The sequence below is a fragment of the Domibacillus iocasae genome (assembly GCF_001750285.1).
Classification (GTDB): domain Bacteria; phylum Bacillota; class Bacilli; order Bacillales; family Domibacillaceae; genus Domibacillus; species Domibacillus iocasae.
This window is the reverse complement of record NZ_MAMP01000025.1, coordinates 1-55,274: the sequence shown is the minus strand read 5'-3', so window position 1 is coordinate 55,274 and position 55,274 is coordinate 1. Positions and strand designations below refer to the sequence as shown.

General features: G+C 44.3%; 59 protein-coding genes, 8 tRNA genes, 3 pseudogenes and 1 riboswitch (1 of these 71 running past the window's edge). Of the genes and pseudogenes, 22 read left to right on the top strand and 48 right to left on the bottom strand.

The window, feature by feature from the left end; translation table 11 throughout:
* A protein-coding gene (locus BA724_RS17075) for a cytochrome c oxidase assembly protein (protein ID WP_069939867.1) crosses the window boundary here: on the top strand, nt 1-108 show its 3' end. Its footprint begins 663 nt before the window's first position; only the last 108 of its 771 coding nucleotides appear in the window; its start codon lies beyond the left edge, outside the window; the stop codon is at nt 106-108.
* Nucleotides 109-236: 128 nt separating this feature from the next.
* Here BA724_RS17075 and copZ read toward each other — a convergent pair whose 3' ends face one another.
* From copZ to BA724_RS17060, 3 genes are all read right to left on the bottom strand, one after another.
* Nucleotides 237-443, bottom strand: a complete 207-nt coding sequence (gene copZ / locus BA724_RS17070) for a copper chaperone CopZ (RefSeq protein ID WP_069939949.1) — start codon at nt 441-443, stop codon at nt 237-239.
* A gap of 325 nt (nt 444-768) precedes the next feature.
* Nucleotides 769-2,178: a HAMP domain-containing sensor histidine kinase gene (locus BA724_RS17065; RefSeq protein ID WP_069939866.1), complete on the bottom strand. Its 1,410-nt coding sequence runs from the start codon at nt 2,176-2,178 to the stop codon at nt 769-771.
* Nucleotides 2,175-2,879, bottom strand: coding sequence for a response regulator transcription factor (locus BA724_RS17060; RefSeq protein WP_069939865.1), 705 nt, complete (start codon nt 2,877-2,879; stop codon nt 2,175-2,177). Before BA724_RS17060 ends, BA724_RS17065 begins: the two co-directional genes overlap by 4 nt.
* A gap of 517 nt (nt 2,880-3,396) precedes the next feature.
* On the opposite strand from BA724_RS17060, the gene BA724_RS17055 reads away from it, so the two are divergent.
* Nucleotides 3,397-3,723 (top strand): four-helix bundle copper-binding protein, encoded by a 327-nt coding sequence (locus BA724_RS17055; RefSeq protein ID WP_069939864.1) that lies wholly within the window; start codon nt 3,397-3,399, stop codon nt 3,721-3,723.
* A 126-nt stretch (nt 3,724-3,849) separates the two neighbouring features.
* Here BA724_RS17055 and BA724_RS17050 read toward each other — a convergent pair whose 3' ends face one another.
* Together BA724_RS17050 and BA724_RS17045 are read right to left on the bottom strand one after the other, a co-directional pair.
* Nucleotides 3,850-4,164, bottom strand: coding sequence for a YnfA family protein (locus tag BA724_RS17050; RefSeq protein WP_069939948.1), 315 nt, complete (start codon nt 4,162-4,164; stop codon nt 3,850-3,852).
* 27 nt (nt 4,165-4,191) lie between these two features.
* Nucleotides 4,192-5,088 carry a cation diffusion facilitator family transporter gene (locus BA724_RS17045; RefSeq protein WP_069939863.1) on the bottom strand — a complete coding sequence of 299 codons (897 nt, stop codon included), beginning with the start codon at nt 5,086-5,088 and terminating at the stop codon, nt 4,192-4,194.
* A gap of 130 nt (nt 5,089-5,218) precedes the next feature.
* On the opposite strand from BA724_RS17045, the gene BA724_RS17040 reads away from it, so the two are divergent.
* The 3 genes from BA724_RS17040 (at nt 5,219) to BA724_RS17030 (ending at nt 8,244) form a co-directional block, all read left to right on the top strand.
* Complete coding sequence (locus tag BA724_RS17040; RefSeq protein ID WP_069939862.1) at nt 5,219-5,578, top strand: ArsR/SmtB family transcription factor; 360 nt, start codon at nt 5,219-5,221, stop codon at nt 5,576-5,578.
* A 5-nt stretch (nt 5,579-5,583) separates the two neighbouring features.
* The gene (locus tag BA724_RS17035; RefSeq protein ID WP_069939861.1) at nt 5,584-7,698 is read left to right on the top strand and encodes a heavy metal translocating P-type ATPase; all 2,115 of its coding nucleotides are present in this window, start codon (nt 5,584-5,586) and stop codon (nt 7,696-7,698) included.
* 243 nt (nt 7,699-7,941) lie between these two features.
* Nucleotides 7,942-8,244 (top strand): DUF3817 domain-containing protein, encoded by a 303-nt coding sequence (locus BA724_RS17030; RefSeq protein WP_069939860.1) that lies wholly within the window; start codon nt 7,942-7,944, stop codon nt 8,242-8,244.
* 40 nt (nt 8,245-8,284) lie between these two features.
* Here the strand turns inward: BA724_RS17030 and BA724_RS17025 are convergent, their stop codons facing one another.
* On the bottom strand, nt 8,285-9,490 hold the full coding sequence (locus BA724_RS17025; RefSeq protein ID WP_069939859.1) for an MFS transporter: 1,206 nt from the start codon (nt 9,488-9,490) through the stop codon (nt 8,285-8,287).
* A 211-nt stretch (nt 9,491-9,701) separates the two neighbouring features.
* Between BA724_RS17025 and BA724_RS17020 the strand changes: the two genes are divergently transcribed.
* Entirely contained in the window at nt 9,702-10,067 is a 366-nt protein-coding gene (locus tag BA724_RS17020; RefSeq protein WP_211272247.1) for a winged helix-turn-helix transcriptional regulator, read from the top strand.
* Nucleotides 10,068-10,124: 57 nt separating this feature from the next.
* Here BA724_RS17020 and BA724_RS17015 read toward each other — a convergent pair whose 3' ends face one another.
* Complete coding sequence (locus BA724_RS17015) at nt 10,125-10,673, bottom strand: helix-turn-helix domain-containing protein (RefSeq protein WP_069939858.1); 549 nt, start codon at nt 10,671-10,673, stop codon at nt 10,125-10,127.
* A 136-nt stretch (nt 10,674-10,809) separates the two neighbouring features.
* On the opposite strand from BA724_RS17015, the gene BA724_RS17010 reads away from it, so the two are divergent.
* From BA724_RS17010 to BA724_RS17000, 3 genes are all read left to right on the top strand, one after another.
* Nucleotides 10,810-11,448, top strand: a complete 639-nt coding sequence (locus tag BA724_RS17010) for an alpha/beta hydrolase (protein WP_069939857.1) — start codon at nt 10,810-10,812, stop codon at nt 11,446-11,448.
* A gap of 1 nt (nt 11,449) precedes the next feature.
* Nucleotides 11,450-11,875 (top strand): DoxX family protein, encoded by a 426-nt coding sequence (locus BA724_RS17005; protein ID WP_069939856.1) that lies wholly within the window; start codon nt 11,450-11,452, stop codon nt 11,873-11,875.
* Nucleotides 11,876-11,965: 90 nt separating this feature from the next.
* Nucleotides 11,966-12,487, top strand: coding sequence for a type 1 glutamine amidotransferase domain-containing protein (locus tag BA724_RS17000; RefSeq protein WP_069939855.1), 522 nt, complete (start codon nt 11,966-11,968; stop codon nt 12,485-12,487).
* 380 nt (nt 12,488-12,867) lie between these two features.
* Here BA724_RS17000 and BA724_RS16995 read toward each other — a convergent pair whose 3' ends face one another.
* From BA724_RS16995 to BA724_RS16980, 4 genes are all read right to left on the bottom strand, one after another.
* Nucleotides 12,868-13,743, bottom strand: a complete 876-nt coding sequence (locus BA724_RS16995) for an amidase (protein ID WP_211272246.1) — start codon at nt 13,741-13,743, stop codon at nt 12,868-12,870.
* A 43-nt stretch (nt 13,744-13,786) separates the two neighbouring features.
* Nucleotides 13,787-13,874: riboswitch (cyclic di-GMP riboswitch) on the bottom strand.
* Nucleotides 13,875-14,505: 631 nt separating this feature from the next.
* Nucleotides 14,506-15,246, bottom strand: a complete 741-nt coding sequence (locus tag BA724_RS16990; protein WP_069939854.1) for a sulfite exporter TauE/SafE family protein — start codon at nt 15,244-15,246, stop codon at nt 14,506-14,508.
* A gap of 112 nt (nt 15,247-15,358) precedes the next feature.
* Nucleotides 15,359-16,417 (bottom strand): tartrate dehydrogenase, encoded by a 1,059-nt coding sequence (locus BA724_RS16985; protein WP_069939853.1) that lies wholly within the window; start codon nt 16,415-16,417, stop codon nt 15,359-15,361.
* Nucleotides 16,418-16,503: 86 nt separating this feature from the next.
* Nucleotides 16,504-17,172 (bottom strand): GntR family transcriptional regulator, encoded by a 669-nt coding sequence (locus tag BA724_RS16980; RefSeq protein ID WP_069939852.1) that lies wholly within the window; start codon nt 17,170-17,172, stop codon nt 16,504-16,506.
* Between the two features lie 141 nt (nt 17,173-17,313).
* Here BA724_RS16980 and BA724_RS16975 point away from each other — a divergent pair, with 141 nt between their 5' ends.
* Complete coding sequence (locus tag BA724_RS16975) at nt 17,314-17,580, top strand: YiaA/YiaB family inner membrane protein (RefSeq protein WP_069939851.1); 267 nt, start codon at nt 17,314-17,316, stop codon at nt 17,578-17,580.
* A gap of 331 nt (nt 17,581-17,911) precedes the next feature.
* A complete protein-coding gene (locus tag BA724_RS16970) occupies nt 17,912-18,571 on the top strand; it encodes a DsbA family oxidoreductase (protein ID WP_069939850.1) in 660 nt (219 codons plus the stop codon).
* A gap of 294 nt (nt 18,572-18,865) precedes the next feature.
* Here the strand turns inward: BA724_RS16970 and BA724_RS16965 are convergent, their stop codons facing one another.
* From BA724_RS16965 to BA724_RS16950, 4 genes are all read right to left on the bottom strand, one after another.
* A complete protein-coding gene (locus tag BA724_RS16965) occupies nt 18,866-19,930 on the bottom strand; it encodes an ATP-binding protein (protein ID WP_245676256.1) in 1,065 nt (354 codons plus the stop codon).
* Between the two features lie 213 nt (nt 19,931-20,143).
* Complete coding sequence (locus BA724_RS16960) at nt 20,144-21,157, bottom strand: hypothetical protein (protein WP_069939849.1); 1,014 nt, start codon at nt 21,155-21,157, stop codon at nt 20,144-20,146.
* Nucleotides 21,158-21,263: 106 nt separating this feature from the next.
* Nucleotides 21,264-22,433 carry an MFS transporter gene (locus tag BA724_RS16955; protein ID WP_069939848.1) on the bottom strand — a complete coding sequence of 390 codons (1,170 nt, stop codon included), beginning with the start codon at nt 22,431-22,433 and terminating at the stop codon, nt 21,264-21,266.
* An 82-nt stretch (nt 22,434-22,515) separates the two neighbouring features.
* Entirely contained in the window at nt 22,516-22,947 is a 432-nt protein-coding gene (locus BA724_RS16950; RefSeq protein WP_069939847.1) for a DnaD domain protein, read from the bottom strand.
* A gap of 158 nt (nt 22,948-23,105) precedes the next feature.
* On the opposite strand from BA724_RS16950, the gene BA724_RS16945 reads away from it, so the two are divergent.
* Nucleotides 23,106-23,402, top strand: a complete 297-nt coding sequence (locus BA724_RS16945) for a hypothetical protein (RefSeq protein WP_069939846.1) — start codon at nt 23,106-23,108, stop codon at nt 23,400-23,402.
* A 219-nt stretch (nt 23,403-23,621) separates the two neighbouring features.
* Here BA724_RS16945 and gntK read toward each other — a convergent pair whose 3' ends face one another.
* The 5 genes from gntK to BA724_RS16920 form a co-directional block, all read right to left on the bottom strand.
* A complete protein-coding gene (gene gntK, locus BA724_RS16940; protein WP_211272245.1) occupies nt 23,622-25,169 on the bottom strand; it encodes a gluconokinase in 1,548 nt (515 codons plus the stop codon).
* Between the two features lie 15 nt (nt 25,170-25,184).
* Nucleotides 25,185-25,379 carry a hypothetical protein gene (locus tag BA724_RS16935; RefSeq protein WP_069939844.1) on the bottom strand — a complete coding sequence of 65 codons (195 nt, stop codon included), beginning with the start codon at nt 25,377-25,379 and terminating at the stop codon, nt 25,185-25,187.
* A gap of 66 nt (nt 25,380-25,445) precedes the next feature.
* The gene (locus BA724_RS16930; protein WP_069939843.1) at nt 25,446-26,072 is read right to left on the bottom strand and encodes a LysE family translocator; all 627 of its coding nucleotides are present in this window, start codon (nt 26,070-26,072) and stop codon (nt 25,446-25,448) included.
* A 141-nt stretch (nt 26,073-26,213) separates the two neighbouring features.
* Entirely contained in the window at nt 26,214-26,933 is a 720-nt protein-coding gene (locus BA724_RS16925) for a YebC/PmpR family DNA-binding transcriptional regulator (RefSeq protein ID WP_069939842.1), read from the bottom strand.
* A 73-nt stretch (nt 26,934-27,006) separates the two neighbouring features.
* The gene (locus BA724_RS16920) at nt 27,007-27,792 is read right to left on the bottom strand and encodes an enoyl-CoA hydratase (protein WP_245676255.1); all 786 of its coding nucleotides are present in this window, start codon (nt 27,790-27,792) and stop codon (nt 27,007-27,009) included.
* Nucleotides 27,793-28,198: 406 nt separating this feature from the next.
* Between BA724_RS16920 and BA724_RS18715 the strand changes: the two genes are divergently transcribed.
* Nucleotides 28,199-28,354, top strand: coding sequence for a hypothetical protein (locus tag BA724_RS18715; RefSeq protein WP_169818573.1), 156 nt, complete (start codon nt 28,199-28,201; stop codon nt 28,352-28,354).
* 126 nt (nt 28,355-28,480) lie between these two features.
* Here the strand turns inward: BA724_RS18715 and BA724_RS16915 are convergent, their stop codons facing one another.
* The 3 genes from BA724_RS16915 to fdhA all read right to left on the bottom strand — a co-directional run bounded on the left by BA724_RS16915 (nt 28,481) and on the right by fdhA (nt 31,662).
* Nucleotides 28,481-29,512, bottom strand: a complete 1,032-nt coding sequence (locus tag BA724_RS16915; protein ID WP_069939841.1) for an NADH:flavin oxidoreductase/NADH oxidase — start codon at nt 29,510-29,512, stop codon at nt 28,481-28,483.
* Between the two features lie 121 nt (nt 29,513-29,633).
* Entirely contained in the window at nt 29,634-30,068 is a 435-nt protein-coding gene (locus BA724_RS16910) for a MarR family winged helix-turn-helix transcriptional regulator (RefSeq protein ID WP_069939840.1), read from the bottom strand.
* Between the two features lie 376 nt (nt 30,069-30,444).
* Nucleotides 30,445-31,662 carry a formaldehyde dehydrogenase, glutathione-independent gene (fdhA, locus tag BA724_RS16905; protein ID WP_069939839.1) on the bottom strand — a complete coding sequence of 406 codons (1,218 nt, stop codon included), beginning with the start codon at nt 31,660-31,662 and terminating at the stop codon, nt 30,445-30,447.
* A gap of 359 nt (nt 31,663-32,021) precedes the next feature.
* Here fdhA and BA724_RS16900 point away from each other — a divergent pair, with 359 nt between their 5' ends.
* Nucleotides 32,022-32,453 carry a DUF1284 domain-containing protein gene (locus BA724_RS16900; protein WP_069939838.1) on the top strand — a complete coding sequence of 144 codons (432 nt, stop codon included), beginning with the start codon at nt 32,022-32,024 and terminating at the stop codon, nt 32,451-32,453.
* Nucleotides 32,454-32,501: 48 nt separating this feature from the next.
* On the opposite strand, the gene BA724_RS16895 is transcribed toward BA724_RS16900, so the two are convergent.
* The gene (locus BA724_RS16895) at nt 32,502-32,819 is read right to left on the bottom strand and encodes a thioredoxin family protein (RefSeq protein WP_069939837.1); all 318 of its coding nucleotides are present in this window, start codon (nt 32,817-32,819) and stop codon (nt 32,502-32,504) included.
* A gap of 181 nt (nt 32,820-33,000) precedes the next feature.
* The gene (ypfJ, locus tag BA724_RS16890) at nt 33,001-33,831 is read right to left on the bottom strand and encodes a KPN_02809 family neutral zinc metallopeptidase (RefSeq protein WP_069939836.1); all 831 of its coding nucleotides are present in this window, start codon (nt 33,829-33,831) and stop codon (nt 33,001-33,003) included.
* A 247-nt stretch (nt 33,832-34,078) separates the two neighbouring features.
* Between ypfJ and BA724_RS16885 the strand changes: the two genes are divergently transcribed.
* The gene (locus BA724_RS16885; protein ID WP_069939835.1) at nt 34,079-34,660 is read left to right on the top strand and encodes an LOG family protein; all 582 of its coding nucleotides are present in this window, start codon (nt 34,079-34,081) and stop codon (nt 34,658-34,660) included.
* Nucleotides 34,661-34,723: 63 nt separating this feature from the next.
* On the opposite strand, the pseudogene BA724_RS18150 reads toward BA724_RS16885, so the two are convergent.
* Nucleotides 34,724-34,858 (bottom strand): annotated as a pseudogene (locus BA724_RS18150) (ATP-binding protein); the annotation flags it as partial.
* Nucleotides 34,859-35,041: 183 nt separating this feature from the next.
* On the opposite strand from BA724_RS18150, the pseudogene BA724_RS19265 reads away from it, so the two are divergent.
* Nucleotides 35,042-35,125: pseudogene (locus tag BA724_RS19265) on the top strand (hypothetical protein); the annotation flags it as partial.
* A gap of 90 nt (nt 35,126-35,215) precedes the next feature.
* Nucleotides 35,216-35,389, top strand: coding sequence for a hypothetical protein (locus BA724_RS18710; RefSeq protein ID WP_169818572.1), 174 nt, complete (start codon nt 35,216-35,218; stop codon nt 35,387-35,389).
* 338 nt (nt 35,390-35,727) lie between these two features.
* Here the strand turns inward: BA724_RS18710 and BA724_RS16875 are convergent, their stop codons facing one another.
* Nucleotides 35,728-36,642: a LysR family transcriptional regulator gene (locus BA724_RS16875; protein WP_069939833.1), complete on the bottom strand. Its 915-nt coding sequence runs from the start codon at nt 36,640-36,642 to the stop codon at nt 35,728-35,730.
* 392 nt (nt 36,643-37,034) lie between these two features.
* On the opposite strand from BA724_RS16875, the gene BA724_RS16870 reads away from it, so the two are divergent.
* Nucleotides 37,035-37,343 (top strand): hypothetical protein, encoded by a 309-nt coding sequence (locus BA724_RS16870; RefSeq protein WP_069939832.1) that lies wholly within the window; start codon nt 37,035-37,037, stop codon nt 37,341-37,343.
* A gap of 3 nt (nt 37,344-37,346) precedes the next feature.
* Here the strand turns inward: BA724_RS16870 and BA724_RS16865 are convergent, their stop codons facing one another.
* Nucleotides 37,347-37,910 (bottom strand): O-acetyl-ADP-ribose deacetylase, encoded by a 564-nt coding sequence (locus tag BA724_RS16865; protein WP_069939831.1) that lies wholly within the window; start codon nt 37,908-37,910, stop codon nt 37,347-37,349.
* Entirely contained in the window at nt 37,891-39,180 is a 1,290-nt protein-coding gene (gene cypC, locus BA724_RS16860; RefSeq protein WP_069939830.1) for a CYP152 family fatty-acid peroxygenase CypC, read from the bottom strand. Before cypC ends, BA724_RS16865 begins: the two co-directional genes overlap by 20 nt.
* 304 nt (nt 39,181-39,484) lie before the next feature.
* On the opposite strand from cypC, the gene BA724_RS19155 reads away from it, so the two are divergent.
* On the top strand, nt 39,485-39,688 hold the full coding sequence (locus tag BA724_RS19155) for a KGG domain-containing protein (protein WP_069939829.1): 204 nt from the start codon (nt 39,485-39,487) through the stop codon (nt 39,686-39,688).
* A 167-nt stretch (nt 39,689-39,855) separates the two neighbouring features.
* Here BA724_RS19155 and BA724_RS16850 read toward each other — a convergent pair whose 3' ends face one another.
* Both BA724_RS16850 and BA724_RS16845 read right to left on the bottom strand, forming a co-directional pair.
* A complete protein-coding gene (locus BA724_RS16850; RefSeq protein ID WP_083256280.1) occupies nt 39,856-40,323 on the bottom strand; it encodes a hypothetical protein in 468 nt (155 codons plus the stop codon).
* Between the two features lie 237 nt (nt 40,324-40,560).
* Nucleotides 40,561-40,836 (bottom strand): pentapeptide repeat-containing protein, encoded by a 276-nt coding sequence (locus BA724_RS16845; RefSeq protein WP_069939828.1) that lies wholly within the window; start codon nt 40,834-40,836, stop codon nt 40,561-40,563.
* Between the two features lie 188 nt (nt 40,837-41,024).
* On the opposite strand from BA724_RS16845, the pseudogene BA724_RS16840 reads away from it, so the two are divergent.
* Both BA724_RS16840 and BA724_RS16835 read left to right on the top strand, forming a co-directional pair.
* Nucleotides 41,025-41,845 (top strand): annotated as a pseudogene (locus BA724_RS16840) (YitT family protein).
* A gap of 116 nt (nt 41,846-41,961) precedes the next feature.
* Nucleotides 41,962-42,396, top strand: a complete 435-nt coding sequence (locus BA724_RS16835; protein WP_245676254.1) for a YkvA family protein — start codon at nt 41,962-41,964, stop codon at nt 42,394-42,396.
* A 401-nt stretch (nt 42,397-42,797) separates the two neighbouring features.
* On the opposite strand, the gene BA724_RS16830 is transcribed toward BA724_RS16835, so the two are convergent.
* From BA724_RS16830 to sigW, 9 genes are all read right to left on the bottom strand, one after another.
* Nucleotides 42,798-44,105, bottom strand: a complete 1,308-nt coding sequence (locus BA724_RS16830) for an MFS transporter (RefSeq protein WP_069939827.1) — start codon at nt 44,103-44,105, stop codon at nt 42,798-42,800.
* A gap of 39 nt (nt 44,106-44,144) precedes the next feature.
* Entirely contained in the window at nt 44,145-45,737 is a 1,593-nt protein-coding gene (locus BA724_RS16825) for an amidohydrolase (RefSeq protein ID WP_069939826.1), read from the bottom strand.
* A 375-nt stretch (nt 45,738-46,112) separates the two neighbouring features.
* Nucleotides 46,113-47,915, bottom strand: a complete 1,803-nt coding sequence (glmS, locus tag BA724_RS16820; protein ID WP_069939825.1) for a glutamine--fructose-6-phosphate transaminase (isomerizing) — start codon at nt 47,913-47,915, stop codon at nt 46,113-46,115.
* Between the two features lie 335 nt (nt 47,916-48,250).
* Nucleotides 48,251-49,450 carry an MFS transporter gene (locus tag BA724_RS16815; protein WP_069939824.1) on the bottom strand — a complete coding sequence of 400 codons (1,200 nt, stop codon included), beginning with the start codon at nt 49,448-49,450 and terminating at the stop codon, nt 48,251-48,253.
* 164 nt (nt 49,451-49,614) lie between these two features.
* Entirely contained in the window at nt 49,615-50,964 is a 1,350-nt protein-coding gene (glmM, locus tag BA724_RS16810) for a phosphoglucosamine mutase (protein ID WP_069939823.1), read from the bottom strand.
* A gap of 31 nt (nt 50,965-50,995) precedes the next feature.
* A complete protein-coding gene (locus BA724_RS16805; protein WP_069939822.1) occupies nt 50,996-51,949 on the bottom strand; it encodes a CdaR family protein in 954 nt (317 codons plus the stop codon).
* Nucleotides 51,942-52,781 carry a diadenylate cyclase CdaA gene (gene cdaA / locus BA724_RS16800; RefSeq protein WP_069939821.1) on the bottom strand — a complete coding sequence of 280 codons (840 nt, stop codon included), beginning with the start codon at nt 52,779-52,781 and terminating at the stop codon, nt 51,942-51,944. Before cdaA ends, BA724_RS16805 begins: the two co-directional genes overlap by 8 nt.
* Before the next feature lie 110 nt (nt 52,782-52,891).
* Nucleotides 52,892-53,488, bottom strand: coding sequence for a zf-HC2 domain-containing protein (locus BA724_RS16795; RefSeq protein ID WP_069939820.1), 597 nt, complete (start codon nt 53,486-53,488; stop codon nt 52,892-52,894).
* A gap of 18 nt (nt 53,489-53,506) precedes the next feature.
* Nucleotides 53,507-54,070 (bottom strand): RNA polymerase sigma factor SigW, encoded by a 564-nt coding sequence (gene sigW, locus BA724_RS16790; RefSeq protein WP_069939819.1) that lies wholly within the window; start codon nt 54,068-54,070, stop codon nt 53,507-53,509.
* Between the two features lie 154 nt (nt 54,071-54,224).
* Here sigW and BA724_RS18140 point away from each other — a divergent pair, with 154 nt between their 5' ends.
* The gene (locus tag BA724_RS18140) at nt 54,225-54,374 is read left to right on the top strand and encodes an aspartyl-phosphate phosphatase Spo0E family protein (protein WP_083256278.1); all 150 of its coding nucleotides are present in this window, start codon (nt 54,225-54,227) and stop codon (nt 54,372-54,374) included.
* A gap of 127 nt (nt 54,375-54,501) precedes the next feature.
* On the opposite strand, the gene BA724_RS16785 is transcribed toward BA724_RS18140, so the two are convergent.
* The 8 genes from BA724_RS16785 to BA724_RS16750 all read right to left on the bottom strand — a co-directional run bounded on the left by BA724_RS16785 (nt 54,502) and on the right by BA724_RS16750 (nt 55,272).
* A tRNA-Lys gene (locus BA724_RS16785) sits at nt 54,502-54,574 on the bottom strand.
* A gap of 5 nt (nt 54,575-54,579) precedes the next feature.
* A tRNA-Gln gene (locus tag BA724_RS16780) sits at nt 54,580-54,654 on the bottom strand.
* A 76-nt stretch (nt 54,655-54,730) separates the two neighbouring features.
* Nucleotides 54,731-54,814 (bottom strand) — tRNA-Tyr (locus tag BA724_RS16775).
* Nucleotides 54,815-54,838: 24 nt separating this feature from the next.
* Nucleotides 54,839-54,914: transfer RNA gene (locus tag BA724_RS16770), tRNA-Thr, on the bottom strand.
* A 13-nt stretch (nt 54,915-54,927) separates the two neighbouring features.
* Nucleotides 54,928-55,003 (bottom strand) — tRNA-Val (locus tag BA724_RS16765).
* Between the two features lie 3 nt (nt 55,004-55,006).
* Nucleotides 55,007-55,081: transfer RNA gene (locus BA724_RS16760), tRNA-Glu, on the bottom strand.
* A 36-nt stretch (nt 55,082-55,117) separates the two neighbouring features.
* A tRNA-Thr gene (locus BA724_RS16755) sits at nt 55,118-55,190 on the bottom strand.
* 7 nt (nt 55,191-55,197) lie between these two features.
* Nucleotides 55,198-55,272, bottom strand: a tRNA-Asn gene (locus tag BA724_RS16750).
* Between the last annotated feature and the right edge of the window lie 2 nt (nt 55,273-55,274).

Here is a 55,274-nt window from a genome sequence, read left to right as displayed (position 1 = left end):
GGCAGTATGCTAATGTATTACGGAGGGGACGCTATTGATCTTGTCCTTATAATTGTTTTTTGTTTTCAATGGTATAAGGCAGCCCGCCCCAGATCTGTCCTTGCTTAAATTCCAGCAGACGATCAGTAGTTGTTTGAAAATAAACAAAAAGAACGTGCTGATGCCGGTCAGCACGTTCTTTTTGTTCAGACAATGTCTAGCTCCAGGCGCCGATAAACGGGCGCCTTGCGTTTTTCTCACACGACGTCATATCCTTGATCATCAATCGTTTCCTTAATTTGATCGAGTGTTACTTTCGCTGCGTCATATTTCACATCTACTTTATTGTCCTCTAAATGAACCTTCACAGAGTGAACGCCACCCAGCTCGCCGACGCTTCCTTCTACCGCTTTCACACAATGTCCGCATGACATGCCCTGTACATTTAATGTTGTTTGTTCCATTCCAATCGCTTCCCTTCGTTGTTTTTTATTCACCGCTGGATTATCACAGCAGTTCATCGACAATTTCTTTATCGCCTTCTTAACAATACTTTACTATACCTCCCTAATGTATATAAACTATTTTGCTTATGCTGCTATTTCTTTTTTCTTTTTTTCAAAAATCGGTTAAACAAAGAAAAGATCAGCAGCGGAACGAGTAAAAATAAACAAATACAAAGCAGCGATTCTATTCGGTGATAATTAAGGTAGTGTGTATGAAAAGCGGTGCTGGATAACGTCATACAGCCAATGCCCAACAAAATAAAGACTATAGGAAGTATCTTTTTCACCCTTCTCCACCTGCATTCCGCGCCACTGGAAAAGATAAAATAAAGGTTGTTCCTTTCCCTGTTTCACTCTCAACTTGAATCCCGCCATTTAACTGCTCCACCAAATTTTTCACAATGGCAAGCCCCAGGCCCGTGCCGCCCAACGCACGGGAACGGGATTTTTCCACTCTATAAAAACGTTCAAAAATAAAAGGAAGATCTTCTTTTGGAATTCCCGCACCTTCATCTTTTACATGAATGAACACCTGCTCTTTTTCAATACGGGTATATAGGTGAATATTTCTTTCCGGCTCACTGTACCGGATCGCATTTTCAATAATATTTAAAATGACCTGCTCCAGCCGGACAGGGTCGATATAAAGCATCAATGACTCACTGGATGTGTCGAATATAATACCTATCTTCTTTCCCGCCGCTTTCAGTCTGGCTTTGGCGATGGCGCTTTTTAATACATCATCCGCTTGGACCCATTCCGGATACAGTTCAAATTTCCCTTCTTCCATTTTGGCCAATTCAAATAAGTCATTAATAAGCGCCGTCAGCCGTTTCGATTCGTCTTCAATAATAGCTGCGTATTGCTGTTTTTCCTTTTCACTTTCGATCATGCCTTTACGGAGCACTTCTGAATATCCGGCTATGTACGAAATCGGCGTCCGCAGTTCATGCGAAATATTAGCAAAAAATTCACTTCGATTCGTCCGGTATTGCTTCAGCTCCTGCCCGAGATCATTAATCGCAATGGCTAATGTGCCCACTTCATCTCGTGTTGTAACAGGCAGCGCTGCCGATAATTCTCCGCGTGCCATGCCCCGTGCCGCTTTTTCCATTTGCAATAGCGGTGAAGACAGCCGGCGAGAAATAAAATACGTAAAGCCAATCGCGGTAAAAAGCGCACCGAACGCTGAAATAAACAGCCACTTTCTAACTTCCATGATCGATTTCTGTACACCCTCCGTATTCGATACAACGACAAGCCCGCCGTTTACCTGCCCTTCTACAACGATCGGTTTCCCCGCTAAAAATAATGGCTGCCCAGTTTCCTTATATTCGATACCGACAGGCCGATTTTGAACGATCGGATGAAATAATTCAGGCAGCACTTTATTTCCTTCTTTAAAAGATGTTCCTATAGTGGAGCGTAAAATCACCCCGTTTTTATTAAAAACGAGAAAGTCGGCATTTATTAAGTCCGACAGCATGTCAAACATGTGATATGAATTAACGTCTTCCACGTCCGTAATCATTGTGGAATATTGCGCGGCAAAATATTCGGTCTGTTTTTGCTGCTGATTTGTGTAAAATGACGTAAACAGCTGATCAATTGTGTACATAAGCGGAAGCAATACAATAAGAAACAGCACGATAATACTGCCACCGAGCTTAATAGTAATACTGTTCCATTTCATAGCTGTTGATCCGGCTCTTGAAATTTATAGCCCACTCCCCAAACCGTTTGAATGGGATCATATAGACTGCCCGCTTCGCGAATTTTAGTCCGAATGTTTTTCACATGGCTGTCCACTGTTCTTGTATCACGGCGATCCGCAAAACCCCACAAGCGATCTAATAGCATATCACGTGTGAATACGCGCTTTGGACTGAGGGCAATCGTTTCAATAAATTCATACTCTTTCGGTGTCAAATCAAGCCTTTCTCCATTTACAAATACTTCGTAGCTTTGCCGGTTTATCGAAAAAAAACCATTGCCAAATGTGATTGGACTGTCCTCTGAAAGCGTTGTTTGAACATCAGCTCGCCGGAGCAACGCTTTCACCCTGGCCAGCAGCTCTTCTGGATCAAAGGGCTTCACTAAATAATCATCCGCTCCGATATCAAGTCCCCGCACTTTATCCTTCACTTCATTTCTCGCTGTCAGCATTAAAATGGGCGTGGCCTGACTGGCCCTGATCGTCCGGCACGTTTCCCAGCCATCCATATCCGGCATCATCACATCAAGCAAAATTAAGTCAAATGTCCGTTTTTGAATCAGTAAAACGGCTTCTTTTCCGCTGGTGCATTCTGTTATGTCGTACTCTTTTTTCAAATGAATCGCGAGCAAATTTCTCATTTTCCATTCATCATCGACAATCAAAATCGTTTTTTTCATTCACTATTACCCCTAATCCCGAATTACATACAACAAGTGTAGTACGATACGGGCAAAATTGCACCGTTCAACGGTCTTTAATGACTGTCATGCACTTCCCCGTCTGCCTGCACCGGATCCTGTACATCAACTCGTGTTCATTTTTTGTATTGATTACCTGCAAATTATTTGCTGTTTTTTCATTCATCTTTGCAAGTATGTCCAGAGAAGAGAGACGCCAGTGTTTCCTTTCATATCCCCCGTATTTTCATCCTTGTTTTAATGGTCCATATTCTCATGGTCCATGCCATTCGTATTGTCTGTTTCCTCATTGCCACACACTGCAAGTGCTGTGACGAGTGCAGCGGTTAAAACCAATCCTTTAAATACTTTTTCATCTTCATTTTTCCATTCATAGTTGTTTTTTTAATGTACCCGGCAAATGTGCAGAATTAATGGATTTTGCTTTTTTTCGTTTAAATAAAAAAAGGACGGCTAAAGTAAAAGTGTCAACCATTAAAAAAGAGGAGGAATTTCAATGAACCAAAACGTACATGATTGTATTCAAGCTTGTCTGGAGTGTCTAGATGCTTGCAACACATGTTTTAATCAATGCTTGCAGGAAGAAGATGTGAAAATGATGGCAGGATGCATTCGACTGGACCGCGAATGCGCAGATATTTGCGCATTGGCCATGCAATCGATGCAGCGGAACAGCCCATTTATGGCCCAAATTTGTGCCCTGTGCGCCGATATTTGTGAAGCATGCGGAAACGAATGTAAACAGCATGACCACGATCACTGCCAAAAATGTGCGGAAGCATGTTTTAAATGTGCAGAAGCGTGCCGCAAAATGGCGGCTTAATGCAATAACAGGGCTGTCTCTATTTTGAGACAGCCCTGTTGTTGCATAACTGCTAGGTATTTTCGTAATCCCGCTATCCTACCTGGGAAGCCCGTCATTCTCTTACTTTTATGAGCCTTTTTCTTTTTAGTGTCGCGGTGCCCAAAGCATAACCGCTACACCAACGAGACAAATGCCTGCTCCTATCCAGTCATACAAGTCCGGCGCTTTTTTATCGACACCCCAGCCCCATAAAACGGATAAAACGATAAACACGCCGCCGTAAGCCGCATATACGCGTCCGAATGACGGAAATGTTTGAAATGTTGCAATAATTCCGTACAAAATAAGTGCCACGCCCCCAAAAATCCCCCATACAGCCGACCTGTCTTCCCGCAGCCAAAGCCAGATAAGATAGCCGCCGCCGATTTCCGCCAGACCCGCTAACAAAAACACCACCATGGAATACAACTGTTTTCTCACACCTTTTTAATTACATGTTTCACAGCCTGAAGCGCCTTCCTTTTCAATTTGGATGGTCACATGATGCAGCTCAAATTCATCGTGCAGCATTTTTTTTGCTTTTGCAAGAACGATCTGGTCGTTTCCACTTTCTTTTAAAACCAAATGACAGCTCACGGCCGGAAAATCGGATGTAATCGACCAGATGTGCAGATCATGAACACTTTGGACTTCATTTAATGATACTAGCTTCTCTTTTACTTTTTCAGGATCAATATTTAGTGGTGCTCCTTCCATTAAAATATGAACAGCATCCCGCGTGACCCGGTAACCGCTTATGATAATCAAAATGGCAACAATGATACTCGCGATAGGGTCAGCTGCATTCCAGCCGAAAAATAAAATAAGCAGCGCTGCCGAAATGGCTCCCACCGATCCAAGCATGTCACCAATGACGTGTAAGAAGGCGCTTCTTACATTTAAATTTTCATCCTTATCCCCTTTCATAAGGATAAAAGCCACGGCAATATTAACAATTAGTCCGATGATCGAAATGAACAACATTCCTGTGCTGACCACTTCCGGTGGATTCATCAAGCGCTGGTATGCTTCAAAAAAGATATACGCTGAAATCACGATTAACGTAATGCCGTTTATAAACGCCGCTAAAATCTCAAACCGCTTATAGCCGTATGTTTTTTTGCTGGAGGCCGATCTTTGTCCGAGCGTTATCGCCATATAACTGAGACCAAGAGCAGCGGCATCGCTCAGCATGTGCCCCGCATCCGAAAGTAACGCTAAACTGTTCGTTAAAATACCGCCAATCACTTCTACAATCATAAACCCGGTGATCAGGAAAAAAGACCATTTTAATGCTGACTTATTACTGCTTCCATGGTGATGATGACCGTGCGAATGCCCCATCCTGCTCACTCCTTTTTGTCCTTTCTTTATTTATATTCAAATAATCATTTGAATGTGTGATTGACTTTTTCTCACCCCCATCATACACTAAATATAGACAATCAAACAACTATTTGAATGAGGTGACGGAATGGCCGTAAAACCTGTTAATGATACATGTGAAACTACTTGTTTTAACGAAGATGTAGTCGGACGTGTTCAGTCGAAAATAGAGGATGTAAACGGTGTTGAATTGCTTTTTAAGGCTTTATCGGACGCGACCCGCTTGAAAATTGTTTACGCGCTGACAATTGAAGAGGAGCTTTGCGTGTGTGATGTGGCCGAAATTATTGGCTCCACCACGGCGACGGCTTCCCACCATTTGCGCCTGCTCCGCAACATGGGGCTTGCTAAATACCGGAAAGAAGGAAAAATGGTTTATTACTCTGTAAAAGACGATCATGTTCACCAGCTGGTCAGCGTTGCACTTGAGCATTCTAGAGAGGATTGAAGGCGATGAGTGAAGAAACAAAACATGTTTACCGGCTTCAAGGCTTGTCGTGTGCTAATTGCGCCGCCAAGTTTGAAAAAAATATTCGTGACATCCAAACGGTTGAAGATGTTCAGCTGAATTTTGGCGCATCAAAAGTCGCGGTCTTCGGCGACGCATCTGTTGAGCAGCTTGAAGCCGCCGGTGCGTTTGACGGCATTAAAGTGTACCCGGAACGTGAAAAACTCATAGAAGAAAAGGTGCCTTTTTGGCAAAAGCGTGAAAATAAAAACACAATTGCTTCACTGTTCTTTTTGATTTTTGGTTATATCGCTGCTTTTTCCTCAGGTGAAAACAGCCCGGTGACGATCACGATCTTTGCGTTATCGATTTTAATCGGCGGCTTTGACTTGTTTAAAGTCGGCTTAAAAAACCTCGTTCGCTTTGAATTTGATATGAAAACACTCATGACAGTGGCGATTATTGGGGCGGCCATTATTGGAGAATGGGGAGAAGGCGCGGTTGTCGTTTTCTTGTTTGCGTTAAGTGAAGCGCTCGAAGGCTATTCAATGGACAAAGCCCGTCAGTCGATTCGTTCCCTTATGGACATCGCTCCGGATACCGCGCTGATCAAACGCGGAAACCAGGAATTCGAAGTTGCGGTCGAAGATATTCAAGTCGGCGACATCATGGTCATTAAACCTGGACAAAAAGTAGCCATGGACGGCGAGGTGATCACGGGGCACTCCTCGATTAACCAGGCAGCGATCACCGGTGAATCAATACCCGTTCAGAAAGAAACAGGCGATGAAGTCTTTGCCGGGTCGCTGAATGAAGAAGGATTTTTAGAGGTACGTGTGACAAAGCTTGCCGGAGACACAACGATTGCAAAGATCATTCATTTGGTTGAAGAAGCACAGGCAGAACGCGCTCCGTCGCAAGCTTTCGTAGACCGCTTCGCCAAATATTACACACCGGCCATTATGGGAATTGCCCTTCTTGTCGCGGTCCTTCCCCCTCTTTTCATTGGAGGCGATTGGTCTGAATGGATTTACCGGGGCCTTGCAGTTCTTGTCGTCGGCTGTCCTTGTGCTCTTGTCATTTCAACACCTGTTGCGATTGTGACGGCGATTGGGAATGCCGCGAAAAACGGTGTCTTAATTAAAGGCGGCATTCATTTGGAAGAAACCGGCCGCCTGAAAGTTATCGCCTTTGATAAAACCGGCACGTTAACAGAAGGAAAACCGGAAGTGACGGATATCGCTTCATTGTCTGAGATAACCGAAAACGAACTTTTGTCTATTGCTGCGGCGCTTGAAACGTTCTCACAGCACCCGCTCGCATCCGCCATTCTTCGGAAAGCAGCCGTTGAAAAAGCAGCGGCATACACAGCGGATGACTTTCAATCATTAACGGGCAAAGGTGCCAAAGCCGTGATTGATGGAACCCTTTATTACATCGGCAGTCCGAAACTATTTGAGGACATGCGTCCGATTTCGGAGCCGCTGCAAAAACAGATCACTGCTCTTCAGTCAGAAGGAAAAACGGTGATGCTCATTGGAACAGAGGATGAGGTAAAAGGCTATGTGGCTGTGGCGGACCAGGTGCGCAAGAGCAGCTTATCCATTATTCAAAAGCTCCAGAAACTTGGTATTGAAAAAACCGTGATGCTGACAGGCGACAACAAAGCGACCGGCGCTTCAATCGGCCGCAAGCTCGGGTTAACCGACGTAAAAGCCGAACTTATGCCGGAAGACAAGCTTAATGCGATTAAGTCATTGCGCACGCAGCACGGACATGTCGCGATGATAGGTGACGGCATTAACGACGCCCCGGCGCTTGCCAGTGCTTCTGTCGGAATCGCGATGGGCGGTGCCGGAACAGATACCGCTTTGGAAACAGCGGATGTAGCACTCATGGCAGATGATTTAGAGAAGCTTCCGTATACGATCGCCCTCAGCCGGAAAACGCTGCAGGTCATCAAGCAAAACATCGCATTTGCATTCGGCTTGAAGCTGCTTGCTTTGCTCTTGATTATTCCCGGCTGGCTGACGCTTTGGATGGCGGTGTTTGCGGATGTCGGTTCTACGCTAATTGTCGTGTTAAATTCGATGCGCCTCATGAAAACAAAATATAACTAACAAAAATGGACCGGATTGTTTGCCGGGACGGCCGAATGATTTTTCCGGTCGTTCTGCTTTATAATCCGGTCCATTTTTTGTTTTTCCGGTCTAACTAATGAATAACTCGTTCAATTCTGGTTTTTTTCGGTCCAAAGTTGTTTTAAAGACTGACAATCTCGTGAACACATAGAAAAAAAGGTGAAATCTTTTTCTGTATCCGCTATCTTTAAAGAAAAGATATTCTCTTTATTGGAGGCCTCTATGTTAAAAACAACGATTGGCAAGCTGCGGTTCGCCGGTTACTTTGAAGGAATCTCGCTGCTTGTTCTTTTATTTATTGCGATGCCGATGAAATATTGGTTCGGTATGCCGGAAGCTGTCCGGATCGTCGGTTCTATTCACGGCGCACTATTTATCACGTATTGTGTGATCATCGCCTATGTAACGCTGAAAACACGCTGGAATCTGACCTGGCCAATTCTTTCTGTGATTGTAGCGTTTATTCCATTTGGCAACTTTATTTTGGATAAAAAGCTGCATCAGCTGGAAAAAGTACATGGATGAAAAAACAGAGTCCGGACATAAATCCGGACTCTGTTTTTTATTATTCTTTTTCTAATTTGGATGATAGCGCGGTTAAGAGAATCGCTCCTATGACCATTATCCCTCCAACCCACGGTGTATGAACTAAACCGATGGAATCGACGACAAGTCCGCCAACGGTTGCACCGACAGCAATGCCGATATTAAAGGCGGCAATGTTTAACGCAGACGCCACGTCTACCGCAGAAGGAACATATTTTTCTGCCAGCTGAACAACATATAACTGAAGGCCGGGCACATTCATAAATGCAAGCAGCCCCATTAAAATAACTCCAATCAGCCCCGCGATTTTAAATGGGATCATGAAAGACATGATTATAAGAATCGCCGCTTGCGCGATAAACATCCAAAAAAGGGCCCGAACCGGATTGTGATTGGCAAGCCGGCCGCCGACTTCATTGCCGATCGCTACGGCAATTCCATATACAAGCAGAACAATACCGACCATACCTGGTTTTAAGCCCGTTACATCTTGCAAAATCGGTGTTAAATACGTAAACGCCACGAATGTGCCACCGTACCCGAGTGCAGTAATCGCGAGTCCTATTACTATATTTTTATTTGTCATAAGACGGAACATATCCGAAAACTTAGCCGGCGGTGACTGTTTTAAATTTTTTGGCATTAACAGTGCACTTGCCACAATCGCCACGACGCCAAGCATCGCCACGCCCCAAAACGTCGCCCGCCAGCCAAATGATTGACCGATAAACGTACCTAGTGGAACACCTGTGACGGTGGCCACAGTTAAGCCGGTAAACATTAACGCAATCGCACTCGCTTTTTTATGAGGCGGCACGAGCTGCACCGCAATCGTTGCTCCGATGGAAAAAAAGACACCGTGTGAAAACGCGGTAATAAAACGGGCGATCATTAATATTTCAAACGAAGCAGCTGTTGCTGCCACGATATTTCCGACAATAAAGACAGCCATTAATGACATAAGCAGCGATTTCCGGCTTATCCGGTTCGTTAAGGCAGTCAGTACAGGTGCCCCGACGGCAACACCGACCGCATATCCGGAAATTAATAGCCCAGCCATTGTAATCCCAATATTTAAGTCGCCCGCAATGGATGCAAGCAGTCCAACCGGAACAAATTCGGTTGTTCCAATTCCAAATGCACTGATTGCTAGTGCCCATAAGGCGAGTGTACTTTTTGATGAAGCATTTTCTTGAGTAGAAGATGCATGAAGTGCTTGACTCATTTTTTATTCCTCCTTGTTTTTAGAGCGGCGGGCCCTTGCCGTCTCTTCGTAAAGATCATTATGAATGGTAAAATCCAAAATAAAAAGTACGTACTTTTTTGTATCATAGGAACTTTAAAGTACCTATAGTCATTTATGATCTTTTGTTTCATTCCTGTGTATGCTATTATGAAAGCAATCAAACAAAAAGAGAAGTACGTACTTTAAAGTAATGCAGGTACTTTTTAGTGCCTATAAGGAGGAAAACAGCGTGGCATACAATATTCCGGTTGAAGCGACACTCGATGTCATCGGCGGTAAATGGAAAGTTGTCATTATGTGCCATTTAATTAAAGGGGAAAAGCGTACGAGTGAGCTGAAGAAGTTAATGCCCGGCATCACGCAAAAAATGCTCACGCAGCAGCTGCGTGAGCTTGAATCAGACGGCGTCGTGAACCGGACCGTCTTTGAGCAGGTTCCGCCAAAGGTTGTTTATTCATTAACCGAATACGGCTGGTCGCTCCGCCCGATTTTAGATGCGATGTGCGCCTGGGGTGAAGGGCACATTGAATTGACTGGCGAGGAAGTTGTTCAATAATATTCACTTTAAAAAGGCTGTCTCAAATATAAATTGAGACAGCCTTTTTCTTTCCCTTCACAGCACATCCGCAGACTCGCCGCCCGTATAAACGGCGATGAGTACAATGGCAGTTCCTTCCCCGGTATTTTGAACAAAATGCGGCACGCACGCGTTCCAGCTGAACGCATCGCCTTCCTCAAGAACAACCGAGTCTTCTCCCTGCTCTGCTAAAATCGTTCCTTGCAGCACAAGATGGCATTCTTCTCCTTCGTGGGCATGGGAGGCATCTCCTGTTGAGGCGCCAGGCGGAAATTCCACCCGCTGCATCGTCAATCCCCCTTTAGACGTTAAATGCTCTACTTTAATTTTTTCTTTTGAATACGTTGTATATTGGCGCTCTTCTTTACGGACTACCCTCATCTTCTGTTCTTTTTCTAAAAGCAGATAAGGCAGTGGAATGTCAAGAAACTGCGCCACTGCCTGCAGCGATTGAATGGAAGGTGACGTATTATTGTTCTCCATGTTGCTGATAAACCCTTTTGATAAGCCTGTCCCTTCACTCATCTGGGCAATTGTAATATTTTTTCGGTTTCGAATGGCTCGAATAGTTGATCCAATGTCCATGAATATCTCCCTCTTTGTTTACTAATAGAAAACTTAATTACATATTAACAAAAAAATACTTGACGTTCTATCCTGAATATTGTTATCTTATAATAAACAATTATTCATATAGGGAAACAAAGGAGGTTTTTATAGGATGCACTATGCGCTTCACCAGCCTGCTCAAGTGGAAGAAGGAAGACAATATCCAGCCATTTTTTTAATGCATGGCCTTGGAAGCAATGAGCAGGATCTTTTGCCTCTGCTGGATGAACTTGAAGATGTGTATGTGTTCAGCATGCGTGGTCCGCTTTCACAGCCGCCCGGGTTCGCTTTTTTCACCATTCAAGGGTTTGGCAACCCTCATCGTCCCGTATTTGAAGAAACGGTAGAAAAGATTACGGCTTTTATTGATTATGCCTGCAGTCATTATCCGGTTGATTCGGAGCGTCTTTACACGATGGGCTTTAGCCAGGGAGCTATTTTGGCGATGACACTCGGCCTTTCGTTAAACGGGCGCATTAAAGGCGCAGCGGCACTGAGCGGTTATATTCCATCTTTCGTTCAAGAGGCCTACGCGGAGAAGCTGGCCTATCCGCTGTCACTATTTATTTCACACGGAGAGATGGATTCGATTTTTCCACTAGCCTGGGGAGAAGCAAATGCTGAATTCTTCAGAGAACGCGGCGCTGACGTTGTCTTTCACATTGATTCGTCCGGCCACGCTGTTTCACATGCTGTACAAAAAAATCTTATTCAATGGTTTCAAGCCATTAATAATGGAGGAGAAAAGTAAAATGAATCGTTATGCAGAATGGAGCGCTTTTATTATTCGTCTTGTTTTAGGAATTACGTTTTTTGTTCATGGAGTGGTGAAATTTCAAGGGGGCATCGCTAACACAGCGGGCTGGTTTGACAGTATCGGACTGCCGGGCATTCTTGCTTATGTGGTTGCTTTTATCGAAACAGCAGGCGGTTTGGCGCTTATTTTAGGCATCGGTACACGAATTTTCTCCGCCCTATTAGCGGTTGTGATGATTGCAGCTATCTTTAAAGTAAAACTTGCAGCCGGTTTTCTTGGAAACGGACAAATGGCTGGTTATGAATTTGATCTTGCTTTACTTGCGATGTCGGTTTCTCTTGCTTTGACAGGCAGCTCTTTCTTGGCCCTTGATCAGCTTTTCAGCAAAGACAGTGACAAGAAAATTAAAAAAACAGTTTAAAGGTAAGCAGCCGGAAATCCGGCTGCTTTTTATTTTTGAATACCTCATGCCTCTGTTACACTAAAAGAAACAAACAGAGGAGGAATTTCGATGCGGTTATCGGATAAAAAAGTAATTGCGCTTGTAGAAGAAGAATTTGAAGATTTAGAGTTATGGTATCCAATTTTGCGACTGCAGGAAGAAGGAGCGACGGTTCACCTCGTGGGCAAGGAAGCCGGGAAAAAATACATCGGCAAGTATGGTGTACCGGCAGAAGCGGAGTATTCGTTTGAGGAAATCAATGCGGATGATTATGACGCTATTCTCGTACCGGGCGGCTGGGCGCCGGATAAATTGCGCCGCTACCCGGAAGTGCTCGATTTCGTCCGTAAAATGGACGCGGCGAAAAAGCCGATCGGGCAAATTTGCCACGCCGGCTGGGTTCTTATTTCAGCGAATATTTTGCAGGGGAAAAACGTGACAAGTACTCCCGGCATTAAGGATGATATGACCAATGCCGGTGCAGCGTGGCATGATGAGCCGGTCACAGTAGACGGCCACATTGTATCGAGCCGCCGTCCACCGGACCTTCCTCCCTATGTAAAAGCATTTGCTGATAAATTAGCTGAATAATGAAACGATCTCCTGGGCGGCAGGAGATCGTTTTATTTATAGCCATTTAGCCAAGTTTTTGTCCATAATATCTTTTCTATTTGGTTGTTCCCCGCACACCTGCCGCCTGCGCGTTTAAACAAGCCCGCTCGAGCTGGTTCAGGCGAATAGCCTTATGCAATAAAAAGGAAACATCCCCTATGCTCGCTGCTTGTCAAACCACTTGGTGAAGCCTGCCGGACGCAGACTCTTGTGGGAACAGCGGATAGGGCGTGATTCCGCAGACGCGAAGCGGCGAGGAAGCACGCCGTCCGCCCGTGGAAAGCGAAGTCTGGCTGGCTTCACCTATCGGCTCTTTTCAAAAAAGCTGCCGACTTTGTCGACAGCCTGGGCTCTTAACATTACGGATTCATGGTCATCCAGCTGCCGACATGATGAACCGCTGTTCCATTAAAACCTGCAGAAGATGCATAATGATTTTGAACAGCTGATAATTCCTGGTTCATCACTGCTTCGCCTTCCTCAAAAAAGGAAATAGCATCTCCTTCACTCGTTTGACCTGTTTCAACACCAACCACAATGTATTTTCCATATTTTTCAGCAATATCCATTTCATTCTTCACAATTTCAATGATAAGAGGAGCGCTGTCGCGGTAAGCCATAATAGTAACGCTATTTGTATTGGCGATAACCCATTCGGCCAGCTTCCCGTTTCCGTACGTATTTTTATAAGAAATTTCATCAAACCAGAATGGCATATCCGCTTCAAGCGGTAATTTCAAAGAAGCCGCGCTGCTTTTTGCTTTCGTTAAAAGAGCTTGGTACGACTCAACAGCCGCAGCTTGATTGGTCGTCCAGCCGCTATATAAATAAGGCTCAACGTCTAAGTGAATTCCTGCAAATTTTTGTGTGGCTGCTGAACCGCTTTGATAACGAATGAGCCACTTTATAAGTTCATTCAGACTCGTATACCCTTTTGGCGCAACCCAATCCGAAGCGCCGTCCAGCGCATAAACGCGTATTCCTTTGGCGAACGCTTTTTTAATAAAGCTGCGGTATACCTTCATAGGGATATCCTGGTCAATTTGCACATAGACTTTATTTACTCTTTTGCTTTCCAGAAATGTCAACGTTCCCGCTTCATCATTGACAATCATCCAAGGATTCCAAAGCCATGTTGCCTGGTCCTTTTGAACAGCTGCCTGAGTACCGCCTTGCGGACTTACTAGAGCAGCCAGCACAACTGCCACAACAAAAAACTGTATTTTTTTCAGCATAAAAAGCCCTCCATTCTGTCAGCCGGGACTCACAGAATGAGAGCCTGGCAGCCTGACAACCATACGCTTTCCAGCGTTTAGGCCCACGGCTTTGCGTCCTTTCCTTTCGGAGAAGTTTGCCTTTTTCAGATTATTTCGTACTTTTATTATATTTCATGGACCACTTTTTGCCCAGCTTTTTTCAAAGCTGATAAAGAGCTGAAAAACTGGCGGGACATCCCGCCAGCTTATCTTCACATCATATAATAGCCCTTTTCAGCCACAACGGACTGCGGTGAGCTGATTGTTAAGCTTCGCGGTGGATTTTGCGGATCCAGCGTGATAATACCCACCGCATATAATTTAACTGTTACTAAAAACGTGACAAAAAATAATAATTTTTTTCGCCTGTCTATGTCCAATTCTTACTCGTTCTTCCCTTCAAAATAATATTCATCATCAAAAATCAGCTGAATATCAGATCGTAAACACTCCTTTTTCATAAACAAAAAACCTTTACCGCGCAGGCAAAGGTTTTTTCATCTATTATCCTTTTCCACGCAGGCAAAGGTCTCGCAAACAACATACTTGTTGCCAGTCAAGCCGGCGGCCAAAAAACCACGTATTGTCGACTTAACTGTAAGCTACTCCCCTTTGGAGTTTTATAAGCCCCGAAAATGAGCAATAGTTTTAACTCTTAAACTATGTATCTTCATTATATCCCAGCTTAATTCAGGCCGCTATTATTTCGCTCACGACAACAAGAAGCTTCATTTTATTTTTTTAAAAAAGCAATAAAACAGCTGCTGCTGTCGGCGTTAAAATAATAGCCGATTTCAGTACCGGCTTTGGCACAATATTCGTAAATTTTGCCCCAAGGTATGCGCCGCATGCGGTGCCAATCAGCACCTTCAACAATAAGAAAAAGTCAATAAATCCTTCGGAAAAATAACCAATCCCGCCGCCAATCGCAAGCGGAACAATGACGAGCATTGTTGTTCCGACTGACTGCCGAATCGTTAAATTTAGTAAAATCATTAAGCCAATTTGAATAAAAGGAGCAGATCCGATGCCAAATGTGCCAGACAGCACACCTGCAAGCAACCCCAAGAAAATACTCTTCATCCAAATGATATGATTTTTTTCATCTATAAGCTTTGATGTATCCTTCAAGAAAAACAATTTAACAAACAGTAAAAAAGCTGACAAGAACAGCATACCCGCTGTGAGCCAATGCAACGATCCACCTGGTATGACCGCTGCCAGCTTAGCCCCGCCAAACGAACCAGCCGCCGCAAATCCGCCGACGATCAAGCCTATTTTTAAATGTGTATTTCCTTCTCGGTAATGGCTGTATGCCCCCGATACACTAGTAAACGCCATTGCTGCCAGCGACGTGCCAAGTGCCATATGAATCGGCACACTAAAAAACACCGTCAGTACAGCAATAACAAACCCCGCGCCGCCTGCACCGATAAAACCGAACAGCATGCCGAGCAAAAACATTGTTAATATAATAATCATCTATTCATCTCCAGCCTTTTATACCCATCTTCCCATTTTAGCAAAAACAAAAAAAGAGCTGCGCGAAAAATAAGATTTTTCTGCTACAGCTCCCTCATTTTCAATTCCTTTGTTAGTTCTTTTTCAGCCGGGCAATAATTTCATCTGTTACGTCTTGTGTTGTATGTCTGCCGCCAATATCACGTGTTAAAAAGCCGTCGTTTGTCACACTTTCTATTGTGTTGAGCAGCACACTTCCTAACTCTTCTTCACCAAAATGATCAAGCATCATTTTCGCCGTCCAAATTTGCCCGATTGGATTAGCGACCCCTTTGCCGGCAATATCCGGTGCCGAGCCGTGAACCGGTTCAAACATCGATGGATATTTGCCATTCACATTAATGTTAGCAGCCGGCGCAATGCCAATGCTTCCCATAATCGCCGCACCAAGATCGGTTAAAATATCTCCGAATAAGTTGCTCGCCACAATGACATCGAACCGGTCAGGCTGCGTCACAAAAAAAGCAGCCAAGGCATCAATATGCTGTGAATCGGCTTGAATGTCCGGATAGTCCTTCGCTACATCTTCAAATACGCGGTCCCAGAATGGCATCGAGTAAATGATTCCGTTTGATTTGGTCGCACTCGTAACATGCCCGTTCCGTTTTTTTGCCAGTTCAAATGCGAAACGCATAGCACGCTCGGTTGCTTTTCTTGAAAAGACTGCATTTTGAATGGCAATTTCATCGTCGCCCCGATACATGCTGCCGCCAATTGAACTGTACTCCCCTTCGCTGTTTTCCCGGACGACCATAATATCGAAATCTTTCGGATTAAGAAGTGGAGAGCGAATGCCCTTTATCACTTTCGCCGGACGAAGGTTGATGGACTGTTCGAACTCCCTGCGGATTTTAATAAGCAGGCCCCATAGTGATACATGATCCGGCACAAGATTCGGATCGCCGACCGCACCGAGAAAAATACCATCAAATTGTGAAAGCCGCTCCATTCCATCCTCCGGCATCATTGCACCATGCTCCAAATAGTATCGGCAATCCCACTGAAACTCCGTAAATTCAAATTTCAGCCCTCCATGCACTTCTGATACCGTTTTCAAAATATCTGTGGCGGCTGCAACTACTTCTTTTCCAATACCGTCACCAGGAATATTAGCTATTTTTAACTGTTTCATATCTCTCACTCCTCACGCGGTCGACCGCCGACCATTTTTTCTAGTTTACTAAAAGAACCTACTTACAGCAATAAAAAAGAACCCATTTAGGTTCTTTTTTTTAGAATATTTTTCAAATGGATTAAATCGTGCTCTAAATGAGTAATCATTTCCTGTGATGCTTTTTCTTCATCCCGTTTTTTTATATGAGTGAAAATACTACGATGCTCCTGCAATATAATCTCGGCCCGATTTTGTTTTTGGAAATTCAAAATACGGTAAAACTGTGTTAAAGATTTTAAATCGTCTACTTGTTTTTGAAGACGTTTATTTTGTGTGAATTGAACAATGAGTCGATGGAATTGACCGTTTAATGCAATAATTGCGGCGGGTTCTTTTGCTTGAAGAATCGCTTTTTCTGTTTCGTCCAGCGTTTTTTCAATTTCTTCTACTTCTTGATCTGATGCTGTTTTCACCATCAAATTAACCGCAAATGATTCCAACGCCATTCGGCAAAAGTAAATGTCTTCTACGTCTTTTATCCTTGGTTCATATACAATCACTCTCGACCTATCATCTACTATAACAAGTCCTTCTTTTTCAAGCAGGCGAATGGCTTCCCGGACCGGACTTTTACTTACGCCAAACTGCTTCGCAAGCTGCGTTTCAACAATGCGTTCACCTGGCTTATATGTTCCATCAAAAATCATTTTTTTAATGGAATGATAAAATTGCTCGTAATATGGTATAGGTTTTTCAATTAAAAAATCACTCATTCTTCCACCCCATTTACTTTGTTTGCTTTATCTTATCACAACGTTATTTTTATCTTTATAATGACATTAATATTCTTTTCCAGAAAATTATGGTACAGTATTAGCATCTAGTACTAATTCCATAAATTGGGATGAACTAGCATGCAACGCTACCGGAGAAGAAATACACCCGCTTTTACATTTTTGGCCTATTTTACATTTGTGGCGGGGGTTGCCTTGTTTTCGATCGGACTTTTCAATGCAGACATGGAGCTGAATGAAAAAGGTTACTACATTGCTGTGATGATTCTTGTGGCGGTTGGTGCCATCTTAACGCAAAAAGTAACACGTGATAATGCGGAAGACAATGAAATTATTGCGGAAGAAGAAGAAAGAAGACGTGGAAGCATGAAACCTCCTGCTGAATAAGCATGAAATCACGCGTAAAAAATCTGCGCAAGTAACTGACAAATACATTTGGTTATTGAATGTTTCACATGAAACATCTTAACAGGAATTTGCATTTAAAGAAAACATTTCAGCAGTTTTCAATGAAGTTGTTTCAAGGCTTCCTTAGTATCATTATCAAGCTTTTCATACCAGTATGGCGCGATAAATTGGCCAATTACGGCGGCTTGTGCAGCCAATAAGAAAAAACTGTGTCCCTCGGGCGCAGCTTTTTTCTTTATGCAAATGGTTAGACGGATCCTCGCTGCCGCTATATAATCAACTGCAAGGATTAGAAAAGGAGAGGTTCATTTTGACTGTAAAAATCAATGTGTACTCCGATTATGTCTGCCCATTTTGTTTTTTGGCAGAGCAGCCGCTTTATGAGGCAATTGAAGGAAAAGACGATATAGAAGTCGAGTGGATGCCATATGAACTCCGTCCGTATCCAAATGAAACACTTCGTCCGGAAGACAGCTACCTGCAGACGACATGGAAGCAGTCCGTATACCCGCTCGCAAAAGAAATGGGGATTCCAATCGTCCTGCCGAATGTATCGCCTCAGCCTTACACGCACCTTGCATTTGAAGGCTATCAATTTGCGAAAGCAAACGGCAAAGGAACTGAGTACAACGACCGGATGCTGCGCGCTTTTTTTCAGGAACAAAAAGATATTGGTAATGTGGATGTGCTGACAGAGCTTGCCGGCGAAATTGGCTTGGATGAAGAGGCATACCGTGCAGCAATTAAAAACCGTACGTATAAAGAAGCTCATGAAAAAGCACTGGATCATGCTTACAATGAAGCAGAGATTACAGCCGTGCCGACATTTATTATTGGAAATACCAAGGTGTCTGGCATCCGCTCAAAAGAAGTACTCGAGCAAATCATTGAACAGGAAAGAAAAAAACGAAAGAAAAAAGTGACACTTCTGATGGATGGCCAATCCTGCGGCATAGACGGCTGTCAATAAAAAAACGTCCAATTAGATTTGGACGTTTCAGTGTGTAGACAAAGTCAGAAAGCAGGCTGATTGAAAACGCTTGTCTTTCCAGGAACGCCGCCGGGTGGGCAGCGGAGTGACCTTTTGGGGGTCATGAGCATCCACGTAAGGCAAGTGACGTCGAAAGCGGGCGTTTGTCAACAGCCTGAAACGTCCAATTAGATTTGGACGGTTACAGTCATTTACTCTTAATCCGGCAGTCCCCCAGCTAAAGCGGAAGGTTCATTGCATCCTTTTTGATTAACATTTAGGTTTCCCTTTATATTACCCCGCAACCGGCAAGCGGATATAAAAGGTCGTCCCTTCTCCACACTTGCTGTCCACTGAAATATGACCGCCATGTTCATGTATGGTTGTGTATACCTGCGTCAAGCCAAGTCCGGTTCCATCCATTTTGCTTGAAAAAAAAGGGGTGCCGAGCATATTAAGCTTCTCTTTCGGAATTCCAACTCCTGTATCCGTGATTTGAATATGAACCCACTGATTCTCACAATAATGAGTAATTCTGATTTTCCCTTTTTCAGAAATGGCCTCCAAGGCATTTTTTATTAAATTAAAAAACGCCTTCAAAAACAGGTTTTTTTTGCCAATAACCCGGGTTTCCCTATCGCGCAAGTCCATTTCTACTTCTACGTTATACAGTTTATCCTGAAACAAAAGCATCAATGATTCCAGCTCCTTGCAAAAATCAATGGATACGAGAGGTTCTTCCTGTAAATCCGGCTTCGATACCTGCAATAAGTTTTGCATCGTCAAAAGAGCTTTGTCCAGCTCAATTTCCATCGTCTGCAAGTAAGGATGTGAATGTGATTCTTTCAATAATTGCAAAAACCCTTTTACTGCTGTCAGTGGATTTTTCACTTCATGCGCAATGCCGGCTGCAATCTGACCGATTGAAGCGAGTTTCTCCCGGTTGTTCAATATTTTTTCCGTTTCTTTGCGTATGGAAATATCCCGAAAAACCGTTTGTATCACTTTTCGATCGCCGAATGTGACCGGGCGGCAGTAAAGCTCGGTTTCGACGGTTGTGCCGTCAGCCCGAATGACTTTCTCTTCAATAGACGGTGCCATTTCATTGCCAGCCATGCATTCTTGAATACGCTTTTTAATCATCTCACGGGATGACGGCTGAAAAACGGAAAGAACATCAACGTCCATAAGCGCTTCTTTTGATGTTCTGAAAAAATCGGCACCTGACTTGTTAATATAAATAATCTTATAATCGTAATGAAGAACCGTCGTTTCCACGGAATAATCGATTATATTACGGTACATCTTTTCCCCATCGGCGATGTATTGATTGGTTTGATCAGGTAATATACCTGTCAATTGCCCCACTCCTCTTTCTCCATATTCCCCTGTTTCCTGTTTTCAATTCGCTGTCGACGCCGCTTTTTCCTCTTTAAATAGAAAAAAACCATGCTTAGTCTATGACCGCATGGTGTTTAATGGTAAATTTTATCGATAAAACAACCTAAATTATGTTCATTTCTTACAAAGAATATTAAAGTCCTAGTGATAAATACTCGCTGCAGGTGCTCGTTACATCTCTTTTTGAAGCAGCTGTTTTAATTTCTCCGGCTCGTCTACACGCAGTGCAAGTTCTGTTACCGCTTTTTTGCTTCCCATAAACATAGTGGCTTCCAACGGTTCACGGAGTGTAATAACAACTTGCACTTCTAAAGGCTCAAAATCTTTCAAAATAAATTCCAGGACTTCTTTATGCGGTTTGGCGCCCCATTTTACTTCTTTAACCTTCTCAAGCGGAACAATAATACATTTTGTTAACCCTTGCGCTGCGTATAATTTTCCTTCTTTTATTTCAATAGGATTCAGCCCGATCACTTGTGTTTCTGCTAGAAAGAAAATAACAGAATATACATTTAATACAAGTAAAACGATAGAAATCCATATTGATTTTTCATGCAGCCACCAGTGAATACCGATCGTTTCAATAACAATGGCATGGATGAGCATCATATTCATGGCGATCGCGCTCGTTTTCATATGCATCGTGACAACATCATCATGTGACGGCGCTTTTTTCCTCCATGCGAAAAATGCGTAATAAATCATCAAAAATTCAGATACAACAATAGTGACAAGTTTATTATTTCCTGCTGCTTTTTCAACTGCAGGGAGCATCGAATAGATAGCGGCTGTTCCGCGCATTTTCTTCCGAATTAACGGTATTTTGCGCAGCACATAAAAAAGCAGGCCAACTTCCATGACAAGCAAAAGTCCCTCCGCTGCAATACCTGCATATAAAATCCCTTTATACGGAGCAAAATATTCAACCGGTATGAGCAACCTTGCAGCGATCAGTCCAGTGACCATCAGCCCAATCATTTGTTTCACGGACAGGTTAAATACAAAATAAGCTATAACAGGAGCTATGATCACGAGATCAATAAGAGAAACGATGGCAATGCCGCTTTCAATTTGGATTGAAAAAAATTCTTGAACAGCCGGCCGGTAGAGCAGCATGTTGCTTGTAAGCACGAGAATTAGAAAAGCAATAGCCCAATAAGGATATCGTACGGGCCGGTAAACCATTTTATCTTCCCCTAAAAAAACGCTTTCTTTTAGTTTATCGTATGGAAAGAAACAATATCTATTACATAAATGAACATTAATTGAATAAAGCGGAAATCAGGTGGCTTTAAAGATATCTTTGTTCATACTGTCTAAATTTAGCCATCGAAATCATGCCTAAAATGGGCCCGATGCCCAGTATAATAAAGACTCTTTCCCATCCCATATAAGGCTGCAGAAAAGAAATAAGGTTAATCGATATAATCGTAATTAAAAAGCCGATGCTCATTTGGAATGTTAATGCAGTGCCCACATATTCTACTTCTGCAAATTCAGAAACTGCCGCGGAAAACTGGGCGGAATCCGCAATAATGGAAAATCCCCAAATTATCGCAATGATAATTGTCAAAACGGTCGAATGCCTAAACACAAACCCAATCAAGATTGAGCAAAAAGCGCTAATGCCCATGGACCAAATCGTCAAACGGCCTCGTCCTATTTTGTCTGCTAATAACCCCCCAGCTATACAGCCAGCCGCACCAGCCAGACCAATCGCTAAAAAGGAAAACAAGGACGAGCGCATCAAGCCGCCCGCTGCCAGAAAAAGCGGCAGCCAAGTCCACATCGCATACAATTCCCACATGTGGCCAAAGTAGCCGTAGTTCGCCAGCATGACAGGCTTATTGCGGACGACTTTGCTGATCATATTAAATGAAAAAACAGACGGTGTTCCTTGCTGAGGTGCATCTTTTACAAAACTGATCATGATCAATGCTGCCAACGCGGATAACCCCGAGCTCATACCAATCACAATTTTCCAATTTACGTCTGACACAATCAGCGCAAGCATGTGCGGCAGTGCCGAACCGAGCGTTAACGCACCGATCACAATGCCGATTGCAAGTCCCCGCTGCTTCGGAAACCAAAGCGTCAGTACTTTCACAGCGGTCGGATAAACGCCCGCAAGTGCCGCACCGGTCAAAAAGCGCAGAGATACACCTTGAAAGGCACTGTCTACAAATAAAAGCATGCTATTGAGCAGCGCCCCCGCCAAAGCGGACGCGATAAATAACTTTCGCGCATTAAACCGGTCTGCCAAGCCAAAATAGGAGCTGGCTAATGCCCCTGCTGTAAACCCTGCCGGCACGGCTGCGGATATCCAAGGTTTCGCTGCATCCGTCAGCCCCCATACCTTTGTTAATTCATCAATAACGACTGAGGCGCTGAACCAAAGGCTTAAGGCAAATAAAACCGCAGTCGAAATCCAGCTTAATGCACTCCATTTTGATTGTTTCATTTCATTTATCCTCCGCGCATAAGGAATATATTCATTTTACACGGAACAGCTGCTTTTGATCATTAAAAAATTGGAACCTCATTCAGCGAGAAAACAACTCCCGAATATACGCCCCTAGCTGCTCATTCGTTAAATTGCTGTAGGCGGCCCCTCGAATCATCTCAACGGTAATGCCTGTTTTCTTTTTTGAATGAAGAATGTCTGTCATCCAGAGCGTTTTATATTTTGCATGTTCTTTTTTCACAAGGTTCATCGCCTGCTCAGCGGTTGCCACGTTCATTCTGCTCCAGTGCATGGCAATCTTAAAAAGAGAAGGATGACTTAATGATAAGGACGCCAGCAGTATATACTGGACGAGAACATTCACGACTTCATCCGGCAAGTGATACCGCTTATTCAAATCTGCTATTACGGTCATATCCATTTTTGATACTGAGTCCTTCCCTGTGGTATGCATAATCATTTGACGGGGATGAATGCTTTTAAAGTATGCAGCAGCACTGTGGCTGGCCATAAAAAAGACCCTCCTTTTAAATAATGGTTATCTTCTCTCTTTCCCTGCCTTTTCGTTTCTAAAGCCTTATTTCGAGTAAAAATGTTTGAACTTTTCTATTACCGGCTAATGTAGACTAACAACAATCATTTAAATTAAAAAAAGAAAGGGTTTTTCACATGAATACGACACATGATCTCCACCATACGGATGAAACGGTACAGGAAACAGGCACGTATATTTGTGCAGCCGGAAAAAGAGTAGACCTGCAAAAAGGCGAACAATTTCCGGTTTGTCCGGATATGAATGAGCCAACAACATGGCGCCACGCTGCTCACGTGCACAATACTGGTGATCAAGTAACAGAGACGGACACGTACGTTGACGAAGATGGCGATCGAGTGGAATTAGCACCGGGCGATACGTTCCCTTCCTGCCCAAAATCAGGCGAATCCACGCAATGGAAACATGCATAATTAATACCACTGTCTCACTCATTGAGGCAGTTCAGGCTGTTGACAAACGCTCGTTTTTGGCGTCACTTGCCTTGCATGAATGCTCATGACCCATAAACGCTTCCCGCACGGCGGCGTTCCTGGAAAGACAAACGTTTTCAATCAGCCTTCTTTCTGACTTTGTCTACATTTTGCACTGCCTCAATCGCTGAGGCAGTTTTTTATATAAAAAAGCTGCCCTCATTTCGAGGACAACTTACGCTGAAAATCAGCGATTATTTTATATTCCGGCTCTAAAAATCTGGCAACCCGGATAAAAGACGGAATTAATTCGCGATAGACATCGCTGTTCGCTTTATTTGGTACGTGCTCAAACACAGTACCGCTTGCATCTGCGGCAACATCGAGCGAATCAATTTCCCCCAGTCCATACAAGCCGAGTAAAACGGCGCCAAAGCAGGAGCTTTCAAAGCTTTCGGGCACGATCACAGGATGGTCAAACACATCGGACATCATTTGGCGCCAAAAGTCAGACTGCGCAAAGCCGCCGGTCGCCAGAATGCGCTGTGGCTCGCCTGTCAGCTCTTCCAATGCCAGTAGCACCGTATACAGGTTATACAAAATCCCTTCAAGCACGGCGCGGATCATATGCTCTTTTTTATGGTGCAGCGCGAGTCCAAAAAATGACCCGCGTGCATCCGCATTCCAAAGCGGCGCCCGTTCACCGGAGAAATACGGATGGAACAGGAGACCTTCGCTTCCCGCCGGGATACGCGCGGCAATTTCCGTCAGCATATCATATGGATCTTTTCCAAGACGTTTCGCCGCTTCTGTTTCTGCAGCGCCCAATTCATCCCGCACCCAGCGAAAAATCATGCCGCCGTTATTCACCGGCCCGCCAATGACCCAATGATCTTCCGTCAGTGCATAACAGAAAATGCGCCCTTTCGGATCGGTAACCGGTTTGTTTGTGACTGCACGGATCGCACCGCTCGTTCCAATTGTAATGGCAACGTCACCTGGTTTCACAGCACCCGTTCCAAGATTCGAGAGCACCCCATCGCTCGCACCGATTACAACCGGCATGTCTGCCCGAATCCCTGCTTCCACCGCGAACCCCGGTGTGATGCCATGGACAATATGTGTTGTTGAAACGGGCTTTGACAATCGCTCAGCACCAATACCAGCGATGCGCAGCGCTTCTTTATCCCAATCCAGTGTTTCAAGGTTGAACATTCCTGTTGCGGAAGCAATCGAATAATCGATCAGATAGTCACCGAACAGCCGATAAAAAATGTATTCTTTAATCGAAATAAATTTCAACGCTTGCCGAAAAAGGTCTGGAAATTCTTCGCGAAGCCAAATAATTTTCGATAAAGGCGCCATCGGATGAATGGGTGTCCCTGTCCGCATATAAATCTCGTGTCCATCCCACTCGTTCTTAAGCTTTTCCGTCCATTTCGTGCTGCGGCTGTCTGCCCACGTAATAGACGGCGTCAGCGGCCGCCCTTCCGCGTCCACCGCAATAACGCTGTGCATGGCGGATGAAAAGGATAGAAAGCCGATATCCTTTTCCGGTACATCGCTTTCTTCTATACATGTACGGATCGACGTCAGCGCAGCCCGAAAGATCACATCCGGATCCTGCTCCGCAGCGGAAGGCTCCGGCGTATGGAGCGGATATTCCACCCCGGCCCGGTGCACAAACGTCCCGTCCTTTTTAAAGATAACGGCTTTTGTGCTCGTCGTGCCAATATCAATCCCCATCATATATAAAAATCCCATCATCCATACACCCTTTCTTTAATAGCCAATAATAAGCACAACCGCACAACCGCACAACCGACAAAGCCAGCCAATGTTTCCTTCTTCTAATAATACACCGGAAACCTTATTCAACAAAATCGAGACGAGTAGAATCATAATGAAAAAAGCAGCCAAGCCAAAGCCAGGAAGATCTTTATCATGTTCTTTTTCTTCTACATCCATGTAGTTCATACAGAGCAGACTATTACAAAAAAAGAGATGATTCTATGCCAAAGCATAAAAACATCTCTTTTTTTGTTACCTTCCTTGAAACGCGACTTTAACTCCAAGACCGATATAAATGGCGCCAATCACTTTATTACCGCCCCGGTTCAGCCAGGAAAAACGTTTTGCCCGGTGGCTGATCGAATTGATTGCCAGTGCAATTATTGTCGTGTAAATAATACCCAGCAACACAAAAATGGCACCCAGCGCCAAAAATTGAAAAATAGATGCCCCGCGCGCCGGATCAACAAATTGCGGCAAAAAAGCGAGAAAAAACAACGCTGTTTTTGGATTCAGCATTTCTGCTAAGATCGCCTGACTGAATAAGCGGCTCGTTGAAGCAGATGATGCTTTTTCCATTTTCGAACTTGATGCTTTTGTTAATACCGCGCGGACACCTATATAAAACAAGTAAACCGCACCGGCCAGCTTCACAGCGTTAAATGCGGAAGCTGAGGTCATTAAAACAGCCGACAGCCCGACTGCTGCAAAAATGGTATGAATAAAATCACCGGCCGCAATTCCAAGCCCCGTAATGATTCCCGCTTTTCGTCCGCTTTGAATCGTCCGCGCCACTGTCAGTAAAACAGCAGGACCCGGAATTAAAAACAGGCCAATGACAACCGCCACAAATGTCAGTATTGTAGAAAAATCAAACATATCGTATCCCCGCATCCTATTTTAATAAAGAGCCTTTCTTTTAATCATAGCAGGAATAACCCAAAATAATCCAGTTCATCTTACTAAAGCGTTTTTGGCTAAAGCAAAAAGCAGCTGCCCGATATGGCGCTGCTTCTCCTCTTACTCCCCTAAATCAACGTTGTGATACACTTGCTGAACGTCTTCTAAATCTTCAATCGCATCGATCATTTTTTCAAACTGTTCCTGATCGTCTTCTGATAATGTCACATCATTTTGTGCAAGCATCGTTAATTCCGCAACCGTAAATTCTGTCACGCCTGCTTCTTTCAGCGCTTCCTGCACCGAGTGAAATTGATCCGGTTCCGCATAAACGATGACCGCTTCCTCTTCTTCAAGAACGTCGCGCACGTCAATATCCGCTTCCATTAACAGCTCCAGAACTTCATCCGCTGTTTTTCCTTCAAGGCCAAAAACAGCTGTTGCGTCAAACATATACGCTACCGAGCCGCTGACACCCATGTTGCCGCCGTTTTTTCCAAATGCCGCGCGCACATCAGACGCAGTCCGGTTCACATTGTTTGTTAACGCGTCGACAATCACCATCGAGCCGCTTGGCCCAAATCCTTCATACCGAAGCTCATCATAGTTTTCTTCTGCGCCGCCTTTGGCTTTTTCAATCGCCCGGTCAATGATCGTTTTCGGTACGCTGTACGTTTTTGCACGTTCAAGCACCATCCGAAGCGCCTGGTTGCTTTCCGGATTCGGTTCACCCTGCTTTGCCGCTACGTAAATTTCACGTCCGAACTTGGCATAAATGCGGCTTGTATTCGCGTCTTTTGACGCTTTTTTTTCTTTAATATTATTCCACTTACGTCCCACATTGAACACTCGCTTTCCATTTATCAATCTGTATTTATTATACATCAAACGATGTGTGTGGCACAAAGCGGGTTTACCGATCTTTAAACGCGGCCGGGCGTTTTTCAATAAATGCGCTGACGCCTTCTTTTGTATCTTCTGTACCAAATAGTTTTCCAAAATGTTTCGCTTCAAGTGCCAGCCCTTCATCAAGCGGCAGGTCGATACCAGTTAAAACAGATTCCAGTGCTGCTTTTACAGATAAGCTGCTTTTTTGAGTAATAGATTCCGCAATTTCCGCCGCTTTTTGGAGAAGCTGATCCGCATCGACAGAATGATTTACCAATCCAATTTTTTCAGCCTCCCGCCCATCGATAAACCGGCCGGTTAAAATAAGTTCCAACGCTTTCGCTGTGTTCGTTAACCGGGCAAGACGCTGTGTTCCACCGTATCCCGGAATAATACCAAGCTTCGTTTCCGGAAGGCCGAGTTTCGCTTCATGTGCCGCAATCCGCATATGGCAGCTCATCGCCAGCTCCAGCCCGCCGCCAAGGCACGCGCCGTTAATAACCGCAATAATCGGTTTTTCAGATTGTTCAATTTTATTGTAAAGCGCCTGGCCTTTGAACGCTGCTTGTTCCGCGAGTTCTTCCTGTTCAAACAAATGAGTGAATTCTTTAATGTCTGCCCCGGCAATAAAAAAAGCACCCGTGCCTGTTAAAATAACAGCTTTTACAGACGAATCACTATTTAACTGATCAATACACCGTTCCATTTCCTGAAGTGCCGTCTCATTCAGCGCATTCACCGGCGGATTTTCGATGGTTACATACGCCACACTTTTTATTATCTTTACGTTAATTAAAGAAAAGTTTTCCACTACAGCTTCACTCCCATCAAAATAATAACGCTTCCATTCCATTGTACAGGAAAAAATGTGAATCTCCATTCATTATTTTAATTATAATAATTGACATATATTTTAAATGAATATAAATTGAACAAAGATTCTTACTTTAGAAAGCAATGACTATTTGAGCTAATGCATTTCGTATAGATGCAGGGGCGATCATCGATTTGTTCTGGATCAGCTCTTCCAAATTACACTTTATTTTTGCAGGAATGGGTCGGTCTTGTAGAGAATGTCTGTCGTTTTGAAGAGCAGCGCGTATTCAAGCTGGGGAGTTTCCGCTTTTTATTGGCGCCACGATTGTCACTAAATCATCCTTGCTTTTTTACATCACTCATGAAAAAGCAGAGGCGGCGGGTGTGCGGTGCAGACTCCAGTGGAGATGAGATCGGTGCAGCCGCAAAGCGGCAGAAACGAGCTCGGCGCCTGCTACATGGAACGCGAAGCCGTGCGCCGCCGCCATTTCGGCTCTCGTGAAAAGAAGCAGGCCAAAATGATCCTCACACAAAAGAAACCGTCACAATGGGGATGAAACTGGTTTTTGTGATATGGGTCACTCTTTAGAGACGTGGCTCATGGAAAAAGGCAAAATAATAAGCGTTTGGGCTAATTACTATTTCACTGGCCCAAACGCTTATTTTCAATTTAGCGAACTCTTTTATTTCCCTGGAAATCCATTCACATACTGCTTCGGAATATCGACTTCTTTATTTAACTTCACTGCCGCTTCAAGCGTCCAGTATGGATTTCTAAGCATGCCTCTTCCAACTGCCACAAGGTCTGCTTCTTCATTGCCGATCACTGCGTTTGCCAGAATAGGTTCATCCAAACGGCCGACAGCGATTACTGGTACGTTAAGAGCTTCTTTAATTTCCCGTGCCAATGGCACCTGGTAAGCCGCGTGCGTACCCGGGCGTCCATGTGCCGCGATCTGTCCTTCACCGCCTGCACTAATGTGGAACATATCGACACCCGCCGCCTGATATTCTTTTGAAAAAGCAATGCTTTCCTCGATGCCGTATCCGCCTTCAACGTATTCCTTAGCGGATATGCGCATAATGAGCGGCATATCCGCCGGCATTTCACTTTTTGCAGCTTCGATGACTTCTTTGCCGAATTTCGTTAACTCCTGTCCATATTCATCCGTCCGTTTATTTGTAAACGGCGACTGGAATTGGTGGATGAGGTAGCCGTGTGCCCCATGAAGCTCGATCGCATCTACGCCCGCTTCGACAGCGCGGCGGACAGAAGCACGGAATTTCTCTACCATTCCTTTTACTTCGTCAGTTGAAAGAGCTCTTGGTGTTTTCGAATTTTCATCAAACGCAATAGCAGATGGTGCAACCGGCTCAGCCGCATCTTCTGCTTTACGGCCGGCATGTGCGATTTGAATCGCCACTTTTGCACCGTGGGCATGGATAGCGTCAATAATACGCTTCAGCGCCGGGATTTGTTCGTCTGACCATAAACCTAAATCATAATCGGTAATACGGCCGTCCGGTTCGATATCGGTCATTTCAATAATAATAAAACCGGTGCCGCCAATTGCACGGCTTACATAATGGAAATAGTGCCAATCATTTGCAATCCCATCTTTTTCAGTCACCGAATATTGACACATCGGGGGCATCACGACACGGTTTTTCAGTTCAAGCCCTTTAATTGTATAAGGCGTAAATAAATGGTTCATTTCATTCAGCTCCTTTAATATATGTATGCACATGCATATAAATTATCATCTCTCTTTGTCACTGTCAAAGAAACGACCTCACAAAAAAAGCTTTCCCCGGCTGGAAAGCTTTTAAACATGCTCATCTTTTCAACTGCTGGATTGTTGACTGAACATCGTTTTGAATGGATTGAGTAGAAAAAGCTGTTTCAAGTGTCGCACAAAATGTCTGTAAAACCGCTTTAAGTTCTGCTTCTCCTTCTTCCGTAAGAGACGCGTAAATAGCACGACGATCATCTTCGCAGCTATGCCTCCTGACAACGCGGCAGTTCCTTTTTTCCAGCCGGTTTACGAGGCGGGACAGCGCACTTTGGCTTAAACCTACCATATCCTGCAGCTGATACAACTTCAATTTCTTCTCCGTTGCTTCTGATAAAAACAGCAGCACATAACATTCATTTAATGAAAGCTGGTGCTGTTCCTGAAGCGCCCGCTCCAACTCCCGTGCAACCGTAGCCTGAATAGCGGTCAGGCCGAGCCATCCTTTAAACAGCGAGGTATTCTGCTCATTTCCCATCTGGCATTCACCTATTTCTGTGTAAATAATCGTCCCAATGTGAAAGGTTTCTCCCATTATACTACGTTTAGTATGCTCTTTCATTATACGAAAAATTATTTCTCCCACAATCGGTTACAAGAAAAAAATCCCACTCCCTCTTTATTTCCGTTGTCATGACCAATGTCATACGGTCACCCATGAATCAAAAAATGTTCCTTTTCTTTTTATAAAAAAGGACTGCCTCTTTTTCGGAGGCAATCCATCTTTTTACTGAGTTTTTTTGTATACAATTTTTTAATCATTTCAACGGATAAATTGTACTGAAAAGGCGATTTCATCTGCCAGTTTTATTCATCCAGCCCTTTTCGGCTAAGCGTAAACACCTTTTAACCATCTATTTCCTGACAGAATTATGTGGGTCAATGACAAACTTCTTTGACGCCCCTTGATCAAATTCGGCATAAGCGGCCGGGGCTTCATCCAGCGAAATAATTGTAGCATTAACCGCTTTTGCGATTTGTGCCCTGCCGCTTAAGATAGAATTCATTAAATCCCGGTGATACCTCATAACTGGTGTTTGACCCGTTACAAAAGTATGCGCCTTCGCCCAGCCCAGCCCTAATCGCACTTTTAATGTCCCATGCTTTGCATCCTCAGTGGCTGCACCCGGATCACCGGTTACATATAACCCAGGAATACCGAGACGCCCCCCTGCGCGAGTCACTTCCATAATCGAATTTAATACGGCAGCAGGCGCTTCCCCGGCGGACTCTCCGTGCCCATGTGCTTCAAACCCGACACAGTCAATCGCACAGTCTACTTCCGGCACACCTAAAATTTCGGCAATTTGCTCATCTAAATTCGGATGTTCTTTTAAGTTGACCGTCTCACAGCCAAAGCTTCTTGCCTGTTCCAGCCGTTCACTGTTTAAGTCTCCCACAATGACAACAGAGGCACCGAGCAGCTGCGCTGAATGAGCCGCGGCCAGCCCAACCGGTCCCGCACCTGCGACATACACCGTTGAGCCTGTTCTAACACCTGCGCTTACCGCACCATGATACCCGGTCGGAAAAATATCAGACAGCATCGTTAAATCAAGAATTTTTTCCATCGCCTGATCTTTATCCGGAAACTTCAGCAGCTGGAAATCAGCATAAGGAACCATGACATATTCAGATTGGCCGCCAACCCAGCCGCCCATGTCCACATACCCATAAGCGGAACCTGGGCGATCCGGATTCACATTTTCACAAATGTGCGTGTCCCGCTCCTTACAGCTGCGGCAGCGTCCACACGCGATATTGAATGGTACAGAAACCAGATCCCCTTTTTTAATAAATTCCACATCGCGGCCAACTTCGATTACCTCTCCGGTAATTTCATGCCCCAATATGAGTCCGCTCGGCGCAGTCGTTCTTCCGCGAACCATATGCTGATCGCTTCCACAAATATTTGTGGTGACCACTTTTAAAATAACGCCATGATCACACTTGCGCCCAACGTTAAGCGGATTAACCCCTGGGCCGTCCCGCAAAACTAAATCAGGATACGAAATATCCTGGACCTGTACTTTTCCCGGTTCAATATACGCAATTGCCCGATTACCTGTCATTTAAAAATCCCCTTTGTTATGTTATTTTCCGTGAATTTATTACACGAACGAATAATCTTTTAAAGCGCTTTCATTAAATAAAGTAACATAGAAATGACCAGCGGCTTGTTTACCACATTTCGTGTAAAAACGGTTTGTCTCCCTCCTTAAAAATACCATTTTAAATTTCCCACCCTATTTGAATACCCTCTTTTTCATAAAGTAATGACAAAGTGACTACTTAATTTCAAAATATTTTCTCATTCTTCTTTTAATCCATCTCAACGCAGACCAAAGCCCCTGTTTTGTTTTGCCAGCTTTATCCGACGATTCTATATTTGCTATAATAAGATGTAAACAAAAGAAGGGAGATGGTTTACATGAATAGAGTCTTACGCGGACACCATCTTTTGTGTGTTCATGGTTTCAGAGGAATGGGCTATAGCGAAGCGTTTGCCGATACAATGGCTGAAATTGTGAAAGAAATACGTGATGAAACAATCGATTTCCCTATTCAAGTACAAATGTTGCTGGACGATGCATGCGCCGCCTGTCCTCATAACGGCGGAACGATATGCGCAGCTGGTCCCCAATCAGAAGATCATGTTACTTCAATGGATCGCCGGGTGTTGAACAAGCTCGGACTCCAGCCCGGTGGTATCTACTCCAAATCTTATCTGGTCCGATTAACTGCTGAAAAGATTCAGGCGGATGATCTCGATCATATATGCGCAGGTTGTTCGTGGCTTTCATACGGCGTCTGCAAAGAAGGAATTGAAAATCTCCGCCGGGGGAACATTTTACAGCAATAAAAATAAACACCATCTATTATTTCAAGACGGTGTTTATACGTTCTATAATTAAGCAGACAAGCTATTCAAAAACGATTCAATTTCTTCCTGTGTTTTGCGGTCTTTGCTGACGAAACGGCCCGCTTCTTCTCCATTGTGGTACGCCACAAAGCTTGGAATGCCAAATACATTCAGTTCGCCGCACAAATCAATGAATTCATCCCGATCTACAGAAATAAATTGATATTCCGGATAATCCGCTTCAATTGCCGGCAAGATCGGCTCAATAACCCGGCAGTCCGGGCACCAGTCTGCTGAAAATATAAACACGATCCGCTCTTCTTTTTTCAACTGCTCAAATTGTTCCATAGACTGTAATTTTTCCACTTTTGTTCCCTCCAGCTTTTTTCAAGTACAACCTATTATACGCCTTTTTCGGATAAAGAAAAAAGAAGAAGACTTGGGGCGGTATTTCATTTTAAAGGCGGTATTGATATGCTTGAGCCGGTTCCGCCCCCAGCGCTCAATACCGCCCTTATTTTAAATAAACCGCCCCACACAGCACACCTTATAAATCTTTTGCATTAAAGGTATCGCCATTTTTTAAATTGCCTGATTGAAAACCACGGTAAAACCAATTTTTCCGCTGCTCTGATGTGCCGTGTGTAAAGCTGTCCGGCACTGCGTATCCTTGTGCGCGTTTTTGAATTGTATCATCTCCGACAGCACTTGCTGCCGTCAGTGCTTCTTCTAAATCCCCTTCTTCAAGCACGTTCATCCCTTGAGCATGATGTGCCCACACACCCGCGTAATAATCAGCCTGCAGTTCAAGCTTCACTGAATACTCATTGTACTCCTCTTCACTCAGCCGATTGCGCATGGCGTGTACTTTCTGTGATGTACCAAGCAATGTTTGGACATGGTGACCGACTTCATGAGCAACAACATAGGCCATCGCAAAGTCTCCCGGTGCCTGGAATTGATTTTGAAGCTCTTTATAAAAGCTTAAATCAATGTACAGCCGTTGGTCTCCCGGACAATAAAACGGACCGACCGCTGATGTCGCTGTTCCGCAGGCAGAGTCCACACTGCCCGAAAACAGTACAAGCACCGGCTCTTCATATACCATGCCTTCTTCTTCAAATACTTCCGTCCATACATCTTCCGTATCCGCCAGCACAACCGATACAAACTGGGCAAGCTCCTGGTCCTGTTCCTTTTCTACATATGGCTCGCTGCTGTCCGTTCCAAGCAGCTGCGACGGATCGCCGCCAAGCAGCGTAAAAATAAGAACAAAAATTAAGCCAACTCCGCCAATCCCACCACCCAGAATGGCTTTGCCGCCCATACCCCGGCGGTCTTCCACGTTCGAGCTGCCTCTTCTTCCCTGCCATTTCATCGTTAGTCCTCCTCGGTCCACTTCTTATCGTAGTAGTGTTATACCCAGAGGCGTGAATCGTTAGACGGATGGCGGGAAAATATTTTCTTTTAATGCTGAAGATTGAACAAATTCGGCTGTTGCGGCTTTTTGTTTTAATGTGAAATTACCCACATGACATTTGTGTAAAGATGATGCCTTTCCATTCTTTTTCAAGGTAAAACGCAGTATAATTTAAGCAGAAATTGAACAGAAATGAGGATGTGCAATGAAGCGAATTGCGGTTTTTTGCGGCTCGGCCGACGGGGCCTCGCTAGAATATAAGGCTGGAGCTGCTTTACTTGGCCAAACATTAGCAGCGCAAGGGATTGGACTCGTATACGGTGGATCAAGTACCGGGTTGATGGGCACGGTCGCCGATGCCGTTTTACAGAATGGTGGCGAAGCAATTGGCGTTATTCCAACATTGCTGGAGGAGCGGGAAATTGCCCACACACAGCTAACCGAGCTGCACATTGTTCGCTCGATGCACGAGCGAAAAGCAAAAATGGCAGAGCTGGCCGACGCATTTATTGTGCTGCCAGGAGGCGCCGGTACGATGGAAGAGTTTTTCGAAGTTTTTACATGGGCACAGATAGGCCTTCATCAAAAACCCATTGGCCTTTTAAACGTCGCGCGTTATTTTGACCCGCTCGTTTCCTTTTTTGATCATATGACGGATGAACGCTTTTTGCCGGAGCAGTACCGGACGATGCTTCTTGTGGACAAGTCGCCCGAGCGATTAATAGAAACATTTCATAGTTACACGCTGCCTTCAGTCAAAACACATGAAACTGAGACAACCGTATAAACGAAAAAGCATGCTCCCTGTGATGGAAGACATGCTTTTTCACTTTATTTCTTCAATAATCAACTATCCCTCATTCCCTTGTACCGGCAAAGACACCGTTACGGTTGTCCCTTTTCCTTCCTCACTTTCAAACATAATGTCGCCGCCGTGTTCCTTAATAATTCTCAGGCTTACCATGAGACCCAGTCCGGTTCCTTTTCAGATGTTGGCACCAGCCAGCAGGCAAGCGGTTATATTGTTGCAGCGATTGATAAAGGAATTATCAGCGGTTTACAGATGGCACCTACCGGCCATATGAACCCGTTACGCGTGTCAGGTGGCGAGCTTTTTATCAAGAGCATTTAATCTGGCGAAAGAAGCAGGCACCTCTTCTCAGATGTTTCATCAAGTATGGCCGACTACGTTCACATCCAGCGCATTTTAGCCGAAAACATTACCGCTGGTTACCCGGATGGCACATTCTAGCCAAATATCAATGTGCCGCGCGCTCAATTTTCTGACTTCTTGGCCCGTGCTTTAGATGACCGATTCAAGGTCGAGAAGCCGAGTTACGCAATGGATCAAAACAAAGTATATAGATACAGCGCGAATGAGGTCGGCACAATTGTCTATTCCTTTTCGGAAACAGAACCGAACGGATGGAATGTTCAGGAGACGTATGAAGGCGGTGTTAAAGCGGAAACCCCGATGGTAGAGCGTGAAGACAGCGCCGAGCTATTTAACATCTGAAAGACCTGTTTCAATCGTACAGCTGCTCAAATATCCGGTTACAGAAGGCCAGTCCTGGTCCCTCAATCCGAATGGAACGGGGGGAATTAATTATTACTTCAACAATCAAAATTGGTCAATACACCGGTGGGAACATTTAACAATATGGTGGAAGTGACGGAACTAGCGCCTTGGTAAAAAGACAGATCATTGCGGCTTTTACTTTCCCATCGGCAGAAAATTTTTTTTGCCGGTCCAAACGTTCTTAGATGCGTTCAAAAAGAAAAAAATCCGATCTCGTTTATGGAAGATATAGCGTAACGGTTAAATATGATCATTTATTATAGCTAAAAGTTATATCATTTTGCTAAATAAAGGTCGACGATCGCTTGAAGCTCTTTTAAATACACATGCGCCATCCGGCCAAGCTGTGTTTTTTCATGTACAATCCAGCCGACTGTAATCGCTTCATCTGCTTGAAGTGGCACCGGTACAATGTCCGATCCATTTAAATCTTCGCTTAAAATTCCTGTGGAAATCGTATAGCCATTCAGCCCGATCAGCAAATTAAACAGCGTCGCCCTGTCACTCACCTGAATGCTTTTTTGGCGCGGCAGCGTGCTGAAAATCTCCTCCGCATAATAAAAGGAGTTGAATTCCCCCTGTTCAAACGAAAGACGCGGGTATGCTTCCAAATCCTCAAGCGTGACGGATGCTTTTTGGGCCAGCGGGTTTTGCGTACTGACAAAAATATGTGGCTCCGCTTCAAATAGCGGGTGAAAAAGAAGTTGTTCATCTTTCAGCAGCTGGCGCATCACTTTTTCGTTAAACGAACTAATATACAAAATGCCAATCTCACTCCGCAAGTTTTTAACGTCCTCAATAATTTCATATGTCCGTGTTTCCCGAAGTGTAAATTGATACTCATCCGCGCCGTGCTTCTTAATCATTTCCACAAACGCATTAACTGCAAATGCATAGTGCTGCGTCGATACGGAAAACAGCTGCCGTGACGGCGCCGAATTTAAATACCGCCCTTCTAACAGCTCCGCCTGCTCCACCACCTGCCGCGCATACCCTAAAAATTCAGCTCCGTCTGTTGACAGTGTAATGCCTTTTGAAGTCCGGATAAAAATCGTAATTCCGAGCTCTGCCTCAAGCTCCTTTACCGCTTTGGATAAGCTCGGCTGCGATAAAAACAGCCGCCGCGCCGCTTCATTAATCGACCCGCAATGCACAATTTCAATTACATACTTTAACTGCTGCAGCGTCATCTTTTCACCCCTGCTTTACTTTATTTTTCACATTTAAAAACGCTTCATATCCATAAAAAATAACCAGGCCTATAACAAGAATCTGAAACGAAGACAACAAGCTTTTCTCGTATATTCTGGCATATAAGCTATCTGCCAGCAGTAAAAAAAGCATACACAAAAAAACCGGTAGTCATGCTTTTTTTTTTCGTTTTTGATTCCTGTTCAGACATTTTGCGAAAAAAGATCACTCGCCACCTCCGGTTTGATCAACATACATTACAAGCAGCATCGAAATGAAAATAAGAATGCTTATACAAACTTCCTTTATTTTAGGAATTGATTTTCTCCTTTCCATACACGAGATATATTCGAATTTCACATTTTTTGTTAAATAATTTACAAAGTTTATTATGGCAAAACACAATACCTTTGTAAAATATGGGGGAATTCAGCATGATGCTTTTTATGCCGCTGGCTATTGGTGTTTTCATCGGACTTATTCTCTTCTTTCCACAACGCCGCTGAAGAAAAAAGCAGCTGGACACGGCCAACTTATTCGTCTCCCCGCTTATGCCGGGCTCATTTTGTCCGTAGCCTTATTTGTGATCGGCTTTTCTGTTGTAAGAGGATTTGAAGACGCAGTTTATGGACTTCTTGCTTGTACTATTCTTCTGTTTCCGATCAGCCTGCTCGTTACAAGCATACAAAAAAACCGCTAATGGTTAGCGGTTTTCTTCCTGCAAAATACGGTTCATCGCTGCTTCATAAATACGATAGTCATGATCGGAAAACAATATAAATGCTGCATAGCCAAAAGGATGTTCTTCCAAAAAGTCCACAACGGTTTGAAGCGCAATTACTGCCGCCTGTTCAATCGGAAAACGATACACACCTGTAGAAATAGACGGAAATGAGATGCTTTTTACGTTATTTTCCATCGCAAGCTTCAGCGCGTTCCGGTAACAGTTAGCAAGTTTCTCTTCTTCTTTATCTGATCCGCCAGTCCAAACCGGACCGACTGTGTGAATCACCCATTCAGCCGGAAGATCATGTCCCTTTGTGATAACTGCTTCCCCTGCTCTAAGCTCTTCTCCACTCAATGTTTCTGCCCGTACTTTTTTGCATTCGTCTAAAAGCGCGCGCCCCGCCGCGCGGTGAATCGCTCCGTCCACTCCGCCGCCACCAAGGAGCGAACCATTCGCCGCGTTGACAATGGCTTCTGTTGTTTGTTCCGTAATGTCACCTGTGACTAACTCCAGCGTATTTTCACTTATTTTCGTTTTCATCGCTTTCACTCCTCAAATTTATTGAAATATCGCGTACAATAAACCCGCTTTTTGGCATACTCGGCATGCTGGTCATGCTGAAGCTGATATCCTGATCCGGGACAGTATAAGACAGGCGGTTCACTAGAAAATCAACGCTTACTTTCATTAATTCAATCGTAATCCATTCCCCTGCACATCGATGCCCGGCGTAGTAATCACCGCCGCCCTGCGGAATAAAATCAAATGGACTTTTATCCCAGTCTTCAAACCGTGCCGGCTGAAACAAGTCGGGATTCTCCCACAGCTCTGGATCATGGTTCGTTCCGTATAAATCTAAAAGCGCAAGCGTTCCTTCCTTAAAATCCATGCCACTCCATTCAAAGTCTGTTTTTACCTTCGCTCCGGTAAACGGGAAAAAAGGATAAAACCGGCGCACTTCCTGCACAAAATATTTCGTGTACGGCTCATCCACATCCATCAGCTTCGGCTTTTCTTCCGGAAATTGGTGCAGTGCGAGTGCTGTAAAAGCAAGGTAGATTGATACTGCCGTAATCGGCCGCAAAATATTTAATACTTCTACAGCCGCTGTTTTTGTATCCAATAACTGTCCGTCTAGTTCTCGGTGATGAGAAAAGACATATAGTGCCGATTCTTCTGGCGGATGAAGTGTATTCTGCCGCACTTCTTCAATTAAGCCACCGACCCATTTTTCAGCTTTCCGTCGCGCGCGGCGGGTTTTCCAATATTCCGGGCCAGCCGAGACGGACGATTCAAACATGGCACTAAGTTCTGAAGTCCGCCGCTTTACGTCGTCTTCCGGAAGCGGTACACCGCCCCATTCACAGGCAATACGGCAAAGCAGTTCTTTTGCTTCTTCATACAAAACAACCTCAGATTGCTGTGTCCATTTTTGAGCTGTTTCCATCCACTGGCGTACAAAAATGTCTGTCAGACGCATGACTTCTTTAGGCGCCATCAATGACATAAATGCTGCTTTCCGGTGCTGGTGCGCTTCCCCATCAAGCGTCTGCACGCCGCCTTCACCAAACAATGTTTTTACTACTCTTTTTGGAGCGGCACCTTCCCGCTGAAATTTTGCCGGGTCATAAAACAGCTTTGCCGCTTCCTTGCCGCCCATACAAATGGCTGGTTTCCCCATTAAGCGAGTTTCAAAGATATTCTCTTGAAACGATCGGCGCCGGTTCGGTATGTACAAATACCCTTCTCTCAGTAAACTTAAGCTTTGATCGAGCCCATCTTCTTTTGGCATGCCGTTTTCAGCAGACATTGTACCCTCTCCTTTTTGAACAGTCCTTTTCTTTGTTTTCCCCTTTCCAATCCAGAATATAGCTTTTTTTCACAACAAAAAAACGAACTTCCTGTAAAATAGAAATCCAACTCTTTTCATCTATCTTTTTTGCCACTTTGACTTTTTTATCCAAAAACAAAACCCAATTAATTTACTTTATTTGGAATAATAAATCTTTTTTCAGTTCTTTTGATCCTTTTTTACAAAGTCCTGTTTTATAGAATGACAGCCGGGTAACATACAACCGTAAGTCAAATCCAAATTTACTGAGGAGGAACTTGAAATGGCTAACAATGAAAAAATGAGTCGTGAAGAGGCAGGACGTAAAGGCGGAGAAATGACGGCAAAAAACCATGATAAGGAATTCTATCAGGAAATCGGTCAAATGGGCGGGAATTCCAGATCCAACCGAAGAAACGATGATAATGACGGGAAAATGAGCAGAGAAGAAGCCGGCCGCAAAGGCGGAGAACGAAGCCGCCGTTAATGTAAAATTAAACGTGAACCTTAAGTGAATATTCAGAGAATGCTTTCGTTTGGAGAGAAAGCATTGTTTACAGACTTTCCAAATGCATCAGTTCGTTTCTTAATTTTAAGGAATGAAAAACCGGCTTTCCTCGATAAGGGAAGCCGGTTTTATTTTTGTTTATTCGATTAAGCTGCGTCACCATCATGATAAGGCTCCAGCGAAATATACATAAGAAATTGCAAAAACTCACTGTCTCTCTCTTGAAGAAGACGAATCGCGTAGTTCCATGCATTTGTTTCAATCCGAAGGGCAATCCGCTTTCTTTGCAGCGGATCGTTCGTTTGGTCAAGCTGATCTGCCAGCGTATTGAGCTCAGAATCTTCCGCATGGCCAAGCTCATGAGCGAAAACAGCAGCCAGATGCTGATCAAACGGTTTTAAAGAGCCGTACAAGAGCCGGCACTGCTCTTCAATTCCATCCCAATAAAGCGTGATTTTATGCTTGGCTAAGCTGTATTTGCCTCCGGCGATAGTCTGACCGCCGGCAGAGTGGTGAATCTCCACCGCAGCCGTGCTGCCCGACAAGTCCAAAAGGTGTTTTATGACAGCCGGGAGCGGGGCTTTCTCTATTATAGAAGATTTAGTCGCTTTCATCATGCTGTTCTCCCTGTCGTTTAATTGATTTTTTTATATAAAAAAATCACTCCCCGAATTTAGTAGGCAGTGGATAACCCCCCTCAAAAAGATGAAGAATTACTTTTTACTTATTATACATTAAATTGGTTTATTTATCATGCAATAATTTCCAGTAATAAAACAGTGACAGCCTGCCGGAAACCAACCCTATCAAGCGTGTTCCGCTTTTTTAGTTACGGCATTCCACATTTTTCATTATTTTTTCACGGTTAAACCTATCAGCTTCGCAAATCCAATCGCTTGTTCCGCCGATACTGAACAGCCGTTTAAGCTTTCCATATCAATATGGAGCTGATCGAATGTACAGGTGCTAATATTGACTCCCTTTAGCGACATTTGCTTAAAGTGCACATCATCCGGATCGCATGTAGCTAAATATACATGCTGGAGCGAGTACCCATAAAAATTAGCCCCTTTTAAAGACAATTGATTAAATGCTGCGTTTTTTAAATGAAAGCATTTTTTTAACATTTTTTCATTTCAACTGACCTTATTACAGATATGCATGCATCCATTATCATTTTCCTTAGTTATGTTAAACTTGAAGAAGTGTTTACATAACGTTCGCCAGTTTCCTATTAAGTGCGGGGGAAAAATAAAAAGAAGGATAAAAATAATTGAAGAAAAGCAAATTTTTAGAAAGCGTTCGAAAAGCAGCTATGCTTATTATAGGGGCGGTCATAGCCGCGTATGGATTAGAAGAAGCTGTATTGATCCCAAAAAGTGTCATTGATGGCGGAGTAACCGGCCTCAGTATTATGGGGTCTCATGTTTTTGGGCTTCCGCTTGGTGCCTTATTGTTCGTCCTGAATATCCCTTTTGTCTACCTGGGCTACAAATAGGTAGGAAAAACGTTTGCGATCATGAGTATTATTGGGATTGCCGCTTTATCCATTTCAACCGTTTTATTGTATCATGTTTCGACAATTTTAGGACCAGAGGATCAATTGCTTGTTGTGTTGGCTGGCGGAATCTTTCTTGGCGTAGGCATTGGCATCGTGCTTCGCAACGGAGGCGCTCTTGATGGCTCTGAAGTGCTGGCTGTTTTGCTTTCAAGAAAAATTCCCTTTTCAGTCGGCGATATTATCCTGTTTTTAAATGCGTTCATTTTCTTGGGGGCAAGTTTTATCTTTGGACTGGAAAGCGCCTTGTATTCGGCGATTACCTATTACATAGCCAAAATATGATTGACATTATTCAAGTCGGCCTGGAAACATCAAAATCCGTAAAAGTCATCAGTGCCAAGTCCAAAGAAATCGGTTCAGCCATTCAAGCCCGGCTCGGCCGTGGCGTGACATACACGCATGGACGCGGCGGATTCTCTAACGAACCAACCGATATTTTAAGCTGCGTCATTAACCGCATGGAAGAAAACAAGATTGTATCGATTATTAAAGAAATAGACGAAGGCGCTTTTGTGGTAATATCGGATGTATCTGAAGTAAGCGGCGGCAACTTCAAAAAACGCGATATTCATTAACGAGCAGCCTCTCTTTCATTCAAAAAGGCTGGCTTCACTTCATAAGAGGATAAATGTTGCTCTTTCCAAAACAGGCACGTGAAAAACGGTTAAAAAAGGATAAGGAGATGATGGATGTGAGAATCCGTAAACAGAAAAAAGAAGAAACAGCTCAAAACCTCGAGCAGCAAATTGCAGGAAAAGAACAATACTATTCAGAAGAAAAGTTCACGGAAAAGCTTGCGAAGTCCGGGGGAAAACTTGGCCACAAAGCGATGTATGCGGCCCTTCTTTTATTTGAAGCAATGAAAAGTCCAAAGCTGCCAAACAAAACCCGGATGACCATTCTCGGTGCGCTGGGCTATTTAATTTTGCCGGTCGACGTCGTGCCGGACTTTCTGCCGGCGGTCGGGCTGGTGGATGATGCTGGCATTCTGATCGCGGCGCTTATCAGTGTGTATAACATGGTTAATGACGAGATGCGGCGCACTGCTCATCAACGGATGAAAAAATGGTTCGGAGAGAAGTATGACGCCGGACTAATGGATGATGAGATAAACCAATCCTTGTAATGCTTATCAAACAAACACACGACCGTTGCTGCGGCGGCCGTGTGTTTGTTTATTTTTTCTTACACAGTTTCCTGTTTAAAAATGCACAGCAAATGAGATTTTGAATAGCCCGTTACATTAGGCAGTGCATCAAGCTGACACTCTTCCATCAGAATGTTTTCAAGAAAAGAAATCGTTTTTTATGTCGCTTCGCTGTAATACATCTTGCTCACCTCCCTATTATCTTACCGAATATGAGCAAAGATTTTTTGATACATATTGCTAAAAGCTCTCTATGATAGCGAACAAAGGATGGATTTAAAATGTCAAAGCTGCCATCATCCTTTTTCATCGAAACAAGGGGACCTGCTTGCTTTTTAAAAAAGGTTTAGAGGCGGGGCCTTCTTCAATTAAGAAGCAGATCATTCCTTACTTTGAATGCTGCGGGACCGGACGACAATTGGAATAAGAAGCAACGAAAGAAGCGCTCCGGCAAGTGAGAGCGTTGAATAACTAGAATGAACGACAACCATTCCAGATAGTCCCCCGCCCAATGATCCTGATAAAGCAATCAACACATCAACAGCTCCTTGTGTTTTCGCACGGGCAGATGGATGGGTGGCATCTACAATAAGAGCGGTGCCGCTGATTAAGCCAAAGTTCCAGCCAAGCCCAAGCAAAACAAGGGCGGCAATGAGCAGCGGCAGCGAATCAGCCGGTGCAAAAGCGGCCATAAGACCAGCCGCAAACAAAGTAACAACAGAAGCGACGGCCATTTTGATACGGCCAATTTTATCGACAAGAAAGCCTGTTACTAAAGATGGCAGGAACATCGCGCCTATATGAAAGCCAATGACCAGCCCGACCTCTTTTAAATCGTGCCCGTGATGTCCCATATGGATAGGCGTCATCGTCATAATGGCAACCATCACAAATTGCGTTACAACCATGACGGCAGCGCCAGCAGTAAGTTTTCGTTTGTTGACTGCCGGTACGTCAGAATCATTGCCTGCATGCACATCACCACTCATTCTCTGCCCATCAGCTATTGCTTTTGCGACAATGAGAGGGTCCGGACGAAGAAAAGCTAAAAGAACCAAACCAGCAAGTATATAAGCGGCAGCCGCAAGAATAAACGGGCCAGCCAGTGCCGGAATCCCAACGGAAGCGGCAAATTCACCCATTACATTTACCAAATTAGGCCCTGCAACAGCACCGAATGTGGTAAAAACCATGGCCGTGCTGATCGCAGTTGCCCGTTGCGTAGAAGTTGCGAGGTCTGTGCCCGCATAACGCGCCTGTAAGTTTGTCGCTGTCCCAGCACCATAAATGAGCAATGAGGCAAAGAATAGCGGAATATTGTTCGTCAACGCTGAGATAATAACGCCAATTGCGCCAATGCCTCCCGTCAAAAATCCCGCCGCGAGCCCAAAACGGCGCCCGAAACGTTGGGAAAGACGCCCCACAATCAATGCCGCCGCAGCCGAACCTAACGTGAACAGCGCGGTTGGAAGCCCTGTCCCGCTATCTGTCCCCATCATGTCTTGTGCCAGAAGTGCTCCAACCGTTAGGCCCGCTGCCAGTCCTGCCCCTCCAAAAATCTGTGAAAGGACAACGATCATTAACGTTTTTTTATACAATTGTCTTTGCTTTTCGGGCGAATCCATGTAGCTTTGCCGCCACTCTGGCTGGTCTTTTATCCTTTTTGAGCCATCAGACTTAGACAGCATTGCCCGCCCTCCTTTTCCAGAAAAATGATCTCTTTTTACTTAACCGCCGGCGTCTGCTCTATCAAATACGATACGCCCCGCAACAACAGTTTTTACTGCTTTTACAGCAAGCATATCTTCAGAGGTTCCGGCAAATAAATCACGGTCAAAAACTGAAAAGTCCGCAACGTAGCCCGGTTTAATCAGCCCGCGCTCATGCTCTTTGCCAATCGCCTGCGCGCTGCCGATTGTGTACATCTGAATGGCTTCGAAACGAGACAGCTTTTGTTCTGGTCCATAGCCATTATGCGCTTCATACGGTTTTTTGCGTTCAACCGCCGCATAAATAGAGGCAATCGGGTTTATATCTTCTACAGGTGCATCCGTTCCAGCCGCACACATAATCCCACGGTCCAAAAGCGTTTTCCAAGGATACGCAAAGCCTAGCCGTTCTTCACCAAGACGATCCTTCACCCATGGGAAATCAGATGAAACAAATGCCGGCTGAACATCCACGACCACAGGCAATGTGGCCATCCTCCCGATTAACTCTTCGCTTAGAACACATCCGTGAATAAGACGGTCTCGTTTGCCGTTCGGCACTGGATATTTTTCAATCACGTGGAGTACTTGATCCGCCGCTCTATCCCCAATGATATGCACGGCAACCGCTTCATTATATTCACGTGCTATTTTTACTAATCCTTCCAATTGGTCATCTGTGTGAATCAGCAAACCCTTATTATCCGGCTGGTCCGCGTATGGTTTTGATAACGCGGCCGTTGAACCGCCCAATGCTCCATCGGCAAAAATTTTCATTGCGCCCGGTTCAATAAATGGCTCATCGAATGGGACGTCCGCTTCCATCATGTTTTGGAATACAGCATGGTGGCGCAGCACATTCACCCTGAAATGATGTTTTTCTCCAATAACACGATGAAATGCGGTCAGCGGATTGATATAATCCCCGAAGTAATGCATATCTTCGGTGTGGCCGCCTGTTAACCCGTAAGAAAGCAGTTGATCAACCGCCAGATTCACCACTTCCGTTAAGTAATCGATATACGCTTCGCCTTTTCTCGGAATCGCAGCTGTCACCGGATCAATCGCTTTATCATACAGAAGACCATTTAACGTCCCTTCCGCGTTTCGCCCGATTTCACCGCCTGCCGGTGCTTTGCTTTCTTCTAGAATCCCGCCCGCTGACAGTGCTGCTGCATTGCCGAGCACCACATGATGACAAACTCTCGTTAATAAAATGGGTTCTTTCCGAATCGCATCCAGCTCCTCTATCGTCGGAATACGCTGGTCAGCAAAGTTCTGTTCACTCCACCCTTCACCAAACAGCCATTTATCCGCAGGCGTCGTCTTCGCTGCTTCTTTCACCATCGCAAGCATTTCTTCCGCTGAAGACGCTTTCGATAAATCAAGCCGCACGAATGTTTCTCCTTGAAAGACCATATGAAGATGGCTGTCAACGAAGCCCGGATACATCGCAGCTCCCTGCAAATCAAGCCGCTCTTCCGCTTGTTCATTTAGGTCATTGAAGGAACCAACTGCAATGATTTTTCCTTCTTCCACAAGAACCGCTTCTACTGTCTCATTTTCTTGTTTCATTGTGTAAATGATTCCGTTATGCCAAAGTTGTTTCATGAAGAAGTCCCTTTCTCTGCCTTTTCACCCTATTCTAACTCAAATCCGTAAGCGTTGCGCGAGACCCGTTTTATCTTATTTAATTAAGTTTCGTTATAAATTAAATAAAAAAGAACCTGCTTTTATTGAAGAAATGCACCCATAAACTGATTTTTTATGCTTTTTAATGTGTATTTTCTACCGCTTTCATCTTCATATCGAACTACATTAGCAAAATAACCATTACCTATGACTTTTTTCATTCTAATTTGTCTAACACAATCTCAACTCCCTTTTGTCTGAAAATTCAAAACCCCTATCTATATTAAATATAATAGATAGGGGTTTTTTAAACGATTTTATTATTTACAGCCTAATTCTGGATGGTTTTCGATTTTATTCTACTGTTACTGACTTCGCCAGGTTACGCGGCTTATCTACGTCACAGTCCCGGTGAAGCGCTGCATAGTACGCGATCAGCTGGAATGGTACAACAGCTGCAAGCGGTGCGAGCAGTTCATGAACGGCTGGCAGGACGAAACGGTCGCCTTCCTGCTCAAGGCCTTTCATTGAGATCACGCATGTGTTGGCGCCGCGTGCTGCGACTTCCTTCACGTTGCCGCGGATATTCAAGTTCACAGATTCCTGCGTTGCCAGAGCGATGACTGGTGTGCCGTCTTCGATCAACGCGATTGTGCCGTGTTTAAGCTCTCCGCCGGCAAAGCCTTCTGCCTGGATGTAGGAGATTTCTTTCAGCTTCAAAGCACCTTCTAAGCCGACATAGTAGTCGACAGAGCGGCCGATGAAGAAGCAGTTGCGTGTTGTTGACAAGTAGTCACGCGCGATTTGCTCGAATTCTTCTTTGCCATCGCAAAGAACTTCCATTGCGTTTGCGACGATGCCAAGCTCGTGCACAAGATCGAATCCTGTATCAATGCCGGCTTTTTTCGCTGCCGCATCTGCCAAAATGGACAGTACCGCAATTTGCGCTGTATAGGCTTTTGTAGAAGCAACGGCAATTTCAGGACCTGCATGAAGAAGCAATGTGTAATCCGCTTCACGTGATAGTGTAGAGCCTGGTACGTTTGTAATTGTTAATGCTTCAAAGCCAAGTTCTTTTACTTTCACCAATACGGCGCGGCTGTCCGCTGTTTCACCGCTTTGGGAAATAAAGATAAAGAGCGGCTTTTTCGATAGAAGCGGCATATTATAGACGAATTCACTCGCTACGTGCACTTCAACCGGGATATTCGCCATTTGCTCTAAATATTGCTTGCCAACAAGACCGGCATGGTAGCTCGTACCGCATGCGACGATATACAGGCGGTCTGCTTCGTTCAGTGCGTTAACGATATTTTCGTCAACGTGAAGCTCGCCTTGTTCGTTTTGGTAAGCCTGCGTAATTTTACGAATAACAAAAGGCTGTTCATCTGTTTCTTTTAACATGTAATGCGGATACGTGCCTTTTTCAATATCACCGGCATCGATTTCCGCTGTATAAGGAGCACGTTCAATTAGTCCGCCGTTTTCGTTTTTAATTGTAACGAATTCTTTTGTGACGATGACCATTTCTTTGTCCATCAATTCCACAAATTGATTCGTTACTTGCAGCATCGCCATTGCATCAGATGCGATAACATTGCAGTCTTCGCCAAGGCCGACTAGAAGCGGGCTCTTGTTTTTCGCCACATAAATCGTGTTTTCGTCTTCTTTGTCCAAAAGGGCAATCGCGTAAGAGCCTTTTAGAAGGCCAAGCGTTTTACGGAATGCTTCTTCCGTTGTCAGGCCGTCTTTGGCAAATAAGCCGATCATCTGCACGATCACTTCTGTGTCTGTATCACTTTGAAGTGCAACGTCCAATAAGTAGTCACTTTTCAACTGCTCATCGTTTTCAATGACACCGTTGTGCACAAGTGTGTAACGGTTGTCTGTATTTTGATGTGGATGCGCGTTGTAACGGCTTGGTACGCCGTGAGTCGCCCAGCGAGTATGACCGATTCCTACGTGAGATTGTACATCTTCGTCCACAACTGCACGCAAATCAGCGATACGTCCTTTTTCTTTGAAAACGTGCACACCCTCTGTGTTGCGCACAGCAATACCGGCTGAATCGTAGCCACGGTATTCGAGCTTCTCAAGCCCTTTCAATAAAATTTCTTTCGTATCTTCACTGCCGATATATCCAACTATTCCGCACATAAATGGTTCCCCCTGATTAGAGGCGTCGGCAAACAAGCGCCGGCTAGGGGCACATTGCCTGCCGCGCTCCTTCATATTTTGTATTTTTAGGCACATGTCCGCTCCCTTTGTCCACGGGGTTGCCCCCCTGTTTTAAGGATGAACGTAACAGCTGTGTACCTGCAGCCGGGAGGTATCCGCCGAATCATCGATAAACCCCCTCCTCGTCAACTGAACGTATGGTCGTCCCGTTCAGTTCAGGCGCTTTTGGTAAAACACGTATCTGTCTTTCTCCGCTCCTTTCTGTATACAGATAAAAACACGATAATCATACCGTGTTTTATCCGTTTCGTCAATTAAAAATTAATTCCCCTTCTCCAAAGCAGGAAAACAAGCACAGCAGCGCCGATACATAAAGTACCAGTGATTGTAAAAACAGCATCCAAGCTCCATTGTTCGGCAACAACGCCAGCCACAAGCGGTCCAAGGAAAATGCCAAGCGCATAAAAGGATTGGAAAAATCCCATGGCGGACATTTTGAACGCTGGCGGGCTGATGAGAACGACCTCACTCAACAAAACGGGAAAAATAAATCCGAGTGCCAGGCCGATAAAGAAATGTACAATACTAAGAGATGCAAGTGCATGTGAAAAAGGAACGGCAAATAGGAAAATAGCAGTAACAATAAAGCAGGCCGTCAGCACACTTTTATTAAGGCGGGGATCGAGCCGGTAAAAAACGAGACTGAGCGAAGCCGCAGCGTGGGGAATAAAAAACGCACATGTCAGCCAAATAAATGACTGCTCTTCCACACCGAGCGAGGCTGCGTAAATCGGGCTGAATCCAAAAATTGTAATAAATAAAACAGCGTGCGCCATAAGTGACAAAAAGGTCAGCATTTTCAAATTCGGCATTTTAATCGTTTCTTTCACATGGACGATCGCATTTTTAGGCGCCGTCAACGAGTCTGTTTCTGCTTCTTTAATATTCCAGGCAAAAAAAGCGCCCAAAATCGATGCAGCGGCTCCGATCCAAAACGGAAAGTCCCAGTTAAACACATGGACGAGCCAGCCGCTGACCGCCATGCTAAAAAACTGCGTCGCTACTGTTACAAACTGCATAATACCCATTGCGTTTGATGCACGGTCCGCACTGAAATAATGCGAATACAATACGGTCGCCATCACCCACATAGACGCTGTCACACCCGCTAAAAGCCTGGCAATGAGCACCATGAAAAAAGATTCAAAATACACGAGCATTAAACTGCTGATCAGTGCCACCACAAAACCGCCGACAAACAGCTGCCTGCGGATGTTATGTAGAAAATCCGATAAAATGCCGAGCGGAAAGCGCAGTAAAATCTGTGTAATGCCATAAGCCCCTAAAATAATGCCAATCGCGGAAAAGCTAAATCCAACCTCCTGCAGATAAACGCCAAAGACAGGCGCATAAATATAAATCGCAAACCAAAAACAAAAAACAGCCGCTAAAAAATAGATGTGGTCTTTTCGCTGGATGTCCTGATTCCCCTCTTTTTCTTTGTATTCTCCCATCCTGTGACCCTCCTTCCTCATTTGTAAAGCATTTTCTGTTAATTATTGTGCAGGCGCGTATATATTTCAATCTTTTCGATTTTATGAGAGCTGATTTTTTCAAGGAACAAAAAAGGGAATCCAACCCGCCAGTAAAAACTGGCTGTCGGACTCCCTTCTGTTTTTTACATGTGAAGACCCATTTCTTCTTCTACGATTGAAGCAATACGCTCTGTATACGAACGGCACAGCTCTTCCGTTGCTGCTTCCACCATTACGCGCACAAGTGGCTCTGTGCCAGATGGACGGACAAGAACGCGTCCATTTCCAGCCATTTCTGCTTCTACTTTTTCGATCTCCGCTTTTACTTTTTCGTTATCCGCGACATGATGCTTATCGGTTACCCGGACATTTACAAGGGTCTGTGGGAATTTTTTCATTTCTGCTGCCAATTCAGATAAAGGCTTTTTCGTTGCCTTCATAATATTTACAAGTTGGAGTCCGCTTAGAAGACCGTCACCTGTCGTATTAAAATCAAGGAAAATAATATGGCCGGACTGCTCGCCGCCCAAATTATAGTTGTACTTTTTCATCGCCTCTACAACGTACCGGTCGCCGACAGCCGTTTGTTCACTTTTAATGCCATGTTCTTCAATGCTTTTGTAAAAGCCGAGGTTGCTCATAACCGTTGAGACGATCGTATCATTGTTTAAGCGTCCCTGTTCTTTCAAATAGCGCGCGCAAATAAACATGATCTGGTCGCCATCCACGATATTTCCTTTTTCATCAATAGCAATGAGCCGATCCCCATCGCCGTCAAACGCAAGCCCAAGATCCGCTTCTTTTTCTTTCACAAATTGCGCAAGCGTTTCTGGATGAGTCGACCCGACACCATCATTAATGTTCAGGCCGTTTGGCGATGCGCCCATCGTTGAAATATCTGCTTCAAGATCCGCGAATAAATGCGCAGCAAGCGAAGATGTGGCTCCGTGCGCACAATCAAGCGCAACATGGATGCCGTCGAAATCTTCATCAACCGACTGCTTTAAGTATTGCAGATACTTTTGACCGCCTTCAAAATAATCATTTAATGAACCTAGATCCGCTCCTGAAGGACGTGGCAGCGTGTCTTCTTCTTGATCAAGAAGCGCTTCAATTTCCGCTTCCTGATGATCGGAAAGCTTAAAGCCATCTGAACCGAAAAATTTAATGCCGTTATCTTGAACCGGGTTATGAGAAGCTGAGATCATAACGCCTGCCTGTGCATCCATCGCTTTCGTCAAATAAGCGACACCCGGTGTTGAAATGACGCCGAGACGCATCACCTCTGCTCCAATAGATAGAAGTCCCGCCACAAGCGCTCCTTCAAGCATCGGTCCTGAAATGCGTGTGTCCCGTCCGATCAATACTTTTGGGCGATCGGCATCTTTCGTTAATATATAACCGCCAAACCGCCCCAGCTTAAATGCAAGTTCTGGTGTCAGTTCTAAGTTTGCGACACCTCTGACACCATCTGTACCAAAATACTTACCCATCTATTGTTTCTCTCCTTTTATCAAAACGGCTTTATGAAGATTCTTCCACTGTTACTTTCACTTTTACTTCCTGCGGCGATGAAAAATTAAATTGTTCCCCGAGATTAACCGGTACTGTCAGTGTCGTATCTTTTGTCACTCCGCTTACATCCACAGGAAGTGAAAATTCCTTTAATTCTTCCAAAGCCGATTCTTTTCCGTAAATCGTGATTTCATCTACATCCGGCTCAAGCGATGAAATTTTCACATCTTCCGCTGGCGTGCCTTTTGATACTGCCTTCAGCGGCACTTTTTTACTTGGATTCTTAACTGAAATCGACACTTGAACAGTTGCCGGTTCAACTTTTACATCCAGTTTATTTAAATTTCCGTCCAGCACCTGTACCGCAGCCGTCGCTGTCGTTTCTTCGCTGATTTCGTCTTCGCCGGTCAACGCAGTTCGTACGAAGGCGATCTTGTCAATATCCGACTGGGATCCGGTCACCTTCACTTCACGAGGAGCAACGGTTACATTGTCTACCTGATATCCTTCTGCCAGTGCAGAATCATTGAATTCAGGCGTAACCGTTCTTGTCCTTGTGACTTTTTCTTCGATCATGACGTCGACAGAAGCAGGTAAAATCGACACATCGAGCTTTTCAGAGAAGTTTTTATGCTTAATCGCCACCCGATGCTCTCCGATTTCATAATCCGTCAAATCAAGGGTCAGCTCAAAATCGCGCAGCCGTTTTGTCGATTCAATAATACTTTTCGGACCGGAAAGCTCAACACGGACCTGCTCCGGTATGCCGGAAACATATAAATTTTCTGTATCATAATAGGTCTTTAACGGTACATTCGTCAATACCTCGGTTGTATCAAGTGCCGAATCACCGGCCTGCTGAACAGCTTCAAAATCACCAAAATTCACGGTCATATACAGCAAAAAAGCTAATAGAAATGCGACAATTCGTACAAACCACTTGCTTTCGACAAAATTATCCATTATTTCTGCGCCCCTTCCACGTCCAGCGGTTAGAAGACTCATTTTTATCAATTCCAGTTAATAACTGATGCTCCAAAATATCTTGAAACTCTTCTTCTGTCAAATCACGGTACAAATCACCATTTCGTGTGACTGAAATAGCACCTGTTTCTTCTGAGACAACAATGGTTAAACTGTCGGTTACTTCACTAATGCCTAATGCAGCACGGTGCCGTGTACCCAATTCTTTTGAAATAAATGGGTTCTCAGATAAAGGCAGGTAACAAGCAGCAGCAGCAATATGATCTTTTTGAATAATAACCGCTCCATCATGCAGCGGCGTATTAGGAATAAAGATATTGATCAAAAGTTCTGAGGTAATAACAGAGTTCATTGGAATCCCTGTCTCAATATAGTCATTCATTCCTGTTTCTTTTTCAATAGAAATTAACGCGCCAATTCGGCGCTTCTCCATGTAACGAACAGACTTCACAAGAGCATCAATAATTTTTCGCTGCTCTTCATCTTCCTGAATCGCGCTACGGGAGAAAATCCGCCCGCGTCCTAATTGCTCTAATGCGCGGCGTACTTCCGGCTGGAAAATAATAATAACTGCCAGGAAGCCCCACGTAAGCGCCTGCTGGACAATCCAGCTTAATGTATCCAAGCCGGCAAATCCAGCTATTGTCCGAATAATAACAATAACAAAAATCCCTTTTAACAACTGGACAGCTTTCGTCCCTCTAATGACCATTAATAATTTATAAACAACATACCATACGAGTAATATATCAATTGCATTCGATAAATAATCAATAAATGTATAATCTTGAAAATAAGTCGTAAACGGCATACTAGATCCTCCAAGTTGGAATTACGGAGCCGTGAAGAAATCACTTTCTTCTTTAACCTGTACATTATACCATACAAGCTGAAAAGAAGCAGACGATTCCCGTCTGCTTCTTATTGAAATAACGATTTCATTTCATACCAAATCCGCCCAAATAACTGGTCAATCTCTTTAATTTCGCCTGTTACACTTCCAGCAGACGCCATGAAGCGTTCTCCGTTAATAACAGTAACGTCTCCTTCGACAGACCCTTCAATTCGAATGTTGCCATTTTTCACAACAAGGTCTTCTTCAATAATCGTTCCAGCCGGGACAATGACGGTCTCATTCTCTACTTTAAGTTCACTGTTTTTCGTAAAAGCAAAATGGTTATCTTCCTGGCTGAAAAAAGAAGCAAAACCGCCGCTCATTAGCAAAAGAAATAAAGCTGCCGCGGTTAAAAATGGATGATTACGAAACCATCGTTCCATTCCAATTTTCTTTCCTTCTCTTGGAAGCAGTGCGAGTACGTTCGCTGTAAAACCAACGGGCGCTTCAATATGGGAAGCACTTTGTACAAGTGCAATTGTTTTTTTTAATTCAGCAAAATGCTTCTTGCATTCCGCACATGTTTCAATGTGAAATTTCAGTTCTTTTTTCGCTTCTTCTCGAATATCCCCATCCAGATATTCATGCATATAATGAACAATCTGCTTTGGACAAGATGTCATCGTTCATCGCACCCTTTCTCACAAATGCCGCAAATGCTTGCGCAGTGCTTCACGTCCCCGGTGCACACGTGTTTTCACAGTGCCCAGAGGCAGTTCTAATATATCTGCTATTTCCTGCAACGGCAGTTCTTCAATATATTTTAATACAATTACCGAACGGTACTTTTCTGGAAGCATTAATATAGCCTCATGAATCGATGCCTGTACCTCCAGGCTTTCTACCTCTTCTTCCGGCAGCTGGCCGCCCGATGCTAAATGGGAGTACATATTCAGCCCTTCTGTTCCGGCAATTTCTGCGTCTAAATGATAATCCGGTTTCTTTTTGCGTATTTTATCAATACACAAATTAGTTGCAATCCGGTACAGCCAGGTTGAAAACTTCTTGCTTTGGTTATACGTGTGTATATTCAAAAAAGCCTTCAGAAATGCTTCCTGAGCCGCATCTTCTGCTTCATGGCGATCCCAAAGCATTCGAAAACATATTTGGTATACCTTGTCTTTATAAAGCTCGACAATTTCTCCAAATGCATTTTGGTCTCCTTTTATTACTTGCTTAATTCGTCTTTGTACAATTAAATCCATTTTTTCTCCCTCCGCCCTGGCGGTACATGTTTATACGGATATAGGTACATAAAAGTTTCAAAAAAAAAGATAAAAAAGTGAATAGTGTAAGTTTAGTTTAATTTCAAAAGAGGTATGATGATGTTATAAACCATTATGGATGGGGGTATCATCGTTGCAATTGATTCAACTTCATACAACAATTGAACAGTATCGTTCTGAAATGGTCTCCCAAGCGCTGCAAACATCCTTCAATGACCAAAAAGTAATTGAAATCAGCCAAAAGCTTGATCAGCTCTTAAATGAATATTCTATCCATAAATAAAAAAGCAACGTCTTGTCGAAGTTGCTTCCATTTTATTTCAATTATAGCAGTTTTTTTGTCGAATCACGAACAAAAAACGACTTTTCATGTCATTTTACATGAAAAGTCGTTTTTTTTTTAATGGTGATGAGCCATGAAGGACTCGAACCTTCGACCCTCTGATTAAAAGTCAGATGCTCTACCAACTGAGCTAATGGCTCGAAAATGGCTGGGCTAGAAGGATTCGAACCTTCGCGTGACGGAGTCAAAGTCCGTTGCCTTACCGCTTGGCTATAGCCCATTGAATGTTGTATGTAGTGTAGTATACCCCAAAAAATAAGAAAAAGAACACGTTTGAGTATGTTCCTTTAGGAAAATGGTGGAGGGGGGCAGATTCGAACTGCCGAACCCGAAGGAGCGGATTTACAGTCCGCCGCGTTTAGCCACTTCGCTACCCCTCCGCTATTTAATTAAGAAAAGTGATGTGGTGCCGGCAAGAGGACTTGAACCCCCAACCTACTGATTACAAGTCAGTTGCTCTACCAGTTGAGCTACACCGGCATATGAAAAGAAATGGTGGAGGATGACGGGATCGAACCGCCGACCCTCTGCTTGTAAGGCAGATGCTCTCCCAGCTGAGCTAATCCTCCAAATGGTGACCCCTACGGGATTCGAACCCGTGTTACCGCCGTGAAAGGGCGGTGTCTTAACCGCTTGACCAAGGGGCCGATATATAATTGTGGCCTACATAAACTAACTTATTAAGCTTCCAACCGGGCTCGAACCGGTGACCTCTTCCTTACCATGGAAGCACTCTACCTGCTGAGCTATGGAAGCAAAGCAATGGCTCCGCAGGCAAGACTCGAACTTGCGACCAATCGGTTAACAGCCGATTGCTCTACCACTGAGCTACTGCGGAAT

What these genes read in the sequence shown, in the direction of transcription:
- BA724_RS16825 (WP_069939826.1), bottom strand. Translation starts at nt 45,737, where the DNA reads ATGAAACAACTTTGGCATAACGGAATCATTTACACAATGAAACAAGAA.
- BA724_RS16850 (WP_083256280.1), bottom strand. Translation starts at nt 40,323, where the DNA reads ATGAAAGCGACTAAATCTTCTATAATAGAGAAAGCCCCGCTCCCGGCT.
- copZ (WP_069939949.1), bottom strand. Translation starts at nt 443, where the DNA reads ATGGAACAAACAACATTAAATGTACAGGGCATGTCATGCGGACATTGT.
- BA724_RS17025 (WP_069939859.1), bottom strand. Translation starts at nt 9,490, where the DNA reads ATGAGTCAAGCACTTCATGCATCTTCTACTCAAGAAAATGCTTCATCA.
- BA724_RS16845 (WP_069939828.1), bottom strand. Translation starts at nt 40,836, where the DNA reads ATGTTAAAAAAATGCTTTCATTTAAAAAACGCAGCATTTAATCAATTG.
- BA724_RS17060 (WP_069939865.1), bottom strand. Translation starts at nt 2,879, where the DNA reads ATGAAAAAAACGATTTTGATTGTCGATGATGAATGGAAAATGAGAAAT.
- BA724_RS17005 (WP_069939856.1), top strand. Translation starts at nt 11,450, where the DNA reads ATGAATCGTTATGCAGAATGGAGCGCTTTTATTATTCGTCTTGTTTTA.
- BA724_RS16885 (WP_069939835.1), top strand. Translation starts at nt 34,079, where the DNA reads ATGAAGCGAATTGCGGTTTTTTGCGGCTCGGCCGACGGGGCCTCGCTA.
- BA724_RS17010 (WP_069939857.1), top strand. Translation starts at nt 10,810, where the DNA reads ATGCACTATGCGCTTCACCAGCCTGCTCAAGTGGAAGAAGGAAGACAA.
- BA724_RS16870 (WP_069939832.1), top strand. Translation starts at nt 37,035, where the DNA reads ATGGCAAAACACAATACCTTTGTAAAATATGGGGGAATTCAGCATGAT.
- BA724_RS17000 (WP_069939855.1), top strand. Translation starts at nt 11,966, where the DNA reads ATGCGGTTATCGGATAAAAAAGTAATTGCGCTTGTAGAAGAAGAATTT.
- BA724_RS17020 (WP_211272247.1), top strand. Translation starts at nt 9,702, where the DNA reads ATGCAGGTACTTTTTAGTGCCTATAAGGAGGAAAACAGCGTGGCATAC.
- BA724_RS16930 (WP_069939843.1), bottom strand. Translation starts at nt 26,072, where the DNA reads ATGTTTGATTTTTCTACAATACTGACATTTGTGGCGGTTGTCATTGGC.
- glmM (WP_069939823.1), bottom strand. Translation starts at nt 50,964, where the DNA reads ATGGGTAAGTATTTTGGTACAGATGGTGTCAGAGGTGTCGCAAACTTA.
- BA724_RS16955 (WP_069939848.1), bottom strand. Translation starts at nt 22,433, where the DNA reads ATGAAACAATCAAAATGGAGTGCATTAAGCTGGATTTCGACTGCGGTT.
- BA724_RS17030 (WP_069939860.1), top strand. Translation starts at nt 7,942, where the DNA reads ATGTTAAAAACAACGATTGGCAAGCTGCGGTTCGCCGGTTACTTTGAA.
- BA724_RS17050 (WP_069939948.1), bottom strand. Translation starts at nt 4,164, where the DNA reads ATGGTGGTGTTTTTGTTAGCGGGTCTGGCGGAAATCGGCGGCGGCTAT.
- BA724_RS16950 (WP_069939847.1), bottom strand. Translation starts at nt 22,947, where the DNA reads ATGGCCAGCCACAGTGCTGCTGCATACTTTAAAAGCATTCATCCCCGT.
- cypC (WP_069939830.1), bottom strand. Translation starts at nt 39,180, where the DNA reads ATGTCTGCTGAAAACGGCATGCCAAAAGAAGATGGGCTCGATCAAAGC.
- BA724_RS17045 (WP_069939863.1), bottom strand. Translation starts at nt 5,088, where the DNA reads ATGGGGCATTCGCACGGTCATCATCACCATGGAAGCAGTAATAAGTCA.
- BA724_RS17065 (WP_069939866.1), bottom strand. Translation starts at nt 2,178, where the DNA reads ATGAAATGGAACAGTATTACTATTAAGCTCGGTGGCAGTATTATCGTG.
- ypfJ (WP_069939836.1), bottom strand. Translation starts at nt 33,831, where the DNA reads ATGAAATGGCAGGGAAGAAGAGGCAGCTCGAACGTGGAAGACCGCCGG.
- gntK (WP_211272245.1), bottom strand. Translation starts at nt 25,169, where the DNA reads ATGATGGGATTTTTATATATGATGGGGATTGATATTGGCACGACGAGC.
- BA724_RS16960 (WP_069939849.1), bottom strand. Translation starts at nt 21,157, where the DNA reads ATGGTTTACCGGCCCGTACGATATCCTTATTGGGCTATTGCTTTTCTA.
- BA724_RS16805 (WP_069939822.1), bottom strand. Translation starts at nt 51,949, where the DNA reads ATGGATAATTTTGTCGAAAGCAAGTGGTTTGTACGAATTGTCGCATTT.
- BA724_RS17015 (WP_069939858.1), bottom strand. Translation starts at nt 10,673, where the DNA reads ATGGACATTGGATCAACTATTCGAGCCATTCGAAACCGAAAAAATATT.
- sigW (WP_069939819.1), bottom strand. Translation starts at nt 54,070, where the DNA reads ATGGATTTAATTGTACAAAGACGAATTAAGCAAGTAATAAAAGGAGAC.
- BA724_RS16830 (WP_069939827.1), bottom strand. Translation starts at nt 44,105, where the DNA reads ATGCTGTCTAAGTCTGATGGCTCAAAAAGGATAAAAGACCAGCCAGAG.
- cdaA (WP_069939821.1), bottom strand. Translation starts at nt 52,781, where the DNA reads ATGCCGTTTACGACTTATTTTCAAGATTATACATTTATTGATTATTTA.
- BA724_RS16975 (WP_069939851.1), top strand. Translation starts at nt 17,314, where the DNA reads ATGCAACGCTACCGGAGAAGAAATACACCCGCTTTTACATTTTTGGCC.
- fdhA (WP_069939839.1), bottom strand. Translation starts at nt 31,662, where the DNA reads ATGACAGGTAATCGGGCAATTGCGTATATTGAACCGGGAAAAGTACAG.
- BA724_RS17055 (WP_069939864.1), top strand. Translation starts at nt 3,397, where the DNA reads ATGAACCAAAACGTACATGATTGTATTCAAGCTTGTCTGGAGTGTCTA.
- BA724_RS16795 (WP_069939820.1), bottom strand. Translation starts at nt 53,488, where the DNA reads ATGACATCTTGTCCAAAGCAGATTGTTCATTATATGCATGAATATCTG.
- BA724_RS16815 (WP_069939824.1), bottom strand. Translation starts at nt 49,450, where the DNA reads ATGGGAGAATACAAAGAAAAAGAGGGGAATCAGGACATCCAGCGAAAA.
- BA724_RS17040 (WP_069939862.1), top strand. Translation starts at nt 5,219, where the DNA reads ATGGCCGTAAAACCTGTTAATGATACATGTGAAACTACTTGTTTTAAC.
- BA724_RS16915 (WP_069939841.1), bottom strand. Translation starts at nt 29,512, where the DNA reads ATGAACCATTTATTTACGCCTTATACAATTAAAGGGCTTGAACTGAAA.
- BA724_RS18710 (WP_169818572.1), top strand. Translation starts at nt 35,216, where the DNA reads ATGGATCAAAACAAAGTATATAGATACAGCGCGAATGAGGTCGGCACA.
- BA724_RS19155 (WP_069939829.1), top strand. Translation starts at nt 39,485, where the DNA reads ATGGCTAACAATGAAAAAATGAGTCGTGAAGAGGCAGGACGTAAAGGC.
- BA724_RS16900 (WP_069939838.1), top strand. Translation starts at nt 32,022, where the DNA reads ATGAATAGAGTCTTACGCGGACACCATCTTTTGTGTGTTCATGGTTTC.
- BA724_RS16980 (WP_069939852.1), bottom strand. Translation starts at nt 17,172, where the DNA reads ATGAGTGATTTTTTAATTGAAAAACCTATACCATATTACGAGCAATTT.
- BA724_RS16945 (WP_069939846.1), top strand. Translation starts at nt 23,106, where the DNA reads ATGAATACGACACATGATCTCCACCATACGGATGAAACGGTACAGGAA.
- glmS (WP_069939825.1), bottom strand. Translation starts at nt 47,915, where the DNA reads ATGTGCGGAATAGTTGGATATATCGGCAGTGAAGATACGAAAGAAATT.
- BA724_RS17035 (WP_069939861.1), top strand. Translation starts at nt 5,584, where the DNA reads ATGAGTGAAGAAACAAAACATGTTTACCGGCTTCAAGGCTTGTCGTGT.
- BA724_RS16910 (WP_069939840.1), bottom strand. Translation starts at nt 30,068, where the DNA reads ATGGGAAATGAGCAGAATACCTCGCTGTTTAAAGGATGGCTCGGCCTG.
- BA724_RS16875 (WP_069939833.1), bottom strand. Translation starts at nt 36,642, where the DNA reads ATGACGCTGCAGCAGTTAAAGTATGTAATTGAAATTGTGCATTGCGGG.
- BA724_RS16935 (WP_069939844.1), bottom strand. Translation starts at nt 25,379, where the DNA reads ATGAACTACATGGATGTAGAAGAAAAAGAACATGATAAAGATCTTCCT.
- BA724_RS16985 (WP_069939853.1), bottom strand. Translation starts at nt 16,417, where the DNA reads ATGAAACAGTTAAAAATAGCTAATATTCCTGGTGACGGTATTGGAAAA.
- BA724_RS16865 (WP_069939831.1), bottom strand. Translation starts at nt 37,910, where the DNA reads ATGAAAACGAAAATAAGTGAAAATACGCTGGAGTTAGTCACAGGTGAC.
- BA724_RS16990 (WP_069939854.1), bottom strand. Translation starts at nt 15,246, where the DNA reads ATGATTATTATATTAACAATGTTTTTGCTCGGCATGCTGTTCGGTTTT.
- BA724_RS16995 (WP_211272246.1), bottom strand. Translation starts at nt 13,743, where the DNA reads ATGCTGAAAAAAATACAGTTTTTTGTTGTGGCAGTTGTGCTGGCTGCT.